Consider the following 57,281-nt stretch of genomic DNA (forward strand, 5'->3'; position numbering starts at 1 on the left):
CGGCAACTCGGACTGGCTGCCCCCGGACGCCGCCGCGGCCGTCGGCGGGAGCTGGAACAACCCGCGCTTCGAGGCGGCCCAGGCCCGCTCGGCGCCGCGACGACGATCAGGATCAGCAGCGCCCACGGCATCGCCCAGGTGCCGCCGGTGGCTTCGACCTGTTCGAGGTCGGTGCTGGAGCCGGAGGCATCGGTGAGCAGCGGGGTGAGGATCGCGGTCGCCGTGAGCTTCGTCGCGGGCGCGACGCCGTGCACCGGCACGGTGACCGTCCAGCTCTCACCGGGCAGCAGTTGCGGCGGCGCGGCGACGTTCCCGGCGTCGGCCCGCAGCCAGCCGAACGGCCCGGTGACCGACACGTCCTGCCGCGCCGACAGCACCGCGTTGCCCGTGTTGTGGATCCGGTAGGTGACCGTCGCGTCGCCCTTGGCCAGCGGGTTGGCGGAGCCGGTGTAGTCGACGTGCAGGTCCTCGACCGCGAGGCTGGGTTTGAGTTCGCCGCTGATGCGCAGCTTGACGCGGATGCCGAGGCGGCGGTCGACGTTGATGTTCTGCGCCTGGTCGGTCTGGGTCAGCGAGGTGACGATGCCGCCGACGTAGTCGCCGGGGGTCGCGTTGCCGGGCACGGTGACGGCGAACGGGACGGTGACGGTCTTGCCCGGCGCGACGGTGATGTTCGGGCTGGTGGTCTGCAGCCAGACGCCGACGGCGGTCGACTTCTGGTCCTTGGGGAGCAGGTCGAGCTGGCCGGTGCCGGTGGTGAACCCGTCGGCGGCGTACACGGCGAGGTTCAGCGGGGTGGTGCCGCGGTTCGCGACGACGAGGGCGTCGTCGGCGCGGCCGCCGGGGTTGACCGCGTAGCTGTAGCTGGACCTGTCGGCGCCGTACCCGTTGGAGGCGGTCCGGACGGTCCAGGCGACGTCGCCGTCGGCGGCCAGCGCCGGACCGGCACCCGGGCCGACGACCGCGCCGACGGCGAGCAGCGCCAAAGCGGTGGTGCGGAGCAGAGCGGCGACGGCTGTACGGCGAGTGGAGGTGCGCATTGCGGTGGTTCCTCGGATCGGTTCGGTGGTGGGGCGGGCGCAGGACGCCCGCCCCACCGTCAGGGGTTGACGATCAGCTGCTCAGAGCGGTGATCGTGATGGTGGCCCGGTAGCTGCCCTTGGCGACGCTGTCCGGGATCTTCAGGGACAGGTCGGCCCCGAGCTTGGCCGAGCCACGCGGGTGGCCCTGCTCGGCGGCGGCCAGACCGCGCGCGACGGACAGACCGAGACCCTGGTCGTCGTACGCCGACAGCACCGCGTTCCCCGGCTGGGCGCCGGCGCCGGCGTCCAGCACGAAAGGCGTCCAGCCCAGGTACGCGCCCGTGAAGGTCTTGTCGCCGTCACGGAACTCGCCCGCGCTCGCCGAGATCGACCACGGGGCCAGCGAGCGGCGGCTGTCCGTCACGAGGATCGGGTTGATCTTCCCGGTGGCCTCGAAGAAGGTGCCGTTGCGCTCCTGCGCGGTGCCCAGGTCGACCAGGCCGTTGTAGCCGTCGATGGTCCAGCCGAACTCGCCCGGGGCCGGGTTGGGCACCGCGACCTGCACGTCCTGGCCGGAGCCGTGGTACGGGCGCACGGTCACCTTGTCGACGATCGAGCCGACCGGCTGCGCCTCGCTGGTGTTGTAGCACCAGCTGCCCTTCTCCACCGACGCGTTCGGCGCGGCGCACGTGCCGCTGCGCAGGTTCTCCAGGACGAGCTTGTCGGCCCGCACCTGCACCTTGACGTAGCTGCGCACGTGCTCCTGGTTCTGCACCGAGTTGTACCAGTAGCTGTCCGGGTTCAGCGGGTCCGGGCCGTTGCCCCGGATGCCGGTGCCGGTGGCGTCGGGCTTCTTGATGTCATAGTACTTCGAGCCCGAGGCCGAGTTCGCCGTCACGTAGATCACGCCGCCGGGACCGGGGAACACCTCGGCCGCGCCGGGCTGCTCGTCCGGGTTGGCCTTCTGGCCGTTCTTGATGGCGTAGCTGCGGGAGTAGCTGTGGTCGTGGCCCTGCAGCACCATGTCGATGCCGAGCTGCGAGAACGCGGTCGTGAAGTGCTCACGCCGGTCCTTGTTGTCGGTGTCGGTGGCGTGGCTGGCCGGGGAGTAGATGGAGTGGTGGTAGACCAGCACCTTCCACTTGGCCTCGGCGCCGTGCTTGTTGATGACGTCGGTGATGTAGGCGACGTGGGCCGAGTCGCCCACGTTGCCGCCACCGGCGGGCACGGCGTAGCTGTTGCTGTTGATGTCGATGAACAGCACGTCCTTGTACACGAACCAGTAGTCGCCGCCGGACTTGGTGCCGGCCGGGTTGCCGTTGTCGTAGTACGGGGCCGAGCGGTCCGTGTTCGGGGTGAAGTGGTGCTGCTCGTAGGCCTTGCCGCCGACGTCGTGGTTGCCGATCGTCGCCACCACCGGGTACTGGCGCAGCTGGTCGGGGGCCAGGAACGAGGTCCACTGGGACTCGTTGTTGGCCGACTCGACGTGGTCGCCGCCGGAGACCAGCAGCTCGGCGTTCGGGTTGGCCGCGGTGGCGACCTTGAGGGTCTCCTCCCAGCCCGCCTGGTCCTTCAGGGTGTCGCCGGACGAGCCGATCTGCGGGTCGCCGAAGAACAGGAAGTCGTAGTCGCCTTCGAAGTCCTGCGTCTGGAAGGAGTACGTCGGCGACCACGCGCCGTCGCCGCCGACCCGGTAGGAGTACCGGGTCTTCTCCTTCAGGCTGGTGATGGTCGCGTGGCGGTTGTAGCCGCCGCTGGTCGCGATGTTCGCGCCGCCGATGGCGTCGAACGCGGCGGCCGTCGCCGGGAACTCGCCGTTCACGAGCGCGGCGGTCGGGGCGAGCTGGACCTTCTGCGCGGTGTCGGCCGAGGAGTACCAGGTGAGGACGCGCTGGGACTCGTCGGCGCCGACGCCGAGGATGACGCCGGTGAGGCTGACCGAGTCGGCTGCCGAGGCGGCCGTGCCCAGTCCGCTACCGACGGCCACGGCCACGCCGAGCAGTGCGGCGGTGGCCCCGACGGCCAGGCGGCGCCGCACAAGCCCGGGGGCCCGTGTCTTGTTGCTCAATGTTCCGTTCCTTTGCCGAGGGAGCGCCCGAAAGCGCCCCTGAACTGGTGAAGCGCCCTCACGCTCGTCCCGTGTGGTGAACCGGGAGTGAATTCGCCGCACAAGTTAGTTAGCCTTACTAATAAGATCACTGGCCGGTCAGGCGCTGCACGAACCAGATCAGCCCCATCACGGCCACCCCGCCCGAAATGACCCCTGTCGCCCACCGGCCCGCCACGGGATTGCGCCGGCGCAGCAGCGACAGCAGCGGGAACACCACCGCGATGACGGCGAGCTGCACGACCTCGATGCCGACGTTGAACACCAGCAGCGACCACAGCAGCGTCCAGGACCACGCCTCGTCGATGCCTAGCGCGCCCGCGAACCCGAGACCGTGCACCAGCCCGAACACGAACACGACACCCAGCCGCATCCGGCCCGCCCGGTCCAGGCCGAGTCGGCCACCCGACGTGGACAGGTCCAGGACCTGGCCGCCGCGGCGCAGCCGCCACAGGTGCCAGCCGGCGACGACCGCGATCGACAGCGCGATCACCGGCTCCACCACGATCGCGGGCACCGCGACCACACCGAGTGCGGCCAGCATGAACGTCACCGAGTGCGCGAGGGTGAAGCTGGTCGCGGCGAGCACGATCTCGCGCACCCGCCGCGACCCGGCGATCAGCGCCAGCAGGAACAGGATGTGGTCGATGCCTCCCAGCAGGTGCTCCGCGCCGAGGCTGAAGAACTCCCAGAACCGCTGGTACCACGACTGCGCGGTGGAGAACGACGGTGTGCCCGCGTCGAGCGCCGCACTGCCGGTGTGTCCGTCGAGGTGGTAGGTGACGATCGTCTTGGTGTCCGTGACGTACTGCTCGGCGTCAGGGAACAGCGAGCTGCGCACCTCGTGGCCGTCCCCGGCGGGGCAGGCCCAGTCCAGCAGCAGCCGTGCGTACGGCACCCCGTCCCGCTCCCCGATCGTGAACGCGCCCGCCTGCGTCGGCGCGCACCCTCCCCCACCGGAGGAGACCGCGAACCGGTCCGTGACGTAACCGACGGCCGCCGCCCGGTGCGTGTCGAGCGCCGCGGCCTGCCCTGCGGCGTCACGGGCCTCGAACGCGGCGGTGCCCGCCTTGAAGAGGTCGTCATCATGGCGCTCGTCGGCGGCGGAGACGACGAGCAGGTCGTACTCCAGCTCCAGCGCGGTGCGCACGTGCCCGGCGTCACCCGCCGTGATGTCGGCGTACACGGTCGAGCTGAACCCGTGGGCTTGGGCGGGCGCGGCGCTCAGAAATGCGAAAGCCGCCGCGGCGATCCCGGCGGCGGCGACGATGGTCCTGCGTAAACGGTCTGACATGGTGCTCCTTCGGTGCTGGCGAGTGCACGCTGCCCGCCGACGGTGAACACCGGACCGACCACCGGCGAACCGACCGCGAACAATCGCCCAGAACCCGACGAGACGCGCTGGCCAGCGGGCATCTCTGCGGTAGGAATACGGGGCACGAAGGCACCACCCACCCTGGAGCACGATCACCTTGCGCCCCACGTTTCGCGCCGCCCTCGCCGCGACGGCCGCCCTGGCCGTCGCCCTGACGGCCGGCTGCGGTTCCGGTGACGACTGGACACAGCCGCACCCCGCACCCCACCCCGTCGGCAGCCCCGGCCCCGGCTTTGTCGACCCGTCCGCGCGGCCCGCCCCGGAATCGACCATTACGCCACGGCCCGGCTCGTGGGCCGGGGTACACCCGTCGGAGGGCTACCGCGTGGTGCTGCTCACCAGCGGATCCGACGCACCGACCAAGGCACTGGTCACCGCGGTCCGGCAGTGGGCCGACGACGAGGCGGTCGACCTGCGTACGGTCACCGCGGCCGACGCGCACGACCTCGTGCCCAGCATCGTGCGCGCCATGGAGCTGAAACCGGACCTCGTCGTCAGCGCAGGCAACGACTTGATCGACCCGCTGGCGCTGGTCACCGCGAGCCACCTCGACCAGCAGTTCCTCGTCGTCGGGGCGGAACTCGCCGAGCCCACCGGCAACGTCACCGCCGTCGACTGGTCCGGGGCGTCGTTCCGCGGCGAAGGACTCGGCATGTCCTCGACCTACGACCCGGCGACGTTCACGCCTGAGCGCTGCGCTGCCGCGATCCGCGCCGGGGTCACCGCCGTGCTGCACCAGCTGACCGGCATCGTGATCTGGCTCGACGAGATCTGACCGGTCAACCGGCCGGGTCGGGCCAGTGCCCGGGGTCCGTGAGCGACAGCTGCGGATACGCGCCCGCGGCGTTCAACGCCACGAGCAGGTCGGCCGGCGCCGAATGGACCAGCGCTTCAGCCATCGGCGTCCAGCCGCGCCGGCTGAGGGCGTTCACGTCCAGCCCGGCGGCGAGCAGGCGCGGCAGCAGCTGCTCGTGCTCGAACATGTGCATCCGGTGCAGCAGCGTCCGGCCCTGGCCGTCGCGCACGTGCGGGTTCATGCCCGCGTCGAGCAGCGCGAGCACGACCCGGCTGCCGCCGTGCTCCATCCGCCGCCACAGATCGTGGCGGTGCTCCCGCAGCCGCTTCGGCGCGGCGTCGTCACCGTCGAGCCAGCCGAGTTCGGCCTGGAAGCAGCCGCGCACCGCCCCGCCGAAGGCGCGAAGAGCGTGCTCCCGCCGCCGCTCGGCCCCGTCGTGGTGGAGCAGTTCGACCTGCCCGTCCCGCAGGCTGATCCAGTGCCATTGCCGGCCACACCGCACCCGGATCCGCTCCTCCTGCCAGAACCCGGCGGGAACCATGGACGTGCCCGCGGCGGGGCGGGTCTCGGCACCAGTGGCGGGGAACAGCGCCGCTCGCACCAGGGGATGCAGGTCCAAGACGCCGATCAGGTCGTGCCGGATCAGGTCCAGGTCGACGGGCGGGCGCAGCAGCATGGGATGCAGGCAGAGGTCCACGTCGATCGATCCTGGCCGTGGTGGAGCCGGCTCACCGCAGGTCAACCGGTGACGATCACCAGCCGCTTCCAGGTGCACCTTCCGTTGGTAGTACCGATTTCGCCTGCCCTCGTCGCCCCGCAGCCGGTATGGCCGGTGGCCGAACTGGGCCGTGAGCCGGCGCAGCTCACGAACCGCGAACGACGGATCGGCGCGGCGCAGCACAGCGAGATCCCAGGATCCCCAGTAGCCGACCGTCGCCGACTCGTCGATCACCCACCCGGCCGCGGCCCACTCCCCCGGTGGCCCCGACGGCTCGTCAGTGTGCACCTTGCCGCACCGTCCACACGGCACGGACGGCGGAGGTTCCGCGGGTGCGGCGAGCACGGGTGGCTCGGCCGGCTGCAGCACGTCACGCAGCTCGCCGACCCGCCGCGTGTCCCACAGATAGCGCGCGAGCGGGTAGACCGGATTCTCCCCCAGGTCACCGGCGCGCCTCGCCTGCACGGTGAGCCGCTGCGAGCCGGTCACCCACTCCGGCGACCGGACCACGAGCACGGCGCTGTCCGGGGTCACCGGCCCGTCCGGCGCCAGTAGGTACGTCAACCCGGCGGACAGGCCCGCCGTCCCGCTTCCCGAACGTGGCAGATGCCATCGGAGCAGGTCGGGCGCGAACCCGGCCAGCAGGTCCGCGACCGGGCCGGCATCGTCGATGTCGACCGTCACCCGGGCCGCCTCGCACGCGGCCCGCCAGTCTCCGCGCTCGCGCGCCTCGGCACACTCGGCGATCATCCACTCGGGCACCGCGTACTGGCGGACCATCCGCCGGACGCCCAGCGCGTCGCTCGATCCGCCCACCCTGTCCCCCGTACCGTCGCCGCCGAGTGGCCCTGACCACCCGCAGCCGGGCAGGTCGTCGTCGCGGCGGATCTTACGAGGGCCCTCCGATATTTCGGGCCGGTCGCCCAGGATGCCGGCACGCACCCTCCGGTCGGCTCCTCGGACGTGCCATGCAGCGAACGCGGCCACATCTATTTCGATGTGGGGCACATCAAAATAGATGTGGCCGCTGTCGAACCGACCTTTGCCCGCGCGGGAGCGGTGGCGCGGCCCGCCTGCCGTCGGCAGGCCGCGCCACCGCCTGGTTCGCGTGTCGGGGCCCCGGTGTCGCCGGGCACGCGAACCCGGGTCCGCGGCTCAGGTGGCCGCGGCTGCCTTGAGCTGCTTGCTGCTCTCGACCGTCACCTGCACCGCCCGAACGATCGCCGGGATGGACCCGACGAGCAGGATGATCGCCCAGACGATCCCGACGATCGCGAAGACGATGCCGGCGATGGCGTCGGTGATGCTGACCAGGATCCCGGGCACGATCCCGTGCAGGAACACGGCGACGACGTTGCCGAGCAGCGAGGTGATCATCATGGCGACGAGTCCCTTGTTCTGCAGGAAGCGCTGCTGCGCGATGATCAGGCAGGCGATGGCGACCACCTTCAGGAACATGATCAGCGACAGCACCGTGGCAGCTTCGCCGCGCGGGAACGACCCGAACAGGATCAGGTAGACGATCGTCCCGAACGGGAACGCCAGCAGCAGCGACACCATCAGGATCAGCTTGGCGATGGCGACGAACAGCAGCACCAGCGCCGTGATGATCAGGATGATCGCCCCGACCAGGGTGGCCACGCCCTGGGCGCGGGCGTGCAGCCGCTTGGAGGCGAGGATCGCCACGCCCATGAGCACGGCCGTGCCGAGCAGCACCACGTCGATGAGGGCGAGGTAGCTGACGGCGATGCCGCCGGGCCGTTCCGCGACGCCCGGTGGCACGTCGGCACCGAGTTCGGTGGCAGTGCCCAGCGCCGGGGTGGTGAGGCCGAGCAGCAGCGAGCTGCCGGTCTCGACGGCGACGACGAGGCCGAGGGCGACCAGGGCGACGAAGAAGAACGGAGTGCGGAGCCTATCCATCGCTTCCTCCCAGGGTGACGGTGCACTTGTCGCAGGTCAGGGTGATGTCGACGCCCTGGTCGTCGACGGCGACGCGGATCGGCTCCCCGGCGGGCACGTCGCGGTCGAGGACCGTGTCGTCGTGCGGGGCGCGGGTGACCAGGCGCAGCGGACCGTCGGGGCGCAGTTCGACCTCGCGCAGGTCGCTGTCGGCGGCGGCGACGGTGAGCACGCAGCCGGTCTCGACGACGAGCACGCCGTCGGTCAGGCAGGGTGCGGACAGGTCCGACGGGTCGACGGGGTCGGGGTCGCCGAACCAGTCGCCGAGGGTCTGGACCAGGGCGTTGTCGGTCGGATCGGTCATCGTGCCGTCGTCGGCGGTGGCGACGCCGGTGACGAACAGCGCGACGATCAGCACCGCGACCGCGGCGAGGATCTTCTGTCCTCGGGTCAAGGCGGGCATGTCAGTGCTCCAGGTAGACGCGCACGGTCCCGGCCTCGGTCGCGGTGCCGTAGTCGTCGAGGACCTGGACGTTGACGAACACCCAGCCGTTGTCGCGGACGTTGTTGACGGTGTTGTAGTTGAGCGTCGGCATCGCCGGGGTGAACTCGCGCGCGGTGGCGATCTGGCTGGACACGGCGGGGGTGGGCTGGCAGACCTCGCCGAACGCGGACTTGGTGCAGCGTTCGATCTGGACGGTGATCAGCCAGCGGACCGGCCACGAGTCGGGCTGGGTCCACACGAGGGTCGGCATGCGGTTCGGCGGGACGCTGGAGTTGGTGACCGGCTGGGAGATGACGGGTTTGGCGGCGGCGGCGGAGATACCGAGGTCGACGGTGCTGCCCTTGGCCGCGGTCGCGCCGCCGGGCAGGGACTGGCGGGTGACCGCACCGGGGCCGCGGGAGTTGTCCCAGCCGAACTGGACAGTGCCTGCCACGAACCCTGCCTTGGCCAGGGCGGCCTTGGCATCGGCGGGCGGCAGCCCGATCAGTTTCGGCACGGCGACCAGTTCCACCGGGACGGGGCTGGCCGACGCGGCGGGCGTGGCCGACGCCGTGGGCTGCGGGGTCGTGGTGGCCTGCTCGCCCTCGGGCCAGACGACCCAGGTGATGACCCCGATGACGAGCACGGCCAGGGCCGCGGCGACGACGATCCACCACGGGAACGGCTTCTTCTCCGGGGCGGGTGGGGCGGGCACGACGACGGCGACGCGGCGGCTGAGGACCGAGGTCTCCTCAGGGGCGTCGGACAGTTCGGCGTCGCGCTGCGCGCCGAGGGTCAGCGGCGGGGTGAGCCGGGCCTGGAACTCGTAGCGCCCGGCCGGGGCCGCCTGCGGAACGTTGATCTTAACGACGAGGGGCGCGGTCGCGCCGGGCTTCGGGCGCGGGTACTCCTCCACGGTGAACCAGGACGCGTCGGTGTCCTGGCCGGTGTGGAAGTCGATCCCGGGCCGGCCGGTGCGGCGGGACTGGTTGGTGATGGTGAAGGTGACCTCGGCGGCGCGGTCCTGGCCGAGGGTCACCTCCGGGGTCGCGGTGGTGATGACCCACTTCTCGGTCTTGTCGGCGGTCATGGCAGTTCTCCCATTTCGAAGGTGGTGGCGGCAGGCTTGTCCAGCTCGACGATGTGCCGGACGCGTTCGAGCAGGTCGCTGCCCGCGGGGATGCGGACGATCAGGTGGAACGGCCGGTCGGCCGACTCCTCGATCTCGATGTCGGTCAGGCCGGTGGCCAGGGTCACCGCGGCCCGCAGTCCTTCCCGGGTGCCCCGGGACTGGGCCAGGGCCGTGCCGTGCGCGACCAGGTCCCGGCCGTGGCCGAGGTGGTCGACGGCGACCCAGCGGGCCAGGAACGGCACCAGCTGGGGCGGGCAGCGGTACGGGTGGAACAGGTCCTCGACGGTGGACAGTCGGGCCTCACCGGAGGAGTGCAGGCCCTCCATCACGTCGAGCAGCGCCCACAGCACCCCGGTCGGGTGCATGGCCCGCTGATAGGCGGCGGGCAGCAGCGCGGCGATCGCGTCACGGCGCATCTTCGGTCACCACCTCGATGTCGTGCTCACCGGACACGAGCAGCCAGGTGGGCGGGATGGTGACGAGCTGGCGCAGTTCGGTGTCGGCGGCCGAACGCCACTGGCCGGGAGCGGCGACGACGTGCGTGCCGCGGTTGCCGCCGGCGAACACGTGGCTGCCGCCGGCGATGGTGCGCACGGGTTCGAACCGGGTGCGGTCGCGCAGGGGCAGCCCGCAGTTGACCGACGGGGACTCCCACTGCGGCGCGGCGGCCATGGTGTCCAGCTGCAGCACTCCCCCGCTCTGGCTGGCGGCGTACGCGGTGCCGTCGACGAAGTCCAGGCCCCAGCAGGTGCCGCCGGTCCACCCGGCGGACAGCTCCTGCCAACGCACGTCGGCCTCGAACAGCCGGGCCCGGTAGCAGCCCTTGCCGGGCTTGCGGGGGTCGGTGGTGCCGGTGCCGACCCAGAGGATGGTGTCGGGCCCGTCGAGCTCCACGGACAGGGCGCGGGTGTCGACGCCGTTGAGGCCGACGTGGGTGAAGGTGCCCTGACGGCCGCCCGCCGTGGACAGGTACACGCCGTAGGTGGTCTCGGCGGCCAGGGCCACGCCCCACACGCCGCGTTCGGACACGAATGTGCGCACCGAGTTGAAGCCGCGGTCCTGGTCCTTGCCGTCGACGATGATCTGCAGCGGGACCGCGCCGTCGAGCAGGGACATCTCGTACAGGCCGACGTCGGTGGCCAGCAGCAGCGACACCGCCTCCTCGCGGTCGATCCACGCCGCTTCGAGCACGACGGCGTCGATCTCGGTGAGCTTGCGCCAGGTCTCGCCCAGGTCCGTGGAGACGTGCACGCACGAGCCGCCCTCGTCGGAGTTCGTGACGACGGCGACCGCGCCGGGGCGGGCGACGACGCCGGGCCGGTCGGACACCGGCGCGGGCACGACCTGGCGCACCGCTTCGCCCGCGAACACGGTGACCAGCTCCCAGCCCTCACCGTCGTTCGTGGACCGGAAGACCTGCTCGCCGCCGCCGGCGTACCAGGTGCCGGGTTGGTAGCCGTCGGCGGCGATCGAGGTGACGTCGCGGCTGGGCGCGTGTTCGAGCACGAAGCGCACGTCGTCGACGTAGCGCACGCCGGGTTCGGCCTGCTCCAGGATCCGGTACACGTTGGAGGCCCGCAGCGGCTCGCCGAAGGACCAGCCCTCGACGGTCGCGGGGGCGGGCAGCGGGCTGATGGTCTGGTGGAGGCGGTCGTGGATGCGGCGGCGTACGGCGTCGACGTCTTCCTGCCGGCCGACGACGACCCGGCCCTTGACGGCGACGGACTTGTAGCGGGCCCAGGTGGTGGTGACCGAGGTGCCGAGGGCGCGGCGGCGGTCCAGGTCGGCCTGGGTGTGCAGGCGCACCTCGTCGAGCTGGCGTTCGGCGAGGGCGGCGACGGGCAGCCGCCAGCCGGGCCGGGCCGCCTCGGGCACGAACGGCACCAGTGTCACCTCGACCTCGCCGGGGCGGGCGAACGACCACATCGACGCGCGGGTGAACGCGCGGGCACGGGCGACGGCCGGGGACCCTGCGGTGGCGAGCAGTTCGAAGTCGCGGGCGGTGACGGCGCGGTGCAGGCTGAACAGCTCGTACGGCCCCCGGCGCGCGGCGGCGTCGACCTGCTCGATGTCCCGGCCGCCACGCGCGGCCTCGGCGTTGGTGACCCGCAGCCCCGGGATCTGGTCGCGCAGCGCGGTGAGCGTGTTCGCGGCCACGTTGCCGGACGCGCCGCCGCCGACGCGGTACCAGAGCCGGATCTCGCGGTGGGCGGCCGGAACCGCCCCGGGCACGGTGCCGCCGTCGAGGGCGGGCGCGAACGTGACGGTGCCCCCGGCCGGGTCGAGCAGGTACGCCCGGTCGGCGGGGCCGAGGCCGGCGAACGTCTCGACGCGCTGCCAGATCTCGAAGGTGCGGCCGTCGTACTCGCGGGCCGCGCCGGTGACCGGCCCGGTCGTCTGCACGCCGAGCAGCACCTCCAGGGGTTCACCGGTGGTCGCCAGCGGGGCCCGGTCGGCGCGCAGAACGAGGCCGGGCAGGCCGGTGCCGAGGCCGAGGAGTTCGCCGTCGACGAGTTCGCAGTGGTAGGCGCGTACCCGGGTCTCGGTGTCGCCTTCGGCGATGACGGCCGGGGCGGTGGTGGTGAACAGGACCGGCTGCGGGTCGGCGCCGCGGGCCGCGGCGACGCGGGTGCCGGCGGGGATCGCGATGCGGCCGGTGTCGGCGCCGGTGCGGGTGAACGTCAGCTCGGCCCAGGCCGCGGCGGGCGGGCGGCGGGTGACGCCGAGCAGGTTCAGGAACTCCAGGTACGCCTTCTCCGGCAGCCGGTTGAGCCGGTACAGCATGACCTCGGTCAGGTACGCGAACGCCTCCAGCAGGGCGACGCCGGGGTCGTGGACGGACAGGTCCGTCCAATCCGGGCAGGAGCGGCGCACCCGGTCGCGGGCTTCGGCGACCAGGTCGTCGAACCTGCGGTCGTCAAGGTTGGGCACGGGGATCATGGACGGTTCCTTCCTTTGAGGGTGCCGACAGACCAGGCAAAGACATGCGGGCGGCGTCGTGCTCGGCGAGGGGAGTACATCCGCTGCAGAACCGAGCGGGTTTGCCGATCCGGAGCGGCGAGCATCACGAACACATGTGCTAAGTTGTCCTGGTGTCCAAGGTCGTGAAGCGGGGATTCAAGTACCGCTTTTATCCGACTGACTCCCAGGCTGCAGAGCTGTTGCGGACTTTTGGTTGCGTCAGGAAGGTCTACAACCTTGCACTGGCGGCTCGAAGTGAGGCGTGGAAGGCACGGCAGGAGAAAGTCGGATACTCCGCTACCTCGGCGATGCTCACTTCGTGGAAGAAGTCTGAGGAGCTGGCATTTCTCTGTGAGGTGTCTTGCGTACCACTGCAGCAGACGTTGCGGCACCTGCAGACAGCGTTCGCAGACCGCCGCCGTGATTATCTGCACAAATTGACTACTCGAATCGTTCGTGAAACCCAAACGATCGTCATCGAGGATCTGACCGTTAAGAGCATGCTCAAGCACCCTCACCTCGCACGCGCAATCAGCGACGGAGGGTGGCGTCAGCTGCGAACGATGCTGGAGTACACGGCTTCGTGGTACGGCCGCAACCTGGTCACCGTTAACCGCTGGTTCCCGTCTACCAAGCTTTGTTCGACGTGCGGTGTCGTTGCGGAGAACCTGCCTCTTAGCCAACGGACATGGACCTGCCAATGCGGCACAGTCCACGATCGTGACGTTAACGCGGCGAAAAACCTGCTGGCGGCCGGGCTGGCCGTGACAGCCTGTGGAGCTTATGTAAGACCTCAACGGGATCCCTCCCTGACGGGCAGTCGGCTGTGAAGCAGGAAGTCTCTGGGGCGACCCGGAGGAGCTCCCGTCTGTCGGCGGGAGGAAGTCAAGACGGTTCTCCGAGGTCGATGGGGTAGTCGAGAACGCCGGCGGCCAGCGTCTGCCGGACCCGGTAGCGCAGGTGCACGTTGAGCCGGGACGCGTTGTCGGGGTCCGGATCGGCGTCGACCTGCTCGATGTCGATGCGCGGCTCCCAGCGTTCGAGGGCGTGGCGTACGTAGTGGATGGCCAGGCCCGCGGTGGTCTGGTCGTTGGGGGCGAACAGCAGCCGGTGCAGGTGGGAGCCGTACTCGGGGCGCATCAGGCGTTCGCCGGGCACGGTGCCGAGCAGCAGGATGATGGCCTGGCGGATGGCGTCGTCGCCGTGGACGAGCGCGACCCGGCCGGCGGCGGAGGTGACGATGCCGTCGCCTTCGGCGAAGCGCAGTGAGGTCGGGGTCATCGGATGCCTCCGTGGATGCTCTGGCCTTCAGTCCGGAGAGGAAACGGAACCCCTGCGGAGCGGGGCAGGAATAGCTGGTTCGCCGGTGGGGCGAATCCGGCGTACGCCGGTGTCACTGAAATGAACAGGTGTGCTAATTTGTTGGGGCCTGGCTGGCGATAACCAAGCCGGTCGGGCCTACCGCCGGGCTGGCGGGAAGTCAGGTCTGTGGAGCCTGCGTAAGACCGATGGGCGGTACACCGCCTCTTGCTGGTAACCCAGGTCGGCAACGGGCTGTGAAGCAGAAAGGTCAACCCGCGAGGGTCGAATCCCCCTGCTTCAGCTGGGGGAGATGTCAAGAGGTCGCCTCCACGAAGGTCTGGCCGGGGATGCGTACGCGGTAGTGGACGGTGCCGGGCACGGTGCCGTCGGTGAGGCCGTCGAGGCTGTCGAGGACCACGGCGTCGCCGTCGATGCGGATCCAGTCGCTGTAGCCGGTGAACACACGCAGCGTCTTCACGCAGGGCTTCATGGTCGCGCCGATGTTGGGGCAGCGGGCGATGGCGCGGCCCTGCGGGTCGTCGTCGACGAGCACGGGGTGCCCGGCGATCTCGACCCAGTGCTGGGACGGATTGTTGGTCACCTTGCCGTCGTGGTCGCAGCGCACGTCGGACGAGGAGTCGATGAGTCTCATCCCGGGATCACCTCGGTGGGCAGGCCGGGGATCAGCGCGCGTTCGAAGTCGACGTTGGCGGCGCGGATGGTCATCCGGTGCCCGGGGGCTTCGATGACCAGGTCGGTGCGGGCCAGCAGCCGGACTTTGCCGGGGGCGAGTTCGAGGGAGCTGCCGTCGGCATTGGACAGTGTGATCGACTTGTCGGTGTCGTCGACGAGGACCTTCTGCCCTTCGGGGCTGTGCAGGCTCCACCGGCGGATCCGCCCGCCGGTGACGCCGCTGTCGGGCGGCGACTGCGCGCCGAAGACCGCACCGAGCACGATCGCTTCGGCCGGGTCCTCGTGCGGCAGGGCGAGCACGACCAGGTCGTCGGGGTCGGGCAGGGCGACGATGCCCTTGCCGGGCCCGGCTCCCGGGCACAGCACGGGCAGCCAGCCGAGGTCGAGGTCGCCGTGGCCGGGCAGGGTCACCTGGACCCGGCCGCGGCCGTCAGGGTCGTCGACGCCGGTGACCCGGCCCAGGGCGATCGCGGCGGCGCCGGGCTGTGCGGGGCCTTCCGGAGGTTCGGTGCCGAACACGGTGCGGTAGCCGTCGACGTCGATCGTGTGCACGGCCGTGCAGATCGGGTACGTGCCGTCGACGGCGTCGCCGACGCCGGCGAGTTCGACGGCCCGGCCCGGCCGCAGCGCCGGGTCGCCCTGGGCGGTGCCGCTGACGCACAGCACCCGCGCCGCCGCCCGGTCCAGCGCCGCCTGGGCGGCTTCGGCCTGCAGGCCGGCGGGCTGGTCGATGAGCGCCCGGTCACCGTCACCGCCGAGTCCCGGCGGCGAAACAGCAGGCCCCGGCCGGTATCCGGGCGCGGCGGCCCGACCGGTGGTGAACTCGCCGCCGGGGTGCCAGCCGAAGGTGGCCACTGCCCCGACGGCCCGGTCGGCGTGTCCCTCGACGCGGCACTGCCAGAGCGTGTCGCCGACCTTGAGCGGCAGTGCGGGCCCCTGCGGGCGCAGCGTCTCCAGGACCAGGGTCCGCCCGTCGAGCACGGGGTAGCGGCCCAGCCGGGCGGCGGTGCGGGCGAGCAGGTCCCAGTCGGTGGCCCGGTGCTGCAGCAGCCGCTCCAGCGGCGGCCCCGGGTCGGGGCAGCGCACCGTCAGGCCCAGCCCGGCGGTGAGTTCGCGGGCCAGGTCGGCCAGGGTCACGCCGGTGAAGACCCGCGGCCGCTGCCTGGCTCGCAGGCGGTGCAGCAGGTCGTGGGCGACGACGGTCCAGCCGGTCTCCGAGCCCGGCCCGCGGGTCAGTTCGACGGTGCCGATCTCGCCGTCGAACAGCGGTTCGCCGTCGACGTCGAGTTCCAGGCGTGCCCCGAACGGCCAGCCCGCGGGCGTGTGCATGGTGAGTTCGGCCTGGGCGGGCAGGCCGATGCGCTGGGTGACGCGGGCCGACAGGACCCGGCCCGGCACGGGTGCGCCGTCCAGGCGCACCGACACGACAGGAATGATCATGACGGGACCCCGAGCACGGACCCGGCGCGTACGGCCAGGGGGTTGTCGATGCCGTTGTGCTCGGCGAGTTCCCGCCACCTGGTCGGGTCGCCGAGCGCCTCGGCGGCCAGCAGGTCGAACCGTGCGCCGCCGCCGTCGGAGCCGTCGCCGGTGGCCTGCACCGCGCTCGCCGCCGTCGGGGCGGGCGGCGCGGCAGGCTCGCCCTCACTGCGGACCAGCTTGAGCCGCAGCCACGAGCGTCGCGGGGTGCCGGTGGCGTCGATGGCGTCCAGGCGCTCGGCCACGTTCACCACCACGCCGGGCAGGTTCCACGTCTTGCCCCAGACCAGGCGCACCAGCGGCGGGCGGCCCTGCCCGTTCTCGGCCAGCTGCCAAAGCCGCCCGGTGAGCCGGCGTACGTCGTCGGGCCGGTGCGCCTGCTCGACCAGGTCCACATCGAACAGCAGGTCCAGGACCAGCTCGGTGCGGCCGCCGCCGGTGAACAGCAGCGCGTCGTCCACGCCGGTGCCGACCACCGCCCCGGGCAGCGCCGTGGGGCGCACCCCGGCGAGCCGCCGTACCACCAGGGTCTCGGGGTTGACCAGGCAGTCGATGCGCTCGCCGGTGGCGTCGACGAGAAAGGCTATGCGTTCCACGGCCTGCCCTCCTGTTGGCTCTGCCGCACACGGATGCGGTCGGGGTCGGTGCGGGTCGGCGCCGGGACGGCCCACAGTTCGGCGTCGTCGAGCAACTCGGGCCAGGGACCTGGTTGCTGATCCTGGCCACGCTCCCGGCCGGTGAGCCGGGGCCACGGCGCGGTGACCGCCTGGGCTGTAGGGGCATCGGCGGCGCGCACGCCCACGGGTTCGTCCATGCGGGGCATGAATCGGCTGGTGGCAGCAGGCGTCCTGGCAGCGGGCACCAGGTGCGCCGGGGTGATCGGCGAGGTCCACGGTTCACCGCCCGCAGCCCGGTCGGTGTCGAGGGGCGCCGCCGCAGTGCCTGCGTCGTGGTGCACGGCGTGGGTCGGCTCCGCTCGCGGCGAATCCGTTCGCGCGGCGGGGTCGCCCGCCTCGATGCGCTCGGGTGAGGGCCTGTCTGCCTGCTCCGGAAGCGGGGTCTCTGGTGCCGTGGACCCGGCCTCCGGGGCCGTGAGAGCGGTGTCGCTCGGTGCGGCCCACATCTTTTTTGATGTGGGCACATCAAAAAAGATGTGGGCGGACGGCGAAGGTGTCGCTGTGGCGGGCGGTACCTCCACCGAGGCAGGCTCCTGCCCGGGTCGGTCCGGCATCGCCGCTCTCGGCGACCGCCGGTGCGCCGCGGCCCGGATCGCCGACGCGGCGGGCCGACCGGTCCGCGGCCGATCGGACACCGCCGGTCGGTCCACGCCCGGCCCGTCCCCTGCTGGCCGGTCCACTGCTGGCCGGTCCACTGTCGGCCGGTCCACTGTCGGCCGGTCCACTGTCGGCCGGTCCGCAGGCTGGTCGCGGTTCAGGCGACGGACGGCACCGTCCGGAACGCCTGAAGTGGAACCGTTCGTCACCGTGTCCGCCGAGGTCACGGCGGCCGAACCGGTCGAACCAGCCGCACGGGCCGACGCCGAGGAGACGACCGGCCGCCCAGGCTCGGCGGGCGCCGTCGCTCCCGCGCCCACGGTGGACCGGACGGGCGAGGACGTGCCGGTCGGCACCGGGTCGGCCGGACCCGCCGAGCCCGACCGTCGGCCGAGGTCGAACCACGCGAGCGCCACCGGACCGCTGGGCAGCGCCGGGTCGAGGTCGGCGGCGGCCCCCACGGCCGCGGCAGCACGGCCAAGGTCGGCGTCGGCCGGGTAGGCGGGGGCGGCCGGGCGCAGGGGCGGGGCGGACGGGGCGTCCGGAGCGGGCGTGGGCCCGCCGAGCCGGACGGCCCCGTCCCACGGCGTCCTCGGCTGGGGAGCGGCGCCCCTCAGGCCGAGGAGGCGCCGCAGCCAGCCGAGCAGGTCACGCAGCCGCGCCGACATTGCTGGTCTCCCGCTGGATGCCGTCGTGTGCCAGCACCAGGGTCTCCACCGCGAGTTCGCGGCTCATCGCGTCCAGCGGCGAGCCGTACCACTCCTGGGGCCAGGCGTTGACGAGGTTCCAGCGCAGGGCTTCGGCCGAGCCGGAGCTGTCGAGCATGACGATGGAGACGTTGCGGCGGCTGACCTTGCCCTCGACGGCGGTCATCAGCCACTCCCACAGTTCGAGGGAGGAGGTGAGGCCGAAGCGCAGGGTCACCGGGGCGTACGTGACACGGCCCGGGATGGCGCGCACCACGGAGTTGTTGCCGGCTTCGCGGTACGAGATGGTCTCGACCTTGATGCCCAGGCCGCCGACCTCGGTGAAGTGGCCCTCGGTGACGTTGTTGATGAGCAGCTTGAAGTTGTACGCGCGGTACGGGTCCACCAGGTTGCCGGGCTGGGCGGCGGGGGTGGCGGTCACCTCGGGCATGTCAGGCTCCTGCCTGGTCGCCGCCGGCACCGGCGGACTGGCTGATCTTGAAGATGACGAACTCGGCCGGCTTGACCGGAGCGATGCCGATCATGGTCACGACCTGGCCCGCGTCGCGGACGTCGGCGGGGTTGGTCTCCTCGTCGCACTTGACGAAGAACGCCTCCTGCGGCGAGCGGCCCTGCAGCGCGCCGTCGCGCCACACGCGGGTGAGGAACGCGCTGACGTCGCGGCGGATCGACTTCCACAGCAGGGTGTCGTTGGGCTCGAACACGATCCAGCGGGTGCCGTCGCCGATGGACTCCTTGAGCATGTTGAACAGCCGGCGCACGTTGAGGTAGCGCCACTCGCTGCCGGAGGCGGCCAGGGTGCGGGCGCCCCAGATGCGGATGCCCTCGGCCGGGAAGTGCCGGATGCAGTTGACCCCGGCCGGGTTGAGCACGTCCTGCTCGACCTTGGTGACCCGGTACGACAGGTCGACCGCGCCGCGCACGGGCTCGTTGGCCGGGGCCTTGTGCACGCCGCGCAGGGTGTCGGTGCGGGCCCACACCCCGGCGACGTGGCCGCTGGGCGGGGTGTTGACGACGTCGCCGGTCAGCGGGTCGCGCACGACCAGCCACGGCACGTAGAAGGTGCCGTAGTCGGACTGGCGCGGGCGCAGCCCGCTGTTGTCCTCGGCCGGGGCGGCGTCGACACCGTCGGCCGGGCCCTTCTTCGCCGGGGGCTTGGCCAGGGTCGCGCCGCCGACGCGGGTCAGCCGCTCGACGTCGCCGGTGTGCTCCGGCCCGTCGAGGATGGCCATCCGGTCGCCCATCAGCTCGCAGTGCGACAGCAGGTCCTCGTAGGACAGCGCGTCGGTGTAGCCGGGCGCGGCGACGATGGCGACCTCGTCGATCGCTTCGAGGAGCCGCAGCCCGCTGCGCTGGCGGCCCTTGCCGGCCAGCGGCTCACCGGGGGCGATGTTGACGACGTAGCAGCGGCCGCCGCCGTTGTCGAAGAAGCCGTACACGGCCCGCGACAGCGGGGTGCTGGCGGTGGCGTCGCCGACGAACACGCGGACGAACTCCGACCAGCTGTTGACCGCGACCGCCTCGTTGCGGCGCGCGGCGGCGTCCGGTGCGGTGCCGACGAATCCGGCGGTGCTGGTGCCGACCGACTCGATCGGCCTGCTGCCACCGGACACCTCCTCGACGTAGATGCCGGGTGAGGAGTACACAGGCATTGCTAGACCTCCTGGATCTCGCAGGTGATGACGACGGGTTCGGCCGAGACGGCCGCGACCTCGGCGGACAGCAGCAGCCCGCGACCGGCGACCGACAGGCGCACCGGCCGGTCGGCGGCGACGGGCAGCTCGAAGTGGCCCCGGGTGTCGGTGTACGACGCGGCGGTGCCGTCGGCGGCGGAGACGCGCATGCCGACCAGCGCCACCCCACCAGGGGTCTGCACCCGGCCGGTGAGCCGCCGCAGCGACACCGTGTCCAGCCGGCCCGGCTGGGTCACCCGGGGGATGTGCGGGGCGGCCGTGGTGACGTGCACCGCGACCTCGCACAGCAGCGCGACGCGCAGCCGTGCCCCGAGCGCGGTCCACAGCGTGTCCGGGACCGGCTCGGCGAGCAGATACGGCACGCCGCCGGTAAGGATGCGGTCGAGGGCCTCGATCGCGGTGGCCTCGGGGCCGTCGGCGTGCAGCAGGAACCGGACCCGCAGGCGCAGCGGGTCACCGGGGCGTGCGGGCAGCGTCTCGGGCAGGACCGCGTACGGCCACACGGCCACCCACGGTCCGCCGAAGGCGCCGGACTGCACTCCGGTCGCCGCGGCCGGGTGTTCGACCCGCACCGCGACGTCGACTTCGGCCAGGCTGGCCAGCAGCAGCGCGGACGCCCGGGCCAACGGCCCGTGGTCCTCGTGATACCGCATCGGAACCTCCGCCTCGTCTCGTGCCGGGGCGGCACGATCACGAGACAGAGCGTCCGGTCACGGGCGGTGATACACCCGCTGCTGTCAGCTGCGTGACGGGTCGGGCGCTGATTTCCGACGCAGGTCAGGCGGCTCCGGAGCCGAAGCAGCTGAAGCTGTACGCGGTCGCCCAGCGTTCGACGGGCGCGGCGGCCTGGGCGGCGGCGAGCGCGGCGGCCGGGCCGTGTCCGGCGCGCAGCCGCTGGTGCAGGCCGAGCATCAGTTCGCGGGTGGCTTCGTCGTCGACGGGCCCGGTGCTGGCGACCAGGGTGCGGGCCCCCGCGCCGAGCAGCGCGGCGGTCAGGCCCATCAGCTCGTCCCCGGGGTGCACCGCGGACAGGCCGGTGTCGCAGGCGGACAGCACGACCAGGTCGGGGGCGCGGCGCAGGGTGGTCAGGTCGTGCACGGTCAGCGGCCCGTCGGCGAGATCGAGGTGCGAGAACAGCGGGTTGTCGGCGCGGAACTCGCCGTGCGCGGCCAGGTGCACCCGGCGTGCCCCGTCGATCGCGGCGAGGGCCGCGGCGACGGTGGCCTGCGGTCCGGTGAGCTGCTGCGCGCCGGGGGCGAGTGCCGCGAGGGCCTGGACTTCGCCGATGGCGTGGTCGGGGCGGGCGGCGGCGACGAGCACGAAGCGTTCGTCGAGGTCGGTGCGACGGTTGGCGGTGCCACGCGCCCAGGCGGTCGCGGACGGGGCGACGGTCACGGGCCGCCCGCCGCAGCTGGGCATCGCCGCCCAGGGCAGGGCCTGCAGCGCTCCGGTGGGGACCACGACGAGGTCCCGGTCGCCGGTCAGCGCGGCGACCGGCCGCAGCAGCCAGTCGTCGAGCTGGCGCAGGCCGTGGCGGGCGGCGGCCTCGGCGGCGGCCAGCGATGCCGGGGAGCCGTACCGCAGCACGAGGCGGCGCATCGCGAACCGCAGCGCCGCGATCTCCGGACCGAGCGCGGCCGCGTCCACCAGCGGGCTCAGGCGCACCCGGCCACCGGCGACGACGACGGCGAGCAGCCGCCCGTCCTGCTCGACGAGCTCGACCAGGGCGCGCTCACCGAGCCCGGCGGTGATCTCGTCGACGGAGCCCGGGGCGTCCACCGGCGACGTCGCGGGTCCGGTGCGCCAGGTGCGGCGGCGGATCGCGTCTTCCAGGGCGCGCTGGCGCTGCAGGGGCCGGGCCCGGCGGATCGCGTCGAGGGAGTCGCCGGCCAGTTCGGCGGTGACCCGGCGCAGCTGGGCGAGTTCGCGTACCAGGTCGGGGTCGTCGGCCGGGGTGCTCGGGGGCAGGCGCAGGGTCGCGGCGCGCCAGCGTTCGGCCCAGGCGAGCACCTGCCGGGCGGAGCGCTGCGACAGGGCCAGGCGCACGCCGAGCGCGGCGAGGTCACCGCCTTCGGCGGAGCTGAGCACCCGCAACTCGGTCGCGCCGAGCGCCGCCCGGTACTGGTCGAGCAGCCGCAGCCCGTGGCGCAGCGCGCGCCGGGCCCCGGCGAGGTCGCCGTGGTGCAGCCGGCTGAGCGCCTGGGCGTGGCAGGCCCGGATGCGTAACCGGGCCGGGCCGTGTCCGGGCACGACACCGGCGAGATCGGCCAGCGCGCCGGGGTCACCGCTCTCGGCGGCGTACAGACGTGCTTCGAGGGCCTGTTCGGGCCACCCGGCGACGTCGAGCGCGTCGGCGAGCACCCGCAGCCGGGCGGTGCGCCGCTTCGGTGCGGCGCGGACCTGCAGGTACTCGGCGTGCACAGCCCAACGCCCGCGCTCCTGGCGGGTGAACGCGCGCCGGGCGAGCCGGGCCGCCTCCCGTGCGCCCGCGCCGTCACCGGCCGCGAGCGCCGCCTGCGCCTGCAGCAGCCGGGCCTGCGGCAGCAGCGTGCCGAGCCGGGCCGCGGCGGCGATCTCGACGGCCTCCTGCGCCGTCTGGTGCGCCTCGGGCAGCAGCCGAGCCGCCAGCAGCAGCTCGGCCCGGTCGATGAGCGCCTCGGCCGGGCGCGAGCCGCTGCGCCGGAAGTGCTCGTCGGCCTTGTCGTACCAGGTCAGCGCAGTGACGATGTCGCCGCTGGACGCCGCCACGAACCCGAGGTTGTGCTGCGCCTGCGCCGCCGCGGCCGGCAGCGCCAGCTCACGGTACAGCTGCTCGGCACGGCCCAGATCGGCGCGGGCCTGCGCGAACGCGCCCCGGTAGGTCTGCAGCACGCCCCGGTTGGTCAGCGCCCTGGCCTGCCACAGCCGGTCGTCGTGGCGGCGGAACGCGGCCAGTGCCGACGTGTACGCGGCCAGCGCCTGCTCGTCGCGGCCCAGCCGGCGAAGCAGGATGCCGTGCTGCATCCGGGCCCTGGCCAGCGGCAGCCCGTCCAGTGCCGACAGGGCCCGGCCGATCTCGGCCAGCGCCGCGTTGGGGCGGCCGAGGTCGTTGAGGACCAGCGCCAGGCTCATCCGCGACAGCGCCGCCAGCTCCGGCAGGCGGGCCCGGCCCGCGACCGCGATCGAGCGCCGCAGCCGCGCGGCGGCCAGGGCCGGATCCTGCAGCTCACGGGCCGCCAGCCCGAGGATGCGCAGCGACATCGCCACACCGGCCGGGTCGCGGTCACGTTCGGCGCGGGCCAGCAGCCGCTCGCCGAGCACCCCGGCCCGTCGCGGGTCGGCCATGACCATCGCTAACACGCGCTCATGCTGGAAGACTCTCGCACGACCGTCCTATCGACACGGACAGTAGTGTCAGCGTTGCGACACATCTGGATGTATCAGCAGGCCGTCGGCCGCACTCTGTTGCAGGACGCAACACGAGACGGAGGAACGACGATGGCTATGCCGCAGGATCGCCTGCACCGCTGGCAGGACCGCCGAGCCCGGCGCATGGCCGGGCTGCCCTGGCTCGGCCAGGAGACCCGCGCCGACCGCAAACCGGTCTGGTACACCCGTGACGAGCTGCTGGTCCTGTCCGACCACCGGGCGTCGGCCGAACGCGTCCTCGGCGGCCTCGGGCACACCCGCGGCGTCGGCGAGACCGAACTCGCCCCCGGCCTGCTGCGGCTGCGCGCCGACGGCCTGGACGTGCCGACCGCAGCCCGCCGGGTGCGGGAAGCCGCCGCCCGCGAGGGCGACGAGCGCACGGTCGTCAGCCCGAACCACGTTTTCGTGTCCACGCCGTTCGAGCACGGCGGCCCGTTCGGCCCGCCGCAGCCGGCCCCGAAGCCCGGCGACCGCCCCGGCCCGCGCAAACCCGGCCAGCAGGTCGGCGTCGCGGTCATCGACACCGGCGTGTGGCGCGACAGCCCGCTGCCCGCGCACGCCTACACCGCCGCCCCGACCGACTACGAGATCGACACCGACGTCGACGACGACGGCGTGATGGACGGCGACGTCGGGCACGCCAACTTCATCATCGGCGTCATCGGCGCCCGCACCGGCAAAGCCGACGTCCGGGCCATGCGGGTGCTGGACACGTTCGGGCTGTGCACCGAAGCCGACCTGATCCTGTCGTTCGCGCGGCTCACCGACGAGAAGCTGATCAACCTGTCGCTCGGCGGGTACACCCTGGACGACCAGCCACCGCTCGCGCTGGCCACCGCCCTGTCGGCGCTGCTGACCGGCCGCGACCGGCTCGTCGTCGCCGCGGCGGGCAACGACGGGCTGCGCGACCGGCCGTTCTGGCCGGCCGCGTTCGCCGGCGCCGACGTGCCCTGGGCCGACCAGGTCGTCGCCGTCGCCGCCCACGACGGCAAGGAGCTGTGCGACTGGAGCAACGCCGGCCCGTGGGTCACCGTCACCGCGCCCGGCGCCGACATCACCAGCACGTTCGTCAAGCACGGCCAGTTCCCGACCGGCTGGGCGCTGTGGAGCGGCACCTCGTTCGCCACGCCGCACGTCGTGGCGCTGCTGGCCGAGCAGACGGTCCGCAGCGGCTCGACCGAGGTCGCGCTCAAGACCGTGCTTGCCACCGCCGCGAACCGCTCCTACGGCGGATACCCGGGGCTGGCTTGACATCTTCCCCGCCCTAACGGACGGGGACTCCCGTGGTCACCCTCGGGTCTTCCTGTTTCGCCGACAACTGCCCCGACCGAGAGGATCCTCGTTGAGGTCTTACACTGTCTCCACAGGCTGTCACCGCCAGTCCGGCGGCCAGGATGTTGCGGGCCGCGTTGACGTCGCGGTCGTGAATGGTACCGCATCGGCACGTCCACTCCCGCACGTTCAGCGGCATCGATCCTGCCAGGGCACCGCACGCCGAGCAAAGCTTCGACGACGGGAACCAGCGGTCCACGACTACCAGGTCCCGGCCATACCAGGCTGCCTTGTACTCCAGCATGGTGCGCAGTTGCCGCCAGGCCGCATCGCTGATCGCGCGGGCCAGACGATGGTTCTTGACCATGTTACAAACGGTGAGGTCCTCGATTACGATCGTTTGGTTCTCACGAACGAGCCGAGTCGTCAGTTTGTGCAGGTGGTCACGCCTACGGTCAGCCATACGACCGTAAATGCGGGCGACCTTGATCCTGGCCTTGGCCCGGTTCGCGGAGCCCTTCTGCTTACGGGCCAGGTTTCGCTGTGCGCGGGCCAGCCGCTCGCGGTCGGCACGCTCATACCTAGGGTTGGTGACCTTCTCGCCGGTGGACAGGGTAAGCAGGCTGTTCAGGCCGGCGTCAATCCCGACTCGCCTGGTTGCCGAAGTCTCGGCGATCACGTCCTCGCAGAGCAGGGAAACGAACCAGCGTCCGGCTGCGTCCTGCGACACGGTCACCGTGGACGGCGAGCATCCCGCCGGCAGCGGCCGCGACCACACGATGTCCAGCGGCTGACTCATCTTCGCCAGGGTCAGCTTCTCGTCGCGCCACCGAAACGCGCTGGTGGTGTACTCCGCCGACCGGCGCGAACGCCTCTTGCTCTTGAATGTCGGGTGGTTGGTGCGTTTTGCCCAGAAGTTGGTGAACGCGGTCTGCAGGTGCCGCAGTGCCTGCTGCAGCGGCACGGACGAGACCTCGTTCAAGAACTCCAGGTCGTCGATCTTCTTCCATGCGGTGAGCAGGGCCGAGGTGGCGTTGTAGTCGATCCGCGCCTGGCGCAGCGTCCACGCCTCGGTCCGGGCCTGCAAGGCCATGTTGTAGACCAGCCGAACGCACCCGAACGTCCGCGACAACTCAGCAGCCTGCACATCGGTCGGGTAAAAGCGGAACTTGAACGCCCGCTTCACAGTCCTCGACACGATTCGCATCCTAAACAGACGCTCGGCGAGCATCGGAGGTGGGTAGAAGTCGGTCCGCCTCAGCGACAGATCGGCTTTCCGTTTACTGCTCCGCAGGGGTTCCGTTCCTCTCCGGCCTGAAGGCCGGAGTGTCCACAGAAGGAATCAGATGACCCAGACCCCGCCCCACACGCTGCCCGAATCGGACACCGCCGCGCTGCTGCGCCAGGCCGCCGAAGGCAGCCAGCGCGCCTGGAACACCATCGTGGAGCGGTACTCCGGCCTGGTCTGGTCGGTGGCGCGCAGCCACCGGCTCGGCCAGGCCGACGCCGCCGACGTCTTCCAGGCCACCTGGCTGCGCCTGGTCGAGCACCTGGGCGCGATCCGCGAACCCGAGCGGCTCGGCTCGTGGCTGGCCACCACCGCCCGGCGCGAGTCGCTCGCGGTGCTGCGCCGCGCCGGGCGCGACCTGCCCGTCGGTGACCTGCTCACCCTCGAACCGCAGGACCGCACCGCCCCCGAGGTCGACAGCGACCTGCTGCGCCGCGAACGCGACGGCGTGCTGTGGCGGGCGTTCGGGCAGCTGCCCGGCCAGTGCCAGTCGGTGCTGCGGCTGCTGCTGATGGACCCCGCACCCAGTTACGCCGAGGTCAGCTCGGCCTTGGACATCCCCGTCGGCAGCATCGGCCCGACCCGTGCGCGCTGCCTCGACCAGCTTCGCCGGAGGTTGAACCCCTGATGACCGCGTACGACGACGACACTCCCGCCGAGCTGCGCGGGCTCACCACACGCATGGACCCGGTGCCGGCGCACCTGATCGCGCTCGCCAAGGAGAGCCTGGCCTGGCGCGACACCGACGCCGCGCTCGCCCAGCTGGTACGCCAGATCGACCTGGCCGGGGTGCGCGGGGAGGACCTGCCGGACCTGTTCACGTTCACTGCCGGCGAGCTGACCATCGAGATGGAGGTGGCGGTGACCGGGCTGACCGCGGCGCTGACCGGCCAGCTCGTGCCGCCGCAGCCGGCCAGCATCCGCGTCGACCACGCCGACGGACCCACCTGGGTCGAGGCCGACCCACTGGGCCGGTTCTCGGTGGCCTGCGTGACCCGCGGGCACCTGCGCCTGCACTGCCATCCCGCCCAGGGCGGCCCGGTCCAGACGTCCTGGACTTTGATCTGAATCCGAAGGTGGGGCGGGCCGTGGTCCCCGGCCCGCCCCACGAGACCCGATCGCACTGATCGGGTCTGGCGGGCGGTCAACGGGGGCCGCCCGCCAGTCATCCACCGCTACAACTGCTCCTCCTTCGGCCCCTCCACCACCAGCTCCAGGTCGATGCTGCCGTCCTCGGCCGGGCTCTCCACGACGTGCGTGCCGAACCCGGACCGGGTCAGCGCCCCGAACCCGGCGAACATGTCGGCGACCGAGGTCATCGCCCGGCGGGCGCCGAGCCACCGGTTCTCGTTGTAAGCGTGGTAGGCGTCGCCGTACGTGATCCCGTCGGTCAGGCTCAGCAGCGGGCGCTTGCGGCCCGAGTTCACCTTCATGATCGCGGCGAAGCTGACCAGCATCAGGCCGAACACGTTGCCCGCCCAGGTCAGGTTGAACTCGTCCACGCCCGGAACGCTGTTGCGGCCGCCGGCCGCGGCGGTGAAGCTCACCGTCTTGTTCTTCTTGTGGTACGACTGGATCCAGCCCGTGTGCCCGTCCAGCGGATGCTGCGGCGTGGTGCTGGCCAGCCCGCCCCGGTGGATGTACAGCGGGGTCTCGATGATGAACGGGCGGCTGAAGTCGATGACCGCGTTGCCCAGGTGCAGCAGCCCCTGCGGCGGCGTGTTCGCCGCGATCATCTGCTCGCGGTGCTCGACGAGCTTGCGCTGGTCCTCCAGCTCGCCGAGCACGTCACCCTCGGCGAACGGGTCGCCGATCGACGGGCCGAACCGCTTCAGCGCCGGCACCGGGCCGCCGGCCGGCGAGAACATCGACAGCATCCCCCAGAACGGGGACCACGACGTGGTGTCCTCGAACTCCTTCTGGAACTCCTCCGGCACCGGCTGGGCGTAGGTGTGGTTGAGGTACGCGTGCTCCTTGCCCAGCCGGTTCTTACGCCGCAGCACCCAGCTGAACCCGACGAAGTACGGGCTGCGCGGGCGGTACGTGCCGTCCTTCGCGTTCGACTGGACCTCGCACGCCTCGGCCAGCTTCGCCATGCCGGTGCCGCCGTTGTCGCACATCGCGATCGGGGCCAGCTCGGGCTTGTCGAGGTTGAACTCGGTGCCGGTGGTGTCCTTGGCCAGCTTCGTGAACGACTCCTCGTCGAGGTCGTTGACCTGCACGCCGACGAGCAGGTTCAGCTTCTTGAGATTGAGGCGGTACTTCATCAGCGCGCGCTGCTTGATGAGCTGCCAGGCGGTCGGGTCGGGCTGCATGCTGCCTCCTCGGGGCGGCACGCGGTCGGGGTGACCGCGTGTACCCGAGCAGATGAGCGGCGACCCGCGCCTGATACGGCCCGCGGTGGCGGGCATCGGACACCACCCGATGGGCTGACGGCGGGCCCGCACCACTGGTGTGCGGGCCCGCGTTCCCCTGACCGGGCCCGCTCAGCCGGTCGGGAAGTTGTCGGCGGTGCGGATGCGGTCGCGCACCCACACCCCGGCGGCCTTGAGCCGGCTGGTCCCCGCGTATGGCCCCGTGCCGCAGGTGCCCGTGGTGAACACGGCCCCGGTCCGGAAGTCGTCGCTGTAGTTCCAGTTCGTCCAGCTGATCTTCTTGGCCGCCATCAGGTCGATGTAGGCCTGTGCCTGGGTGAAGTTGTTCGCCCCGTCGCCGGACGCCTCCTGGGTGCCGAACTCGGTGACGAACATCGGGATCTGGTCGGCCGCCCGCGACAGCGCGTTGAGGTAGCTGCTGCCGTGCGAGGCGGCATAGAAGTGGAACGTGTACATGATGTTGGTCGCGTTGACCTGGTTGTTGATCACTTCGGTCTCGTTCGCGCCGTCCGACAGGCCCAGCGACGACCAGGCCCGGGTGCCGACCAGCACGACCGCGTCGGAGTCGATGGCGCGGATCGTCGGGATGATCTGCTCGGCGTAGCTCTTGATCGCCGCCCAGCCGACGCCGTTGGGCTCGTTGGCGACCTCGTACAGGATGTTGGTCTTGGTGGCGTGCCGCTGCGCGATCGCGGTGAAGAACGTGCGCGCCCGGGTCAGGTTGTAGTTCGGGTCGCCCGGGGTGAGCATGTGCCAGTCGACGATGACGTACATGCCGCGCGCCGTGGCCTGCTCGATGTAACCGTGCACCCGGTCGGTGAACAGCTGCGGGTTGGTCTCGTAGCCGTCCTCCTGGACGTACATCGACACCCGCAGCACGTCGGCGTTCCAGTCGGTGGCCAGCGCGTTGAGCGAGGAGTCGTTGACGCACTGCGGATACCACTGGATGCCGTGCGTCGACATGCCGCGCAGTTGGATCGGCTGGTTGTACCGGTTGCACAGCTTCACGCCGCACACCCGCAACTGCCCGTTGATCGCCACCGGCGTGGTGCCGGTCGGCGGGCTCGGCGAGGCGCTCGGGCTGGGCGGCACCGACGGACCGGTGCCGTACACGTCGAACTCCCACAGCGAGTAGCCCCACTGGGTGGCGCGCGCCGTGCCGTACACGCGAACGTAGCGACCGTTGGCGCTCAGCCCGGTGATCGAGTCGGTGCCACCGTTACCGCTGGTCGTGCTGTAGACGCTGGTCCAGGCGTTGCCGTCGGCCGACACCTCGATCCGGTACCCGGTGGCGTAGGCCGCCTCCCAGTTCAGCTCGACCCGGGTGATCGACGACGATGCGCCCAGGTCGACGCGCAGCCACTGCGGGTCGACGCCCGCCGCGCTGGCCCACCGGGTCGTGGTGCTGCCGTCGACGGCGTTGCCCGCGGGCAGGGTGGCGTCCTCGACCGAGGAGGCGGTCGCGGGCCTGCCGCGCGACAGCAGCGTCTCGCTGGGAGTGGTGTTGACCTCGACGTCGAGGTAGTCGAGGTTCGCGGTGCCTGTCGCGGTCGTGGCGGCGACCCGGATCGTGTTGTTTCCGGCGGCGAGCAGCGCGGTGACGGTCTTGTTGGTCCAGGTCGTCCACGCGCTGGTGGCGTTGAAGGCGCTCGCGGCGGACACGACCGTGCCGTTGACGATGATGTCGGCCGGGCGGTTCGCGCCGCTGCCGTTGGCATACCGGATGGTCAGGGTCGCGCTCCCGGCGCTGGGCAGGTTCACCGTCCACTGCACGGCCGAGCCGATCGCGTTGTCGGTGTTGACGAACCCGCTGCCGGAGTACCCGGCGTGGTTGGCTTCGACGACGCCCTGCGAGATGGTCGCCGACTCGGCCTCGTAGCGGGTCGGTGCGGCCCACGCCGGCAGGGTCGCGCCGACGGCCAGGGCGGTCAGCGTCACCAGCGACGCGACGGCGGCCGCGCGCCACGGCCTGCTGAGGATCTTCATGCACGTTCTCCAAGCTGTCGTCGGGGGTGCGGGCCCGTGGCGGTGCGGCCACGGGCCCGCGCCGGTCAGGACGCGAAACGCAGGCGCACGATGACGTTGTTGAGCACCGTCGGCGTGCCGCCGTTCATGTCGTTGTTGGTGGAGGTGAGCCACAGGCCGCCGTCGGGGGTCTTGACGACGGTGCGCAGCCGGCCCCAGGAGCCGTTGAAGAACGCCCGCGGGGTGTCGGTGGTGCTTCCGGTGATGCGCATGACCCACAGGCGGGTGCCGCGTACGGCGGCCATGTAGATCCAGTCGTTGACGATCTCGATGCCGCTGGGTGAGGCCGACGCGGTGCTCCAGGTGCGCACCGGGTTGACGAAGGCCGGGTTGCTGCAGGTGCCTTCGCAGGTCGGCCAGCCGTAGTTGGAGCCCGGGGTGATGATGTTGAGCTCGTCCCAGGTGTTGTCGCCGAACTCCGACGACCACAGCCGACCCTGGGAGTCCCAGGCCAGGCCCTGCGGGTTGCGGTGGCCGAGGCTGTAGACGCGGGTGCCGAACGGGTTGCCGGGCGCGGCCGCGCCGGTGGTGGTGACCCGCAGGATCTTGCCGTTGAGCGAGTTGAGGTTCTGCGAGCGGCTGCTGTCCTGCCCGTCGCCGGTGGTGATGTAGATGTAGCCGTCGGGGCCGAACTTGACCCGGCCGCCGTTGTGGAAGCGGTTCTTGGCGATGCCGGTGACCAGCGCCTCGCGCGGGCCGATGGTCCCGTTCTCGAACTTGAACCGGACGAGGCGGTTGTCGGAGGCGGCGGTGTGGAACGCGTACACCCAGTGGTCGGTGGCGAAGTTCGGGCCGACGGCCAGGCCGAGCAGGCCGCCCTCGCCGGTGGTGGTGACGGCTTCGGTGATGGTGCCGACGACGGTCTTCTGCCCGGCCAGGGTGACCCGGACGATCTCGAACCGGTCGCGTTCGGCTACCAGGGCGCTGCCGTCGGGCAGGAACGCGATGCCCCAGGGCAGGTCCATCTGCGTGTTGACGTTGCGGTCGAAGACGGGGTCGCCGCCGCCGGCCTGCGTGGACGTCGTCACGGACAGCACGGGGCTGACCGGCGAGGTGTTGCCGTTGGCGTCGTAGGCCAGCACCGTGTACTGGTACGTCGTCGCGGGCGTCAGGCCGGTGTCGGAGGCGGTCAGGTCGGGCACGTCGGCGATCTGGGTGCCGTTGCGCGAGACGCGGTAGCCGCGCACGCCGACGTTGTCGGTCGACGCGTTCCACGCGAGAGTCACGGTGCTCGCGGTGACGCCGGTGGTGCGCAGGCTGCCCGGGGTGGTGGGCGGCTGGGTGTCGGTGCTCGGCGGGGTGGTGACGGGCAGGTTGTTGCTGCCCTGCGACGGGTTGCCGGCCGCGTCGTAGGCCAGCACGCTGAACACGTACGACGTGTTGGGTTGCAGGTTGTTCAGGGTGGCGGTGAGGATGTTGCCGCCGACCTCGGCTACGACGTTGCCGCCGTTGTAGACGACGTAGCGGGCGACGCCGACGTTGTCGGTGGAAGCGTTCCAGGCCAGGTCGACGCCGTTGGGGCGGACCTCGCCGACCACGCGCAGGCTGCCGGGCGCGGTGGGCGGCTGGCTGTCCGACGGGGCGGTGACCCGCAGCCGGTCCAGGTTGGGGCCGCCATTGGCGGTGGTGGCCGTCGCGCGGATCGTGTTGGCGCCGGCGGTCAGGCTCGCGGTGACGGTCTTGTCCACCCAGGTGGGCCACGCGCCGGTGCCGGGGAAGGACAGGCCGGGCGCGGCGGGGCTGCCGTTGACGGTGATGTCCATCGGGCGGTCGATCGTGGTGCCGTTGGCGTAGCGCAGGGTCAGCGGGTAGTTGCCCGCGGCGGCCACCGATACGGTGAACTGCACGTACGACCCGGTGACGTTGTCGTAGTTGACGAACCCGGTGCCGGTGTAGCCGGCGTGGTTGGACTCGACCAGGCCCTGCGAGATCGTCGCGCTCTCGGCCTGGTAGTCGGTGAACGCGGGCGGCGGGCCGGTGGTCAGGTTCCACTGCTGGCTGGTCAGGCCCGCGATGCAGGTCCAGAGGTGCAGCTTGGCGGCGTCGGCGGTGCTGCCGCTGACGACGTCGAGGCACTTGCCGGTGACCGGGTTGACCAGTGTGCGGGCGGTGCTGCTGTAGGTCCACTGCTGGTTGGGGTTGGTCGCCGAGCAGTCCCAGATCTGCACCTTGGTGCCGTTGGCGTTGACGCCGCCCGCGACGTCGAGGCACTTGTTGCCCAGCGCCCGGATGGTGCCGTCGGTGCCGACGGTCCAGGTCTGGGCGGCGCTGGCGTTGCAGGTGTAGATCTGCACCTGGGTGCCGTTGACGGTGGTCGCGGACGGGATGTCGACGCACTTGCCGGACGCGACGCCGGTGATCGGGCCGACCGTGTCGGCGGCGGCCGGCGCGGCGGCGGCGACCTCGATGCTCGCGGCGACGCAGATCGCCGTGGCGAGGACGGCGAGGCGGCGCAGGGGCGGGGAGTTCATACGGGGGCTCCGTTCCTCGCGACTGGCTCCGCGAGCCGTGAAGACGGACGCTCGGGGCAGCGGGACCGCGGATACCAGCCAGGAGTGTTAGTTAAGTTAACTTATAGACTGTGAACGATATTGGTCAACATCAGTGCGGTCAAGTCGATCAGTCCGAATTGGCATGCGCCCGGGAGATGTCGCTCCACAGGTCCCCCCGTTGGCAAGTACTTGCCAAGACTTGCCGAGACTGTGAACTTCCTTTAGGTTGAGCACTCGCAACGGCAGCTCAGAGTGGGTGCCGGTCAGCAAATCTGTGACAACCCACGGGAGACACGCATGCCCAAGCTTCGCCGGCACACCACCCGGGCCCTGCTCGCCCTGCTGCTCGCCCTCGGCGCGGCTGCGGCGACGGCCCAGCACTCGGACGCGACCGCACACGCCGACACGCAGACCACTGCGGGCGACGATGGCGGCGCGACGACTCAGGGCAACATCGACTGGCCCTGACCTCGACCGGCGGAGGGCATCCCGCCCTCCGCAGGAAACGGGACGCCGACGGCGTACCCGACAGGAAACGGCCCACGGACCTGGCTGCAACCGATGCCCGTGAGCCGCCCCATCCCCTCTTGCAAGGAGAGACCGATGACTGTACCCCGCCGCATCCGCACGGCCGTGCTCTGCGCGTCCGCGCTGGCAGCCGGCCTGATCGGCAGCACCGTGGCGACCGCGCCGGCGCACGCCGCCGACGTCACGCCGTACGCCTGCGACGAAGTGGGCACGCACTACCGCACCTTCAACAAGACCAACATCCACATCCCGACCGGCGTGGACTGGAAGTCCGGCCCCGGCGGCACGGTCACCTCGTCGATCGAGAAGAACCAGTCCGCCACCGTCGGCGTGTCGATCGGGGCGACGGTCAGCACCAGCGCCGTCGTCGCCTCGGCCGAGGCCACCTTCTCCATCGACGCGTCGGTCACCTCGTCGCGGACCGAGTCGTACACATACAGCAACAACATCGCCGCCGGCAAGTACGGCCACCTCCAGTTCGGCAACTGGGGTTGGCGGATGAGCCTGGAGAAGTACACCTACAACAGCAGCTGCGTGCTGACCGAGGACGTCACCGGCACCGTCACCAAGATGCCCAGCGCCAACAGCTGGGGCTTCCGGTTCTGGGAGACCACCAGCTGACACCGCCGCGGTCCGGTGGGCGACCCACGCGCCCACCGGACCACCCATTCCTGGAGGACGACATGACAACGACCGATTGGCGGCGCGCCGCGACAGGCGCACTGGCCCTGGCCGCCGCGCTGGGCCTGGCGGGCTGCACCGGCGACAGCGGAGCCGCCCCGGCGGCGACGGCGTCGCCGACCGCCAACCCCGCGATCAGCCCCGAGCTGCCGCGCTATGTGGCCGCCGCCGACGAGGCCAACGTCCAGGGCCCGGCGACCGTGATCCGGGCCGGCGCCCGGCCGACCGTCGTCGACGACAACGGCCGCGTGCAGGCCATGGTGATGCGCGACGAGAGCCGCACCACCTTCACCAAAGGCAACTACCGGCTGACCGTGTACTGCGTCGGCACCGGCACCCTGTACGCGCACTTCGCCATCGGCGGCGTCTCCAAGATCGAGGAGCTGCCCACCTGCGACACCGCCCGGCCGACGGTGTCGTCGGTCGAGCTGAGCCTGCCCGCGGACGCGGCCGACCTGTCCGTGATCATCATGCCGATCGGCGACGCCCAGGCGGGGGTCGCCTACCAGGTGCAGCGGCAGTGACCCCGGCACAGGCCCGGCCCGCCGGGGACCCACGGGGGGTCCCCGGTGGGCGGCCGTGACGCCGCAGCGACGCGGACTTGCCAAAACTTGGCAAGTTGCGCAGCATGGGGGCATGCCTGACCAGCGGACCGTTCCCGACCAGGGGCGGGCCGAGAGCGCCGTGCCCGATCAGCCCGCCTTCGGCCGGCAGCTGCGCGCCCTGCGCCAGCAGCGTGGCCTGTCCCAGGCCGAGCTGGTCGGCACCGCCCTGTCCACGGCGTACCTGTCCCGGCTGGAGTCGGGCCAGCGCCCGCCGACCACGAAGGTGATCAAGCTGCTGGCCGAGCGGCTCGGCGTGCCGACGGACGCGTTCGCCGTCGCGCCGCCGCAGGGCCTGGGCGAGGTCGTGGCCAAGGCCGCCTCCGCGCCCCGGCCCGAGGACGCGGTCCCCGCGTTGCGCCAGGCCCTGGCCGAAGCCACCGCCGCCGACGCGGGCAGCCGCTGGCACGCGCTGTGGCTGCTCGCCGAGATCCACACCCGGCGGCTGGAGCGCACCGAGGCGCTGGCCGTGCTGCGCCGGCTGGTCGCCCTCGGCGACGACATCGGAGACCCCGAGCTGAGGGTGCGCGCCCGCAACCGGCTCGCGCTGTGCCACCGCTCGCTCGGCGAGATCCCCGCCGCGTACGCCGTGGCCCAGCAGGCCCTGGCCCTGGCCGACGAGCAGCCCGTGCCAGCCGACGACGCCGCCCGGACCCTGCTGACGCTGATCTCGGTCGAGGCCGAGCTGGGACGGCTGCCCGACGCCCGCGCCCACGCCGACGACCTGCGCGCGCTGACCGCCGACCGGACCGGCACGCTGCCCGTCGAGGCACTGTGGACCGCCGCGACGGTCCGCATCCGCCAGGGCGACGACGCGGCCGCGCTGGAGCTGCTGCACCAGGCGCTGCACCGGCTGGACAGCCACGACGACCTGGTCCTCTGGCTGCGGCTGCGGCTCGCGGCGGCGTCGCTGTGCCTGCAGATGACGCCCCGCCAGGTCGAGGAGGCCGCCGCGCGGCTGGACGAGGTGCGCCCCGCCGTCGCGCTGGTCGGCACACCACTGCACAACCAGGAGTTCCTGCTGCTCAGCGCCCAGCTGGCATACCAGCAGGGACGGGACGAGGCGGCCGAGGCGGCCAGCGCGGGTCTGGAACCGACCGAGCACCTGCTGACCTTCCGCGACCGGGTCCGGCTGCACCTGCTGCGCAATCAGCTCCTGCTGCGCCGGGGCGAGTCCGCCACCGCCCTGGCGAACCTGCGCGACCTGGCCCGGCAGGCACACGAGGCGGCCAACATCGACCTGGCGGCCGAGATCTGGCGAACCATCGCCGAGGCCCCCCACCAGCCCGCTCCCTGAACCGCCGCCCGGCAGGCCGGCGCCCCACCCATTGACGCATTCGCCGTAACCAATTTACGATGGCCACCTTCGGCGACCAGCAAGCGCTTTCCTCCCTGTCCGTCCCCCATCCGGGAGCGCCCGTATGAGACGCCGTCGCACCATCCTGCCTGCCATCGTCACGCTCGCCGCCCTGGTCCTGTCGACCTCGGTCGCCGGACCCGCCTCCGCCGCACCCCGGTTCCGGGTGCTGGTCTTCTCGAAGATCACGAACTTCTACCACGACTCGATCCCCGCCGGCATCGCCGCCGTGCAGCAGCTCGGGGCCGCGCACAACTTCGAGGTCGAGGCGACCACCGACGCCGCCGCGTTCACCGACGCCAACCTGGGCCGGTTCGACGCGCTGATCTTCAACAACACCAACTCGACGCCCGCCTCCGGGGCGCTGCTCAACGCGTCGCAGCGACTCGCCCTGCAGAACTTCATCCGCGCGGGCGGCGGCTGGGCGGGCCTGCACGCCGCGTCGGCCAGCGAGCGCGACTGGACCTGGTACGACGGCCTGGTCGGCACGATCTTCGACTACCACCCGGACTTCAGCGCGACCGGCGGGGTCTACCCCGGGCGGATCAAGGTCCTCGACCGCGCGCACCCGTCCACCCGCAACCTTCCTGAGCTGTGGGAACACAGCGAGGAGTGGTACAACTGGAAAACCAATCCCACCGGCCGGGTGCACACCCTCGCCCAGATCAAGGTCCGTGACGGCATCTCCGGCCTCGACGAGGGCGTCGACCACGCGTACTCGTGGTGCCAGAACTACGACGGCGGCCGGTCCTGGTTCACCGCGGGCGGGCACAGCAGCTCCGCGTTCAGCAACACCCTGTTCCTGGAACACCTGCGCTGGGGCATCGAGTGGGCCGCCGGCGCGGTCGCCGGCGACTGCAGCGCCACCCAGAACGGGCAGTTCCAGCGCGTGCCCCTGGTCGACCAGGACCTCGCCGACCCGTTCGAGCTGGCCGTGGCACCCGACCGGCGCGTCTTCTACATCCAGCGCACCGGCGCGGTGAAGGTCGTCGACCAGGCCACCCTCGCGGTGACCACGCTGATCGACTTCGCGTACACCCCGGCCCAGACCAGCCAGTCCGACGGACTGCTCGGCCTGACCCTGGACAACAACTTCGCCACCAACAACTGGCTGTATCTGCTGTGGTCGGACAAGACCCTGAACCAGCTCAACCTGTCCCGGTTCACCGTCACCGGCTCGACGATCGCGCTCAGCTCCGAGAAGCGGCTGCTGACCATCCCGACGCTGCGCGGCGAGGCCCGCGCCAACTCGCACATGGGCGGCTCCATCGCCATGGGCAAGGACGGCAACCTGTACGCCGCGATCGGCGACAACACCGACCCGTTCGAGTCCAGCGGCTACACCCCCATCGACGAGCGGTCCGGGCGGCGCGCGTTCGACGCCCAGGGCACCTCCGGCAACACCAACGACCTGCGCGGCAAGATCCTGCGCATCCGCCCGCAGGCCGACGGCACCTACACCGTGCCCTCAGGCAACCTGTTCGCGCCGGGCACGGCCAAGACCAGGGCCGAGGTGTACGCGATGGGCTTCCGCAACCCGTTCCGCATCACCGTCGACCCGTTGACCAACGCGGTCATGGTCGCCGACTACGGCCCCGACGCCACCGCCGCCAACGCCAACCGCGGTCCGGAGGGCACCGTGGAGTTCAACCGGGTCACCAGCGCCGGCAACTACGGCTGGCCGTACTGCATCGGCAACAACATCGCGTTCAACGACTACAACTTCGCGACCAGCACCTCCGGGGCGAAGTTCAACTGCGCCGCCCCGGTCAACGACTCCCCCAACAACACCGGCCTGACGACCCTGCCCGCCGCCCGCCCCGCCCTGGTCTGGTACGCCTACTCCGCCTCGGCGCAGTTCCCCGAGGTCGGCACCGGCGGCGGCGGCCCGATGAGCGGCCCCGTCTACGACTTCGACCCCGCCAACCCCCGCATCTCGAAGTTCCCGGAATACTTCGAGGGCAAGTGGATCGTGTACGAACTGACCCGGCAGTGGTGGAAGACGCTGTCGCTGCACAAGACGGCGCAGACGTTCACCGACCCGCGCTTCGGGCCCACCACCGTCGGCGGGCTGCAGTCCATCAACGGGATCTTCGCCGGAATGAGCTGGATCCAGCCGTTCGAGGCCGAGTTCGGGCCCGACGGGTCGCTGTACGTCATCGACTTCGGGGCCGGGTCCGGCAGCGGGCGCGGCGGCTCCAACGACGGCGCGGGCATCTACCGCATCGACTACGTGGCCAACGGCGTGCCGCCCACCGCGAAGATCACCGCGAGCCGGGACAACGGCCCCGCGCCGCTGGCCGTCACGTTCTCCAGCGCCGGCTCGGTCGGGGCGACCAGCTACGCGTGGGACTTCGACGGCAACGGCACCGTCGACTCCACCGCCGCCAACCCGTCCTACACGTACACCACACGTGGCCGGTTCAGCGCCCGGCTGACCGTCACCGGCGCGGCCGGGCTGACCGCCGTGGCCAGCACCGAGATCACCGTCGGCAACACCCGGCCGACCGTCACCATCAACGTGCCGCAGGGCGGCTTCTTCGAGTTCGGCGACCGCATCCCGTACACCGTGACCGTCACCGACCCGGAGGACACCACCATCGACTGCAACCGGGTCGTGGTGCAGACGCTGCTCGGACACGACTCGCACGCCCACCCGCTCGACAACTACGTCGGCTGCTCCGGCACCCTGGTCACCGAGTCCGGCGGCGGTGACGGGCACGGGCCCGGCACCAACCTGTTCACGCTGATCAGTGCGCAGTACACCGACGCCGGTGCGACCGGCGTGCCCGCGCTGGTCGGCTCGCTGCAGGTCGAGTTGCAGACGCGCAGCATGGAGGCCGAGCACTTCGACGCCTCCTCCGGGGTGAGCGTGCTCGACCGGGCCACGGCACAGGCCGGACGCCGGCTCGGCGACATCGACAACGGCGACTGGATCAACATCGGGCCGGTCAACCTGCAGAACATCAGCGGTGTCGTGGTCGGGGCCAGCTCAGCGGGCACCGGCGGGACCATCGAGTTCCGCAACGGCTCCCCCACCGGCGCGCTGCTGGGCACGGCGACCATCCCGGTCACCGGCAGCTACGACTCGGTCATCTCACCGACCGTGCCGCTGACCAACCCGGGCGGCACGTTCACGCTGTACCTCAAGTTCGTCAAGTCCGGGCAGACCGGCGACCCGGACATCATGGCCCTGGACTGGCTGCGGTTCAACGGGCGCGGCGTCAAGGCCGAGACCGGCGCGACACTGACCGTCGGGGCCACCCCGACCACCGGGACCGGGCCGCTCACCGTCAACTTCACCAGCACCTCCACGGCCCCGCCCGGACGCACGATCGTGGACCGGGAATGGCGCTTCGGCGACAACACCGCCACCGTGCACGCCGCCACGGCCAGCCACGTCTACAGCCGCAAGGGCACGTACACCGCCTGGCTGACGCTGACCGACAGCGCCGGCGCGACCCACTCCGGCAGTGTGGTGATCACCGTGAACTGACGCGCCCCTGGCCGGCGGCCTACCGTGAGGTACGGCCGCCGGCCAGCAGCTCGCCGCCGACGCGGGCGACTTCGACACGAAAGCAGCATCGCGGCCTGCAGACGCAACGCACGAACGACGTTGAGCGGCTGCCGCTGAGCCGCCCACCACACACCCGGACTGGCCTAACCTGACAGCGTGGAGTTCGAACAGTTCGACCGGCTCGTCGAGCCCCTGCGCGCACGCGCGGCGACCTTCGACAGAGACAGGTTCAAGCTGATCGAGGGCCGGACCGCGACACCGGAAGAAATCACCGAAGCGGAGCGGGCCCTGGGCGCGACGCTGCCGGCGCAGTACAAGGTGTTCATGGAGCGGTATGGCGGTGGCATGTTCGGCTTCGTCGACCTGCTGCCCGTCCGTGTGGGCAGGTCGAGCAAGGAGAGCCAGGACATCGTCACCGTGAGCCGGGCCGAGTTCCCCGACGGGTCGGCCGTGGCCCTGGCACCGGTGGGCACCGGGGACTTCTGGGGCTTCCCGGTCGAGCACGGCCGGTGTCGTGGAGAGGTGTGGTTCTACTACCACGACGACGATGAACCGTCCCCGGTCGCGGAGGACTTCTTGGGGTTCGTCGCACGGCACGGCATACAGGCCGGACGCGGCTAGCGGCGAAGCCGGTCGGCATCGTTCGTACATTCGGCTGGTGTCCGAGCACCAAGACGCACAGTAGAGGCCCCGGCAAGCCAAATTTGCAGGGTAATCAGCCGGTATGCCATCAGTGTGCAGCTGGAGTCGTGATGGGACACTACCGATGTGATGCGGTTGCGGAAACCTCTGGCGGGATTGGTTTTCCTGCTGGTACTGATCACGGTATGGGCGATCGCGCGCCGGTACATGGGCTCGTTTTTGACGTGGGCGGATAGTTTCACAACATTGGAAATCGGCCAAGACCTGATCGGCTTGGCTCGCGACACCGGGGCCGCCGGTGTGGCGGTGGCAGCAGCAGTGTTCGCGTTCAAGCTCACCGAACGCCTGTGGAACCGCATCGTGTTGAAGTGGTGGCCGACCTCCGAGATCAGCATCGAAGTCCTGGACGCTGCGTTGGCGGCGTTGACCGAAGAGGTCAACGTCCGGCTGACCGCGGAAACCGGGAGCCGGGAGGTATGGTCTGCTCCGGTGATCCTGCGCGTCCGGACCACATCGCGACACGTGCAACGCCACGCCGATGACGTAGTCGTCGACGGTTCGGCATTGGTTGGGCTGGTACGTGAACGTCGCCATGTGGTTCTGCTGGGCGAGGCTGGTGCGGGCAAGACCGTTCTGGCGCAACTCACCGCGATGAAGTTGCCAGGTGTCTACCTTCCGTTGTCGTCGTGGAATCCGCAGGTTCCGTTGGGCGCGTGGATGGCGAGCAAGCTGGTGCAGGACTTTCCGGAGATCGCCCGGAGGTTCGGTCCGGAGGTGTTGCGCCGGCTTGTGGCGACCGGTCGGGTGACACCGGTCCTGGACGGGCTCGACGAAGTCCTGACCGGATCGAAGAACCCGATGGTCGAGAAGATCGACAATCAGTTCACCGATATGATGACCTTCCTGCTGACCTCGCGGCCCGAGTTCTACGAGACGGCTGTGCAATCAGATCGGCAATATCTGAGCCGGGCGCTCGTGGTCGAGATCGATCCTGTCGATGCACCCTCATTGACATCCTACGTGGAGCGCATCGCCGGCACAGATCTCGACAGTTGGCGATCGGTGATCGATCATCTGGCCGAGCAGCCGGACGGTTCACTCGCAACTGCGCTGCGCACCCCGCTGATGCTGTATCTGCTCAGAGTCACCTATCGCCGAGGTCGGCGTGACCCATCGGAACTCCTAGGGTTCGAAGAGGCCGCCGCCATCGAAAACCATCTGCTCGACGCGTTTGTACCAGCGGCCTACGATCAGTCTCTTCGCCCGGGCTTGCCTGTCGATCGGGCACGACGTTGGTTGGCGACGCTGGCGCGCGGGCCTCGTGAACTGCGGTGGTGGAACATAGGCTCCGGCGGACCGACCTTGAATGTGGCGATGGTCGTTTTGCCGATCGTCGCCGGATTGTTCAACTACGTCGCCGCCAATTGGCTGATGGGCATCGTGATGACAGCCCTTTCCGCCTGGGCGTACCCCAAGGTTCGCAGCTTGCTGTTCGAACTGGACGAGGATGTGGTGGCCGATGACAATGTCATCGGCATCCGCGCTCACCTGCGCCGCTATCGATGGATGTCCTCAGTGCTGGCCTCGACCATCGCGATCGGCGTGGGTGGTCTCGTCGGCGTCGTGCTCGGCGGAGGCTTCGACGCCGATCCGCAGGTCGCGTGGACCTGGGCTGGAGTGGCCGGGCTGCTCTGTGGCGGATGGTGTTTCCTGGAAACCGTATGGGGTTCGTACTTCATTCGACGTATGAGGTTGGCGCTCAGCGGAAAACTTCCCTTGCGGCTGATCCCGTTCCTCGAAGATGCCCACGAACGTGGCGTGCTTCGTCAGCCTGGGGCCGCCTACCAGTTCCGTCACGCCCGCCTACAAGACCGACTTCAGTTGCTGGCACCTAACGGCGTCTACTTTCCGACGAGGACCACCACCGGGGCGCCCCCGATCAGGTTCGCGGTGTTCTTCGTGATGTTCCGGACGCCTCTGATCCGATTGGGGACCCATCTCGGTTTCATTGTTCTGCCGCTACTGGCTCTTTCCATCATTACGGTGATCCAGCCGCTGCGATTCGAGAGCGGCGAGAAGCCCCTTGTCCAAGACGACACCTGTTGGACCTACAGCTGCAGGTCAGAGATCCACTACGACTGGACCGCGCCACCCGCGGCAACGCTGTCGACCACCATGGTCGCCACCCAAGGCATACCGTGGGAGGAAACGTTTTTCGGCTCGATCAGGGGAATGTTCGATGTCACCGGCTGCGAGTCCGCGGATCTGGAGATCAGCATTTCCGGCGGAACGTCGCCCCTGACGGTATTCCGCGTGCGAGGCGACGAACCCCCACGCGATCTTCGCGATCTGCCGGACTGGCCGGAGCCCCGGGCGGTCGACGCCGTCACTGTGACGTTCCGTCGGCTCGATGTGGCCGATTGCACGGCACACATCAGGTGGACTGATCCTAGCCTCGGCATCAACCGGACGGTGCGTATTCGCACCTTCTTCCAGTAGGAGCGAAGAGGCAAGGCCTTCGGCAGGTAGCCGTCCAGCTGCACCAGCGACAACCCGTTCGCCGACGTCAACCACGACCTCGTCCGTCTCGCCCGCGCCGCGGCACCGCTCCCGGTCACCGATTGACGGATGATCTAGCCTGGTCAGGTCAGGTAGCAGTCACCCGCCAGGTTACGGAGAGAACATGGGCGAGGTTGCGGACAAAGCTCCCGGATGGGACGCCATCGAGTCGGCGGTCGCCACCAAGGTGGCTGATCGGAACCCGCTCCACTGGGGCTCGAACAAACTCCCTGGCCAGGGCCTGTACGGATTGAGCGCGTACCGATGCGCAGAACACTGGCTGCTGGTGACGTTCGGCCTGACCGAACTCTTTTCCAAGGACAGTGACGACCCGGAGGTCAGCGGCTGGGGTTTCGAGCTGACGATGCGCGTTCCACTGGATGGAGAACAGCCGCCCGCATGGTCCCTGCGCCTGCTTGAGCGACTGGTCGACTACGTGTTCACGAGCGGCAGGGCCTTCGCGGAGGATCATCGCATGGACCCGGGCGGCCCGATCACCGGCAAGGACACCACCCGCCTCCGGGCCATCGCATTCGCCGCCGACCCGGAACTGCCGCCGATCGACTCACCCCACGGTTCAGCACGGTTCCTGACCGTCGTCGGGATCACCGCCGACGAACTGGACCGCATGAAGGCGACCACGACAGCCGAGGTGCTCAGCGAGCTCGCCACCCGCTCGCCGATGCTCGTGACAGACCCGAACTGCTAGCGCCGGGCGGTTGGCAGCCACTCCTGACTAGGCTGTCGGCACATGGATGCGATCTTCCGGCTTCCGGCCGAATCCCCGCTGGCCGCAGCCATCACCGAGGACTGGGGCCTGCTGCCGCTGCGCGTGCCCATGGGCTGGAACGTCATCTACAACACACTGCTGGTCCGACGCCTGCCAGATGGAAGAGTCGAGGCCAACGACTCTGAGGACCTGTATTGGGCACGCACCGCACGACCGCCGTGGCTGACCGAGCAGGAGGCGGCGCGCAAGGGCGGCCTGCAGGCTCGGGAGATCAACATCGACGCCGGCTGGTATCACAGCTGCGGCTTCCGCATCGTTGTCCTAGACCCCGACTGGGACCATGAGCGAGCCTCCCACACCACTTCCGACCTCGAAGAGTTCGTCGTCGTCCTGGAGGGATGGCTACGGATGATCACCGAGCGTGAAGAACTTCCGGCGTCGTGAGGTCGGTGTAGGCGCACATCGGGCCGGTCATGCGGAACGGCCGGTCACCACGCCCGCGCAGGTCACGATGTCCAGCGATCGCGCGAGCACCGCTCACTCGATACGTTCGCCCGAATGATCGGTTCACCGGGCGAGCAACTACCATAAGCCGTGACCACTCCTTACTGGACCCGGCCTGAGCCGCCGTACCACGTCGCCATCTTCACGATCACGCCGAGCGGAACGGATCCCGAAGGCTACGCCGCAATGAACGAGCAGATGGTCACCCTGGCCGAAGCCCAGCCCGGCTACCTGGGCCGGGAGTCGGCGGTTCTGCCGGACGGCAGCGATCTGGTCGTCATCTACTACGCCGACGCCGAATCGATCCACGCCTGGAAGCGAAACCCCGAGCATGTGCTGGCACAGCAGCTCGGCCGGCAGAAGTGGCTTGCGCGTTACCGCGTTGAGGTGGCACATGTCGAGCGGGCATACGAGTTCGCCGCAGGCCCATGCGCGGATGCGGAACGGGATGCCGAATAGGGCAGCGGCAGCCCTCTCAAGTCAGCTGACTCAGCATGGAAGCACCCAGCGGCTTTCTGCCTTCGATTCCGTCCACCGCGCGCCATCCTGCCGTGGTAGAACCGGGCTCGGCGAAGTTGGCAGCCACCGGCTTGGCAGTGGCTTACCGCGAGTACTCGATAGCGCACGGGGTGCCCGAGGACGCCATCCTGATCGATGCTCGGGCAGTACCGCGGATCTATCTGGCGCAACGCTTCCGCCACGGCGTCCGCCACGTGTCCGTACAGGATGACGCCCCGCCGCTCACCCATTCATCCGCCTATTCTCAGCTGAGCCCGATACCCGGACGTCGGGCACCACCCGGCAGCCACCTCCTGCACCGAGGCGCGTCGCCACATCAGCGATTCAAACAGACGCCTCCGACTGGTGCGGTCGGCTTGTCGAGCACCTAGGTGCGGCGTCGCGCGGCATCCGGGTCCTCGGCAGCGCGGTTGCTCTCGTGCCAGGCCGCAAGGCATTCGTTGAGATCTGCGACCGCACGTTCGGCAAGGCTCGGCCCGCTCGACATCCCGTAACTTCCGAGCTCCTTGAGTTCGACCCGCTGATCCGGCTGTCCCTGCCGCATCCGAGTCACGACCGGGGCAGACGCCCCGGCGCCACCCGCTGCGGCAGAGTTGAGTCCGCCCAGCGTGATCTGCGAGATCTCACTCCAGGCAATCCTCGTCGTCTTGGTCACGCCCCTCACCGTGATGCCCTGCGGACCGGCTGATACGCCGACGAACAACGCCCGAACCGCTCCCACCAGCAGAAGGCCGGTCATCACCGCGAAGCCGATGCCCGCCCACCATCCCCCCGGGTGCTCGAAGCACCCGATGGTGCTGGCGGTCGACGTCAGCGCCATCACCGACATCACCAGGCACAGGACGATGTTCCAGAACGGGGAGCGCCAGCTCTTTCGCATGGGCACACGGTAGATCACCGATGCTGCTGCCCGGCCGTATTTTTGCGGCAGGTGCCCGGCTTACGCCGGATGTCAGCCGTGGCCTACGCGAGCGCCGCCCGGACCTGGCTGAGACCTTGCTCGCCGCGTACCCACACACGGACACAGCGGGTACGCGGTCCATCGCTGGTGTAACTCATCGCGTCACGTATGGCGACGTTCTCGCCCAAGAGCCAGCGGGAACACGGCCCTGACGCCTCAGCCACCTCGGTGAGTCCATCCAGCTGTGCCGCCAGGTGGTCGACGAGCGCCACCCAGCCGGATCCGGCGGCAGGCTCATGCCAGGGATGCCAGGACGCCACCTGGTCCAGAACGGCATGGTTCTCGATGAGGTGGTACACCGACGGCGCGATCTCCAGGAACGGGCCGCCGTCGGTCACCCCGACCCGCCCGTCGGTGTGCACGGCATACGCCACCGGTGACGAGATGTGCTCGCCGATGAATTCGAAGTGCCAGCCTCGCACGTCGCGCCGCATCCAGTCACCCAGGTCGAAGTCCCACCAATACTGGACCTCGTGAGCGCCGCCGGGCATGAGCACGCTCTGGCGCACCATGTACTGAAGCCCGCCGAAGCGGGCCGCGAACCCTTCCCTGCGGATCACGAGCTTCATCGGAGCCGGGATCAGGCTACCCGTCCGGTCGCGGACGCGGTGAAAGTCGGTCGCCAGGCGCGGGCTGGATTCGGTTTTGCGCCAACCGGTTCGGGCCAGGAGGTCTCGAGCGCGTTCAGACAGCCCGGTCGGGTCGTCGAGGATGTGCACACATGCTTCCCACATGCCTTGAAGTCAGGTGCATCTTATGCCGTCAGCGGGTCAGGCGAGCCGCGGCCGCCGCCCAGTCCGCATCGTTGCCCTGCGGCTCGAAGCGGCGCACCGGCTGCGTGTCGCGGATCAGCTTGCGCAGGTCCGCCAACTCGCCGCCGACCGCGCCGAGCGCGCGGGCCTGGACCAGGATGTTGCCGAGCGCGGTCGCCTCGACCGGCCCGGCGAGCACCGGCAGCCCGCATGCGTCGGCGGTGAGCTGGCACAGCAGCTCGTTGCGCGCTCCCCCGCCGACGATGTGCACGACGTCGACCTCCCGCCCGGACAGCCGCTGGGCGTCGAGGATCGCCGCGCGGTGGGCCAGGGCGAGGCTGTCGAGGATGCAGCGCACCGTCTCCGCCGGTGTGCCCGGCACCGGCTGCCCGGTCCGGCGGCACGCTTCGGCGATCCGCGCGGGCATGTCGCCCGGCGGCAGGAACACCGGGTCGTCAGGGTCGATGACCGAACGGAAGGCGGCACAACGAGCCGCCGCCCGCAGCAGCGGCTCCACATCGTCGTCTCTCCAGACCCGCTGGCATTCCTGCAGCAGCCACAGGCCCATCACGTTGCGCAGGTATCGGACGGTGCCGTCGACGCCGATCTCGTTGGTGAAGTTCGCCGCCCGGCTCTGCTCGGTGAGCACGGGCCGGTCCAGCTCGACCCCGACCAGCGACCACGTGCCGCAGGACAGGTACGCGAACCGCTCGCCCCGCGCCGGCACACCGACGACCGCCGACGCGGTGTCGTGCGAGGCCACGGTGGTGACCTGCACAGGTCCGAGTCCGGCATCCGCCTTGAGCACGCCGACCGCCTGGCCGGGCTCACGCAGCGGCGGCAGGATGCCCGCGGGGATGCCGACCTGCCCGGCCAGCTCCGCCGCCCACGTGCCGGTGTTCACGTCGAGCAGCTGCGTCGTCGAGGCGTTGGTGCGTTCCGCGCCGATCTCGCCGGTCAGCCAGTACGCCAGCAGGTCGGGCATCAGCAGCAGCGTCCGCGCCGCCGCGAGCTGCGCCGTGTCACGGGCGGCGACGAGCTGGAACAGGGTGTTGAACGGCTGCAGTTGCAGTCCCGTGGTCGCGTACAGCCGTTCCGGCGGCACCTGCCGCAGCACCCGCTCGATGACCCCGTCGGTGCGCGAGTCCCGGTAGTGCACCGGGTTGCCCAGCAGCCGCCCGTCGGCGTCGAGCAGGCCGTAGTCGACGGCCCACGAGTCGATCCCGATCGAGTCGACCGGCCCGGCGTCGCGCAGCCCGTCGAGGATGCTGCGATACAGGTTCAGCACGTCCCAGTGCAGGGTGCCGCCGGCGCGTACCGCGGTGTTGGCGAAGCGCGCGACCTCGGTCAGTTCCAGCAGGTCCGGGCCGACCCGGGCGGCCATCACCCGGCCGCTGGCCGCGCCGAGGTCGACGGCGGCGACCCGGGTCGTGGCCGTCCGGGCGCTCATCGCAGGAACGCCGCGGCGACCCCGGCGTCGACGGGCACGTGCAGGCCGGTGGTGTGGGACAGTTCGGCCCCGGCGAGCACGAAGACCGCGTTGGCGACATGCTCGGGCAGCACCTCCCGTTTGAGCAGGGTGCGCTGGGCGTAGTACTCCCCTAGCTTCTCCTCGGGCACCCCGTAGACGGCGGCTCGCTTGGCCCCCCAGCCGGAGGCGAAGATGCCCGACCCGCGTACGACGCCGTCGGGGTTGACGCCGTTGACCCGGATGCCGTGCTCGCCGAGTTCGGCGGCGAGCAGCCGCACCTGGTGGGCCTGGTCGGCCTTGGCCGCGCCGTACGCGACGTTGTTCGGCCCGGCGAAGACCGCGTTCTTGCTGACGATGTAGACGATGTCGCCACCAGAACCCTGCGCGATCATGGTCCGCGCGGCTTCGCGGGAGACCAGAAAGGATCCCCGGGCCATCACGTCGTGCTGCCGGTCCCAGTCGGCGGGCGTGGTCTCCAGCAGCGGCTTCGACACCGAGAGCCCGGCGTTGTTGACGACCAGGTCCACCCCGCCGAACGCGAGCGCCGCCGCGGCGAACCCGGCCCGGATCTGTGCCTCGTCGGTGACGTCGACCTCGACCGCGACGGCGGCGTCTGCCGTGCCGATCTCGGCGGCGACCTTGGCCGCCGATTCGGGGTCACGGTCGGCGACCACCACGCAGGCGCCCTCGGCGGCCAGGCGCAGCGCGACCGCCCGCCCGATGCCGGAGCCGCCGCCGGTGACCAGCGCGATTCGGGCCGCGAGCGGCTTGGGCTGGGGCATCCGCGCCAGTTTCGCCTCTTCGAGGGCCCAGTATTCGATCCGGAACTTCTCCGCCTCGGGGATCGGCTCGTACCGGGAGACCGCCTCCGCGCCGCGCATGACGTTGATCGCGTTGACGTAGAACTCCCCTGCCACCCGGGCGGTCTGCTTGTCGCGGCCGAAGCTGAACATGCCCACGCCGGGCACCAGCACGATCGCCGGGTCCGCGCCGCGCATCGGCGGCGAGTCGGCGTCGGCATGACGCTGGTAGTAGGCGGCGTACTCGTCGCGGTAGACGGCGTGCAGCTCCCGGAGCCGGGTGATCGTCTCGTCGAGACCGGCCGTGGGCGGCAGGTCGAGCACCATGGGGCGGACCTTGGTGCGCAGGAAGTGGTCGGGGCACGAGGTGCCCCGCGCGGCCAGCCGCGGGTGCTCGGCGGCGGCGAGGAAGTCCAGCACCTCGGCGGTGTCGGTGTAGTGGCCGACCTGGCGACGGTCGGTGGAGGCCAGGCCGCGCAGCACCGGCGCGAGTGCCGCCGCGCGGGTGTGCCGTTCCGGTGCGGGCAGCGGCTCGTACTCGGGCAGCCGCGCCCCGAACGGCTCGGGGCGGCCGCGCTCGTCGAGGAACGCCTGCGCGGTGCGGATCATCTCGATCGAGCGCTGCTCGCACTCGTCGCTGGTGTCGCCCCAGGCGGTGATGCCGTGGCCGCCGAGGATCACCCCGATCGCCGCCGGGTGTGCCCGGCGTACGGCGGCGATGTCCAGGCCGAGCTGGAACCCGGGCCGCCGCCACGGCACCCACACCACCCGGTCCCCGAAGCACTCCTTGGTCAGCGCCGGCCCGTCGGCCGCCGTGGCGAGCGCGATCCCGGCGTCAGGGTGCAGGTGGTCGACGTGTTCGGCGTCGAGCAGCCCGTGCATGGCGGTGTCGATCGACGGGGCCGCGCCGCCGCGCCCGTGCAGGCAGTAGTCGAACAGGCCGACCATCTCGTCCTCGCGGTCGACGCCCGGGTACACGTCGGCCAGGGCCCGCAGCCGGTCCAGGCGCAGGGCCGCGAGCCCGGCCTCGGTCAGGGTGCCGAGGTCCCCGCCGGAGCCCTTCACCCACATCAGCCGCACCGGCTGCCCGGTCGCCGGATCGATCTCCTCGCCTTTCGCGGAGGTGTTGCCACCGGCGTAGTTGGTGTAAGCCGGGTCCGCGCCGAGCCGGTGGGAGCGGCCGAGCAGCTCGTTTTTGGCGGCCATCACGCGCCCCAGCCCGCGGCCTGGCCCTGCGCGCGCTCGTCGCGGATCTTCTCGAAGTACCCCGAGCGCTTGTAGGCGCCGATCGGGTCGGGGTCCAGGCCCATGTCCTCGCGCAGCTCGCGCAGCATCGGGCGCACGTCGGTGTGGTAGGCGTCCATCAGCGCGGCGTTGGCTTCGAGCACGTCACCGGCCTGCTGCGCGGCGGCCAGCGCGACGTGGTCGACGAGCAGCGCCTTGGCGGTGGCCTCCTGCACGTTCATCACCGACCGGATCACCGCGGGGATCTTCGGTTCGATGTTGTGGCACTGGTCGAGCATGTACGCGATCCCGGCGGCGGGCTCCAGCGCCCCGGCGAGCACGATCTCGTGCATGATCCGGAACAGCTGGAACGGGTCGGCCGACCCGACCATCAGGTCGTCGTCGGCGTAGAAGCGGGAGTTGAAGTCGAATCCGCCGAGGCGTCCGGCGCGCAGCAGCATCGCGACGATGAACTCGATGTTGGTGCCGGGAGCGTGGTGGCCGGTGTCGATGACGACCTGGGCGCGCTCGCCGAGCTGCGTGCAGTGCAGGTAGGCGGTGCCCCAGTCGGGCACGTCGGTCATGTAGAAGGCCGGTTCGAACAGCTTGTACTCCAGCAGCATCCGCTGGTCGGGGCCGAGCCGGCCGTAGGTCTCGCGCAGCGCGGCGGCGAGCCGGTCCTGACGGGTGCGCACGTCGTCCTGGCCGGGGTAGTTGGTGCCGTCGGAGAACCACAGCTTCAGGTCGCGGGATCCGGTGGCGTCCATGATGTCGACGCATTCGAGCAGGTGGCCGACGGCTTTGCGGCGTACGGCCGGGTCGGCGTTGGTGACGCTGCCGAGTTTGTAGTCGTCGTCCTGGAAGACGTTGGCGTTGATGGTGCCCAGGGTGATGCCCAGGTCGGCGGCGTGGCGGGCCAGGTCGGCGTAGTCGTCGACCTTGTCCCAGGGGATGTGCAGCGCCACGGTCGGGGCGACGCCGGTGAAGCGGTGCACGGTGGCGGCGTCGGCGATCTTCTCGTACGGGTCGCGGGGCACGCCCTGCTGGGCGAACACCTTGAACCGGGTGCCGGAGTTGCCGTACGCCCAGGAGGCCGTCTCGATGCGCTGCCCGCGCAGGGTCGAAAGCACGCGCGACCTGGTCTGCGGCGCGAGGTCGGTCATCACTGGTCTCCTAGCTGGTCTTCAAGGTGGAACACCTCGGTGAGCACGTGCATGTGCTGGTCGGGTCGGCCGGTGTCGAAGAACCCGGCCATCTGCGCCTGCCAGCGGGCGTTGACGTCGGTGCGGTCCATGGCCGCCAGGGCGGCGTCGAAGTCGTCGGTGAGCAGGTAGCCCACCAGCAGGCCGTCCTCGCGCAGGAACAGGCTGTAGTCGGTCCAGCCGGTGTCGCGCAGCGCGGCGAGCATGTCGGGCCAGACCTGGGCATGGCGGCGCCGGTACTCCTCCAGCCGGTCGGGTCTGACCTGGAGGGTGAAGCAGATCCGGCGCACGCCATGCCTCCTTACCGGGTCAGAAGTTGAACTGGTCGACGTTGGACGCGTTGAACGTGAACGGGTCGCCGAGCAGCACGGTGGCGTCCTTGCCGACGGTGTACTCGCCGAGCTTTCCGGCGGTGAACTTGTCACCCTCCTTGCCGGTGATCAGGCCGGACGCCAGCGCCCCACCGGCGTACGCGGCCAGGTAGCCGAGGTCGGCCGGGTTCCACAGGGCGAACGCCTTGACGGTGCCGTCCTTGACGAACGCCTTCATCTGGTTCGGCGTGCCCAGCCCGGTCAGCTGCACCTTGCCCTTGTACGTGGATCCGGACAGGTAGCGGGCGGCCGCGGCGACGCCGACGGTGGTCGGCGAGATGATGCCCTTGAGGTTGGGGTGTTTGGCCAGCAGCGCCTGGGTCTCGGTGAACGACTTCTGGTCCTGGTCGTCGCCGTAGACGGTGTCGACGAGCTTGAGCTTGGCGTACTCGGGCTTGCCGAGTTCGGTCTTCATCAGCTCGATCCAGGCGTTCTGGTTGGTGGCGTTCGCGGTCGCCGACAGGATCGCGATCTCGCCGCCGTCCGGGCCGACCGCCTCGGAGATCAGCTTCACCTGGTTGGCGGCGATGCCCTCGGCGGTGGCCTGGTTGATGAACAGGTCGCGGCAGGTCGGGTTGGTGTCGGAGTCGAACGTGACGACCTTCGCGCCGGCCTGGCGGGCCTCGTTGAGCGCGCCGCAGATGGCGTCCTTGTCGTTGGCGGACACCACGATCACGTCGGTGTTCTGCTGCGACAGCGTGTTGATGTAGCTGACCTGCGCCGACGGGCTGGCCTCGGACGGGCCGGTCTCGCTGTAGCTGCCCTTGATCTCCTCGACCGCGGCCTTGCCGCCGTTGTCGGAGGTGGTGAAGTACGGGTTGTTGACCTGCTTGGGCAGGAACGCGATCTTCAGGCCGGTCTTCATGCTGCCCGTCGACTCGCCGGGGGTGGTGCCGTCGCCGCCGTCCTCGGCGCAGGCCGCCGTGGCGAACGTGAGCGCCGTCAGGGCGGCCATCGCCACCAGGCGTATCCGCTTCGTGCCTGATCTCATGGGAGTGCTTCCTTTCATCGGGGGTGGCCGCGAGGAGCAGGCGGCGTCAGGAAGAGGGCGAAACAGTGGTGGTTCGCCGCCGGCGTAGCCGCTCGCGCAGCATCGCGGCGACATTCGGTCCGACGACCGAAGCGATCAGCAGGGAGCCGGTGATCACCGTCAGCGTGTTCGCCGGCACGTACGCCAGCTGCAGCGCGTTGCGCAGCACCCCGAGCAGGGCGACGGCGGCCAGCACGCCCAGCAGCGCGCCCCGGCCCCCGAAGATGGACACCCCGCCGAGCAGGACCGCGGCGACGACGGCCAGTTCCAAGCCGCTGCCGTTGTCGGCGCGGGCGCTGGCGAACCGAAGCGTCCAGAACACCCCGGCGAGCGCGGACATCGCGCCGGACGCGACGAACAGCCAGAACTTGGTGAGCCGCACGTTGACCCCGGCGAAGCGCGCCGCCTCGGCGTTGTTGCCCATCGCGTACAGGCCGCGGCCGATCGGCATGGCGTGCAGGACGACCGCGAACACAACGGCCAGCGCGGCGACGACCAGGATCATCCACGGGATGGTGGTGCCCGGCAGCGGCTGGATCGCCGTGGTGGTCCAGGTCGTCGGGTAGTTCGCGACGGCCCGGTCGCCGAGCACGACGTAGGCCAGGCCGCGGTAGAGGGCCAGGGTGCCGATGGTCACCGCGAGCGACGGCAACCCGAACCCGGTGACGAACAGTCCGTTGACGGCCCCGAGCACCGCGCCCAGCAGCAGGGCGAGCGCGATCAGCAGGGGCAGCGAGGTCACCCCCGACACCCACAGCTGACCCATCACCGAGCAGGTCAGCCCGAGCACGCTGGCCACCGACAGGTCGATCTCGCCGGTGATGACGATCAGGGTCATCGGCAGGGCGATCAGGGCGATCGGGATCGCCTCCAGGACCACGAAGCGCCAGAACCGGGGGCTGGCGACGCCGTCGATGGTCAGCGCGCCGATCACGGCGACGGCGACCAGTGCCAGCAGCACGACCACGTCCCAGGTGCCCAGGGCGCGGCGGATCCGGGCGACGGGCTCAGACATGGGCCTTCCTCTCTCGCAGGCTGCGCGCGACGCGGGCCGACAGCGCCCGGTCGAGGCCGATCGCGGCGAGGATCAGCGCGCCGACCGCGGCGTCCTGCCAGAACGGGTTGATGCCGAGCACCGGCAGCGCGGCCCGGATCGTGGTCAGCAGGACCGCGCCCAGGGCCGCGCCGTAGACCGAGCCGCTGCCGCCGAAGATCGCCACGCCGCCGACGACGACCGCAGCGACGACGTTGAGTTCGGTGCCCAGGCCCGCGTTGGCGTCGAGGGTGCCGAACCGGGCGGCGTGCAGGACTCCGGCCAGGCCCGCGAGCGCGCCGCTGGCCACGAACGCGTAGAAGACGCGGCGGCCACTGGGGATGCCGGACAGCCGGGCCGCGGCCGGGTCGGAGCCGATGGCGTACAGCTCGCGGCCGCTGCGGTGGTTACGCAGCACGTAGCCGACGGCGACCAGGACCAGGGCGGCGAACAGGGCGAGCACCGGCACGCCGAGCACTGTCGCGGTGCCCATGCGCAGAAACGCGGCGGGCATGTCGGCGGCGTTGATCTGCCGGCCGGTGGCCCACATGTAGTCCACGCCCCGGAACATGTACAGCGTGCCGAGGGTGACCACGAGCGCGGGCACCCGGGCGGCGGCGATCAGGCCGCCGTTGACCGCGCCGAGCACCGCCCCGAGGGCCGTGCCGACGACCAGCATCAGCGGGATCGGCAGGCCGGGCACGGCGACGAACACCGCCCCGGTCGCGAACGCCGACAGGCCCAGGATGGAGCCTACGGACAGGTCGACGTTGCGGGTGATGACCACGACGGCCTGCCCGACGGCCAGGATCGCCAGGATCGTGGAGCCCAGCAGCAGGTCCTTGAGGTTCTGCGCGCTGAGGAAGCGCGGGTTGACGATCGTGGTGGTCACCACGAGCAGCACCAGGGCCAGGGCGATGCCGAGTTCGCGTACGGCGAAGGCGCGCCGGGCCAGCCTGGCTCCGCCGGTGGTGGCCGTCTCGGCGGGGGCGGTGTCGACGGCGGTCATGCGGCGGCCGCCTGCCCGGTCGCGGCGAGCATGACCGACTGCTCGTCGGCCCGTGCGCGGCCGATGTCGGCGGTCAGCCGTCCCTCGTGCATCACCAGGACGCGGTCTGCCATACCGAGCACCTCCGGGAGTTCGCTGGAGACCATGAGCACCGCGACGCCGTCGGCGGCCAGCTGCGACAGCAGCCGGTGCACCTCGGCCTTGGTGCCGACGTCGATGCCGCGGGTGGGTTCGTCGACGATCAGCACCTTCGGCGCGGTGGCCAGCCACTTGGCCAGCACGACCTTCTGCTGGTTACCGCCGGACAGGGTGGACACCGGGTCGGTGAGCCGGCCCGCCTTGACCTGCAGGCGCTGTGCCCAGGTCGTGGCGGCGCGGCGCTCGTCGCCGCCGAACAGCAGCCCGCCGCGGGTCAATCTCCAGCGGCGCGGCAGGTTGGTGTTGCGTTCGACGGACAGCTCCATGACCAGGCCCTGCTGGCGGCGGTCCTCGGGGACCAGGGCGAGTCCGGCGCGGATCGCGGCGGCGGTGTCGCCGTTGGGCAGGCGTACGCCGTCGACGGCGACCTCGCCCGCGTCGTGGCGGTCGACGCCGAAGACCGCCCGGCATACCTCGCTGCGTCCCGCGCCGACGAGCCCGGCGAGCGCGACGATCTCCCCGGCGTGCACGGTGAAGGTGACGTCGTCGAACACGCCGCGCCTGGTCAGGCCGCGCACCTCCAGCCGGGGCTCGCCGGGGATGGTGTCCTGCTTGGGGTACATGGCGGAGACCTCGCGGCCGACCATACGGCGTACGACGTCGTCGACGGTCAGCGTGTCGGCGGGGTCGGTGGAGACCCACCGGCCGTCGCGCATCACGGTGACGGTCTGGCACAGGGCGAAGACCTCGTCGAAGCGGTGCGAGATGAACAGCACCGCCGTGCCGGCGTCACGCAGCGAGCGGGCGACGGCGAACAGCCGCTCGACCTCGATCCCGGACAGGGCCGCGGTCGGCTCGTCCATGACCAGGACCCGCGCGTCGAGGGAGATGGCCTTGGCGATCTCGACGAGCTGCTGGTCGGCGATGGACAGTCCGCGGGCGGGCCGGTCGGGGTCGAGGCGCACACCGAGCCGGGCGAACAGTTCGTCGGCGCGTTCGCGCATCGCGGCGTAGTCGACGCGGCGCAGGCTGCGCAGCGGCTGGCGGCCCATGAAGATGTTCTCGGCGACGCTGAGGTCGGCGAACAGCGTCGGCTCCTGGTAGATGACGGCGATCCCGGCGGCGCGGGCGTCGGCGGGATCGGCCGGCAACAGCGGCCTGCCGTCGAGGGTGACGGTGCCGGCGTCGGGGGCGTGCACCCCGGCGAGGATCTTCACCAGCGTCGACTTGCCCGCGCCGTTCTCGCCGACCAGCGCGTGCGCCTCGCCGGCGTGCAGCTCCAGGCGGACGTCCCGCAATGCCGCGACGGCGCCGAAGGACTTGCTGACGCCGGCGAGCGTGAGCAGTGGTGTCGGCACGTGGACCTCTTCTCGGATCACTACCTTGTGAAACGTTTCATCCGCCCGTTAGGATGACGTTAGAAGTCAGATCTACTGCCCGTCAAGGGTTTCTCCGCAGTTACCGAGTTGTTACGTTCGATCTCCAGGGAGCGAGAGTTGATTCATTTCAACGGCGGCGCGCCCCCGCCACGGTCGGGACCCGACACTCCGATCACGACCTCCCGAGCGCCGGTGCCCGCATGCGGGTAGCCCTGTTCGCGACCTGCCTCGCCGACGCGATGTTCCCGCACGCGGCCCAGGCAACCGTGACCCTGCTCGAACGGCTCGGCCACGACGTCGCCTTCCCCGCCGGGCAGACCTGCTGCGGGCAGATGCACATCAACACCGGCTACCGCCGCCAGGCCCGCAACCTGGTGCGCCACCACACCGACGTGTTCGAGCCCTACGACGCGATCGTCGCCCCGTCCGGCTCGTGCGTCGGCTCCGTGCGCCACCAGCACACCACCATCGCCCGCGACGCCGGCGACGAGCGCCTCGCCGCCCGCACCGCGCAACTGGCCACCCGCACCTGGGAGCTGTCGGAGTTCCTGATCGACGTGCTCGGCGTCGAGGACGTCGGCGCGTTCTTCCCGCACCGGGTCACCTACCACCCCACCTGCCACAGCCTGCGGATGCTACGGGTGGGCGACAAACCGCTGCGCCTGCTGCGGGCGGTGCGCGGCATCGACCTGGTCGAACTGCCCGCCGCCGAGCAGTGCTGCGGCTTCGGCGGCACCTTCGCCCTCAAGAACGCCGACACCTCCGCCGCGATGCTCGCCGACAAGACCGGCCACATCCTGGCCACCGGCGCCGACGTCGTCACCGCCGGAGACGCGTCCTGCCTCATGCACATCGGCGGCGGCCTGTCCCGGCTGGAGTCCGAGGTCCGCCCCCTGCACCTGGCCCAGATCCTCGCCGCCACCGACGGGAGCAGGCCATGACCACCTTCCTGGGTATGCCGCACGCGCCCCGCGGCGTCGGGCAGCTGCGCGGCGACGAACCGTTCCCCGCCGCCGCCCACAAGGCCCTCGCCGACCAGCAGTTACGCCGCAACCTCGGCCACGCCACCGCCACCATCCGCGGCAAACGCGCCCGCGCCGTCGCCGAACTCGCCGACTGGGAGCAGCTGCGCGAAGCCGGGGAGGCGATCAAGGCCGCGACCATGGCCCGCCTCGACGAACACCTCGTCGCGCTGGAAGCCGCCGTCACCGCCCGCGGCGGGCACGTGCACTGGGCCCGCGACGCCGTCGAAGCCAACCGGATCGTCACCGACCTGGTCCGCGCCACCGGCGCCACCGAAGTCGTCAAGGTCAAGTCGATGGCGACGCAGGAGATCGGCCTCAACGAAGCCCTGGAATCGGCCGGCATCACCGCCGTCGAGACCGACCTGGCCGAACTCATCGTCCAGCTCGGACACGACAGGCCCAGCCACATCCTGGTCCCGGCCATCCACCGCAACCGCACCGAGATCCGCGACATCTTCCTGCGGCACATGCCCGGCGTCGACCCCGGCCTCACCGACGAGCCACGCCGCCTGGCCATGGCCGCCCGCGCCCACCTGCGCGCCAAGTTCCTCACCGCGAAGGTCGCGGTCTCCGGGGCCAACTTCGCCGTCGCCGAGACCGGCACCGTCACCGTCGTCGAGTCCGAGGGCAACGGCCGCATGTGCCTCACCCTGCCCGACACGCTCATCACCGTCATGGGCATCGAAAAGGTCGTGCCCACCTGGACCGACCTGGAAGTGTTCCTCCAGCTGCTGCCCCGCTCCT

General features: G+C 70.9%; 49 protein-coding genes and 2 pseudogenes (1 of these 51 running past the window's edge). 18 read left to right on the top strand and 33 right to left on the bottom strand.

What is annotated here, in order from left to right; all coding sequences use genetic code 11:
* The 3 genes from AB0B35_RS23315 to AB0B35_RS23325 form a co-directional block, all read right to left on the bottom strand.
* Positions 1–1,040, bottom strand: a 1,040-nt coding sequence (locus AB0B35_RS23315) for a DUF916 domain-containing protein (protein WP_361048855.1), incomplete at its 3' end; no start/stop codon positions are given.
* A 73-nt stretch (positions 1,041–1,113) separates the two neighbouring features.
* Positions 1,114–3,090 carry a metallophosphoesterase family protein gene (locus AB0B35_RS23320; RefSeq protein ID WP_361048857.1) on the bottom strand — a complete coding sequence of 659 codons (1,977 nt, stop codon included), beginning with the start codon at positions 3,088–3,090 and terminating at the stop codon, positions 1,114–1,116.
* Positions 3,091–3,217: 127 nt separating this feature from the next.
* On the bottom strand, positions 3,218–4,423 hold the full coding sequence (locus AB0B35_RS23325) for a HupE/UreJ family protein (protein ID WP_361048859.1): 1,206 nt from the start codon (positions 4,421–4,423) through the stop codon (positions 3,218–3,220).
* Positions 4,424–4,601: 178 nt separating this feature from the next.
* Between AB0B35_RS23325 and AB0B35_RS23330 the strand changes: the two genes are divergently transcribed.
* Positions 4,602–5,279 (top strand): hypothetical protein, encoded by a 678-nt coding sequence (locus AB0B35_RS23330; protein WP_361048861.1) that lies wholly within the window; start codon positions 4,602–4,604, stop codon positions 5,277–5,279.
* A gap of 4 nt (positions 5,280–5,283) precedes the next feature.
* On the opposite strand, the gene AB0B35_RS23335 is transcribed toward AB0B35_RS23330, so the two are convergent.
* From AB0B35_RS23335 to AB0B35_RS23360, 6 genes are all read right to left on the bottom strand, one after another.
* The gene (locus tag AB0B35_RS23335; protein ID WP_361048862.1) at positions 5,284–6,834 is read right to left on the bottom strand and encodes a hypothetical protein; all 1,551 of its coding nucleotides are present in this window, start codon (positions 6,832–6,834) and stop codon (positions 5,284–5,286) included.
* A 339-nt stretch (positions 6,835–7,173) separates the two neighbouring features.
* Complete coding sequence (locus tag AB0B35_RS23340; RefSeq protein ID WP_361048864.1) at positions 7,174–7,938, bottom strand: hypothetical protein; 765 nt, start codon at positions 7,936–7,938, stop codon at positions 7,174–7,176.
* Positions 7,931–8,380, bottom strand: coding sequence for a hypothetical protein (locus tag AB0B35_RS23345; RefSeq protein WP_361048866.1), 450 nt, complete (start codon positions 8,378–8,380; stop codon positions 7,931–7,933). Before AB0B35_RS23345 ends, AB0B35_RS23340 begins: the two co-directional genes overlap by 8 nt.
* A 1-nt stretch (position 8,381) precedes the next feature.
* Complete coding sequence (locus AB0B35_RS23350) at positions 8,382–9,491, bottom strand: PASTA domain-containing protein (RefSeq protein WP_360532848.1); 1,110 nt, start codon at positions 9,489–9,491, stop codon at positions 8,382–8,384.
* Positions 9,488–9,949, bottom strand: coding sequence for a phage tail protein (locus AB0B35_RS23355; RefSeq protein ID WP_360532851.1), 462 nt, complete (start codon positions 9,947–9,949; stop codon positions 9,488–9,490). Before AB0B35_RS23355 ends, AB0B35_RS23350 begins: the two co-directional genes overlap by 4 nt.
* Entirely contained in the window at positions 9,939–12,473 is a 2,535-nt protein-coding gene (locus AB0B35_RS23360; RefSeq protein ID WP_361048868.1) for a putative baseplate assembly protein, read from the bottom strand. The genes AB0B35_RS23355 and AB0B35_RS23360 overlap by 11 nt, the downstream gene beginning before the upstream one ends.
* A 152-nt stretch (positions 12,474–12,625) precedes the next feature.
* Between AB0B35_RS23360 and AB0B35_RS23365 the strand changes: the two genes are divergently transcribed.
* Positions 12,626–13,324, top strand: coding sequence for a transposase (locus tag AB0B35_RS23365; protein WP_361048870.1), 699 nt, complete (start codon positions 12,626–12,628; stop codon positions 13,322–13,324).
* 55 nt (positions 13,325–13,379) lie between these two features.
* Here the strand turns inward: AB0B35_RS23365 and AB0B35_RS23370 are convergent, their stop codons facing one another.
* The 5 genes from AB0B35_RS23370 to AB0B35_RS23390 form a co-directional block, all read right to left on the bottom strand.
* Complete coding sequence (locus AB0B35_RS23370) at positions 13,380–13,775, bottom strand: GPW/gp25 family protein (protein ID WP_361048872.1); 396 nt, start codon at positions 13,773–13,775, stop codon at positions 13,380–13,382.
* Positions 13,776–14,109: 334 nt separating this feature from the next.
* A complete protein-coding gene (locus AB0B35_RS23375) occupies positions 14,110–14,448 on the bottom strand; it encodes a hypothetical protein (RefSeq protein ID WP_361048874.1) in 339 nt (112 codons plus the stop codon).
* Entirely contained in the window at positions 14,445–15,929 is a 1,485-nt protein-coding gene (locus AB0B35_RS23380) for a phage baseplate assembly protein V (protein ID WP_361048876.1), read from the bottom strand. Before AB0B35_RS23380 ends, AB0B35_RS23375 begins: the two co-directional genes overlap by 4 nt.
* Positions 15,926–16,564 (bottom strand): hypothetical protein, encoded by a 639-nt coding sequence (locus AB0B35_RS23385; protein WP_361048878.1) that lies wholly within the window; start codon positions 16,562–16,564, stop codon positions 15,926–15,928. The genes AB0B35_RS23380 and AB0B35_RS23385 overlap by 4 nt, the downstream gene beginning before the upstream one ends.
* Entirely contained in the window at positions 16,552–16,782 is a 231-nt protein-coding gene (locus tag AB0B35_RS23390) for a hypothetical protein (protein WP_361048880.1), read from the bottom strand. Before AB0B35_RS23390 ends, AB0B35_RS23385 begins: the two co-directional genes overlap by 13 nt.
* Positions 16,783–17,434: 652 nt before the next feature.
* Here AB0B35_RS23390 and AB0B35_RS23395 point away from each other — a divergent pair.
* Positions 17,435–17,743, top strand: a complete 309-nt coding sequence (locus AB0B35_RS23395) for a hypothetical protein (RefSeq protein WP_361048882.1) — start codon at positions 17,435–17,437, stop codon at positions 17,741–17,743.
* 147 nt (positions 17,744–17,890) lie between these two features.
* On the opposite strand, the gene AB0B35_RS23400 is transcribed toward AB0B35_RS23395, so the two are convergent.
* The 4 genes from AB0B35_RS23400 to AB0B35_RS23415 form a co-directional block, all read right to left on the bottom strand.
* Positions 17,891–18,379: a phage tail protein gene (locus AB0B35_RS23400; protein WP_203691588.1), complete on the bottom strand. Its 489-nt coding sequence runs from the start codon at positions 18,377–18,379 to the stop codon at positions 17,891–17,893.
* Position 18,380: 1 nt separating this feature from the next.
* Positions 18,381–19,601 carry a phage tail sheath C-terminal domain-containing protein gene (locus AB0B35_RS23405; RefSeq protein WP_361048884.1) on the bottom strand — a complete coding sequence of 407 codons (1,221 nt, stop codon included), beginning with the start codon at positions 19,599–19,601 and terminating at the stop codon, positions 18,381–18,383.
* A gap of 2 nt (positions 19,602–19,603) precedes the next feature.
* A complete protein-coding gene (locus tag AB0B35_RS23410) occupies positions 19,604–20,296 on the bottom strand; it encodes a hypothetical protein (protein WP_360532876.1) in 693 nt (230 codons plus the stop codon).
* 124 nt (positions 20,297–20,420) lie between these two features.
* Positions 20,421–22,973: a CHAT domain-containing protein gene (locus AB0B35_RS23415; protein WP_361049117.1), complete on the bottom strand. Its 2,553-nt coding sequence runs from the start codon at positions 22,971–22,973 to the stop codon at positions 20,421–20,423.
* 147 nt (positions 22,974–23,120) lie between these two features.
* On the opposite strand from AB0B35_RS23415, the gene AB0B35_RS23420 reads away from it, so the two are divergent.
* Positions 23,121–24,302, top strand: coding sequence for a S8/S53 family peptidase (locus tag AB0B35_RS23420; RefSeq protein ID WP_361048887.1), 1,182 nt, complete (start codon positions 23,121–23,123; stop codon positions 24,300–24,302).
* A gap of 13 nt (positions 24,303–24,315) precedes the next feature.
* On the opposite strand, the gene AB0B35_RS23425 is transcribed toward AB0B35_RS23420, so the two are convergent.
* Entirely contained in the window at positions 24,316–25,521 is a 1,206-nt protein-coding gene (locus AB0B35_RS23425) for an RNA-guided endonuclease TnpB family protein (protein WP_361048889.1), read from the bottom strand.
* A gap of 148 nt (positions 25,522–25,669) precedes the next feature.
* Between AB0B35_RS23425 and AB0B35_RS23430 the strand changes: the two genes are divergently transcribed.
* Both AB0B35_RS23430 and AB0B35_RS23435 read left to right on the top strand, forming a co-directional pair.
* A complete protein-coding gene (locus tag AB0B35_RS23430; RefSeq protein WP_361048891.1) occupies positions 25,670–26,239 on the top strand; it encodes a sigma-70 family RNA polymerase sigma factor in 570 nt (189 codons plus the stop codon).
* A complete protein-coding gene (locus tag AB0B35_RS23435; RefSeq protein ID WP_361048893.1) occupies positions 26,239–26,679 on the top strand; it encodes a hypothetical protein in 441 nt (146 codons plus the stop codon). Before AB0B35_RS23430 ends, AB0B35_RS23435 begins: the two co-directional genes overlap by 1 nt.
* A 107-nt stretch (positions 26,680–26,786) precedes the next feature.
* Here AB0B35_RS23435 and AB0B35_RS23440 read toward each other — a convergent pair whose 3' ends face one another.
* The 4 genes and pseudogenes from AB0B35_RS23440 to AB0B35_RS23455 all read right to left on the bottom strand — a co-directional run bounded on the left by AB0B35_RS23440 (position 26,787) and on the right by AB0B35_RS23455 (position 32,482).
* A complete protein-coding gene (locus AB0B35_RS23440; RefSeq protein WP_360532891.1) occupies positions 26,787–27,926 on the bottom strand; it encodes a hypothetical protein in 1,140 nt (379 codons plus the stop codon).
* Positions 27,927–28,097: 171 nt separating this feature from the next.
* Positions 28,098–29,084 (bottom strand): annotated as a pseudogene (locus AB0B35_RS23445) (glycoside hydrolase family 5 protein); the annotation flags it as partial.
* Positions 29,085–29,117: 33 nt separating this feature from the next.
* Positions 29,118–29,972, bottom strand: a pseudogene (locus AB0B35_RS23450) (discoidin domain-containing protein); the annotation flags it as partial.
* Positions 29,973–30,037: 65 nt separating this feature from the next.
* Entirely contained in the window at positions 30,038–32,482 is a 2,445-nt protein-coding gene (locus tag AB0B35_RS23455; protein ID WP_361048895.1) for a PQQ-dependent sugar dehydrogenase, read from the bottom strand.
* A 318-nt stretch (positions 32,483–32,800) separates the two neighbouring features.
* Here AB0B35_RS23455 and AB0B35_RS23460 point away from each other — a divergent pair, with 318 nt between their 5' ends.
* The 10 genes from AB0B35_RS23460 (at position 32,801) to AB0B35_RS23505 (ending at position 44,082) form a co-directional block, all read left to right on the top strand.
* Complete coding sequence (locus AB0B35_RS23460; protein WP_361048897.1) at positions 32,801–32,971, top strand: hypothetical protein; 171 nt, start codon at positions 32,801–32,803, stop codon at positions 32,969–32,971.
* A 135-nt stretch (positions 32,972–33,106) separates the two neighbouring features.
* Entirely contained in the window at positions 33,107–33,652 is a 546-nt protein-coding gene (locus tag AB0B35_RS23465) for a hypothetical protein (RefSeq protein WP_361048899.1), read from the top strand.
* Between the two features lie 62 nt (positions 33,653–33,714).
* A complete protein-coding gene (locus AB0B35_RS23470; RefSeq protein ID WP_361048901.1) occupies positions 33,715–34,236 on the top strand; it encodes a hypothetical protein in 522 nt (173 codons plus the stop codon).
* Positions 34,237–34,348: 112 nt separating this feature from the next.
* Positions 34,349–35,611: a helix-turn-helix transcriptional regulator gene (locus tag AB0B35_RS23475; RefSeq protein ID WP_361048903.1), complete on the top strand. Its 1,263-nt coding sequence runs from the start codon at positions 34,349–34,351 to the stop codon at positions 35,609–35,611.
* Between the two features lie 124 nt (positions 35,612–35,735).
* Entirely contained in the window at positions 35,736–39,167 is a 3,432-nt protein-coding gene (locus AB0B35_RS23480) for a ThuA domain-containing protein (RefSeq protein WP_361048905.1), read from the top strand.
* Between the two features lie 177 nt (positions 39,168–39,344).
* Positions 39,345–39,809, top strand: a complete 465-nt coding sequence (locus AB0B35_RS23485) for an SMI1/KNR4 family protein (protein WP_361048907.1) — start codon at positions 39,345–39,347, stop codon at positions 39,807–39,809.
* A 147-nt stretch (positions 39,810–39,956) separates the two neighbouring features.
* Entirely contained in the window at positions 39,957–42,329 is a 2,373-nt protein-coding gene (locus tag AB0B35_RS23490) for a hypothetical protein (protein ID WP_361048909.1), read from the top strand.
* A 184-nt stretch (positions 42,330–42,513) separates the two neighbouring features.
* Positions 42,514–43,098 (top strand): suppressor of fused domain protein, encoded by a 585-nt coding sequence (locus tag AB0B35_RS23495; RefSeq protein WP_361048911.1) that lies wholly within the window; start codon positions 42,514–42,516, stop codon positions 43,096–43,098.
* Positions 43,099–43,140: 42 nt separating this feature from the next.
* Positions 43,141–43,563, top strand: a complete 423-nt coding sequence (locus tag AB0B35_RS23500) for a hypothetical protein (protein ID WP_361048913.1) — start codon at positions 43,141–43,143, stop codon at positions 43,561–43,563.
* 150 nt (positions 43,564–43,713) lie between these two features.
* Entirely contained in the window at positions 43,714–44,082 is a 369-nt protein-coding gene (locus tag AB0B35_RS23505; RefSeq protein WP_361048915.1) for an antibiotic biosynthesis monooxygenase, read from the top strand.
* Positions 44,083–44,509: 427 nt separating this feature from the next.
* Here AB0B35_RS23505 and AB0B35_RS23510 read toward each other — a convergent pair whose 3' ends face one another.
* The 10 genes from AB0B35_RS23510 to AB0B35_RS23555 all read right to left on the bottom strand — a co-directional run bounded on the left by AB0B35_RS23510 (position 44,510) and on the right by AB0B35_RS23555 (position 55,491).
* Positions 44,510–45,022 (bottom strand): PH domain-containing protein, encoded by a 513-nt coding sequence (locus AB0B35_RS23510; RefSeq protein ID WP_361048917.1) that lies wholly within the window; start codon positions 45,020–45,022, stop codon positions 44,510–44,512.
* 83 nt (positions 45,023–45,105) lie between these two features.
* A complete protein-coding gene (locus AB0B35_RS23515; RefSeq protein WP_361048919.1) occupies positions 45,106–45,822 on the bottom strand; it encodes a hypothetical protein in 717 nt (238 codons plus the stop codon).
* A 43-nt stretch (positions 45,823–45,865) separates the two neighbouring features.
* A complete protein-coding gene (locus AB0B35_RS23520; RefSeq protein ID WP_361048921.1) occupies positions 45,866–47,305 on the bottom strand; it encodes a rhamnulokinase family protein in 1,440 nt (479 codons plus the stop codon).
* Positions 47,302–49,332, bottom strand: a complete 2,031-nt coding sequence (locus AB0B35_RS23525) for a bifunctional aldolase/short-chain dehydrogenase (RefSeq protein ID WP_361048923.1) — start codon at positions 49,330–49,332, stop codon at positions 47,302–47,304. The genes AB0B35_RS23520 and AB0B35_RS23525 overlap by 4 nt, the downstream gene beginning before the upstream one ends.
* Positions 49,332–50,513 (bottom strand): L-rhamnose isomerase, encoded by a 1,182-nt coding sequence (gene rhaI, locus AB0B35_RS23530; RefSeq protein ID WP_361048925.1) that lies wholly within the window; start codon positions 50,511–50,513, stop codon positions 49,332–49,334. Before rhaI ends, AB0B35_RS23525 begins: the two co-directional genes overlap by 1 nt.
* Positions 50,513–50,842: an L-rhamnose mutarotase gene (locus AB0B35_RS23535; RefSeq protein ID WP_360532954.1), complete on the bottom strand. Its 330-nt coding sequence runs from the start codon at positions 50,840–50,842 to the stop codon at positions 50,513–50,515. The genes rhaI and AB0B35_RS23535 overlap by 1 nt, the downstream gene beginning before the upstream one ends.
* A gap of 19 nt (positions 50,843–50,861) precedes the next feature.
* On the bottom strand, positions 50,862–51,914 hold the full coding sequence (rhaS, locus tag AB0B35_RS23540; RefSeq protein WP_360532957.1) for a rhamnose ABC transporter substrate-binding protein: 1,053 nt from the start codon (positions 51,912–51,914) through the stop codon (positions 50,862–50,864).
* A gap of 46 nt (positions 51,915–51,960) precedes the next feature.
* Positions 51,961–52,968, bottom strand: a complete 1,008-nt coding sequence (locus AB0B35_RS23545; protein WP_361048927.1) for an ABC transporter permease — start codon at positions 52,966–52,968, stop codon at positions 51,961–51,963.
* Positions 52,961–53,995: an ABC transporter permease gene (locus tag AB0B35_RS23550; RefSeq protein WP_361048929.1), complete on the bottom strand. Its 1,035-nt coding sequence runs from the start codon at positions 53,993–53,995 to the stop codon at positions 52,961–52,963. The genes AB0B35_RS23545 and AB0B35_RS23550 overlap by 8 nt, the downstream gene beginning before the upstream one ends.
* Positions 53,992–55,491, bottom strand: a complete 1,500-nt coding sequence (locus AB0B35_RS23555; RefSeq protein ID WP_361048931.1) for a sugar ABC transporter ATP-binding protein — start codon at positions 55,489–55,491, stop codon at positions 53,992–53,994. Before AB0B35_RS23555 ends, AB0B35_RS23550 begins: the two co-directional genes overlap by 4 nt.
* A 221-nt stretch (positions 55,492–55,712) precedes the next feature.
* Between AB0B35_RS23555 and AB0B35_RS23560 the strand changes: the two genes are divergently transcribed.
* Both AB0B35_RS23560 and AB0B35_RS23565 read left to right on the top strand, forming a co-directional pair.
* Positions 55,713–56,453 carry a (Fe-S)-binding protein gene (locus AB0B35_RS23560; protein WP_361048933.1) on the top strand — a complete coding sequence of 247 codons (741 nt, stop codon included), beginning with the start codon at positions 55,713–55,715 and terminating at the stop codon, positions 56,451–56,453.
* Positions 56,450–57,281 carry the 5' portion of a LutB/LldF family L-lactate oxidation iron-sulfur protein gene (locus tag AB0B35_RS23565; protein ID WP_361048935.1) on the top strand. It continues 638 nt past the right edge of the window, so only the first 832 of its 1,470 coding nucleotides appear in the window; its start codon is at positions 56,450–56,452; its stop codon lies beyond the right edge, outside the window. Before AB0B35_RS23560 ends, AB0B35_RS23565 begins: the two co-directional genes overlap by 4 nt.

Source organism: Catellatospora sp. NPDC049133 (genome assembly GCF_040648455.1).
Classification (GTDB): Bacteria; Actinomycetota; Actinomycetes; order Mycobacteriales; family Micromonosporaceae; genus Catellatospora; species Catellatospora aurea.

Excerpts from the sequence above, each read along its gene's own strand:
- AB0B35_RS23440 (WP_360532891.1), bottom strand. The coding sequence starts at position 27,926 with ATGCAGCCCGACCCGACCGCCTGGCAGCTCATCAAGCAGCGCGCGCTG.
- AB0B35_RS23345 (WP_361048866.1), bottom strand. The coding sequence starts at position 8,380 with ATGCCCGCCTTGACCCGAGGACAGAAGATCCTCGCCGCGGTCGCGGTG.
- AB0B35_RS23520 (WP_361048921.1), bottom strand. The coding sequence starts at position 47,305 with ATGAGCGCCCGGACGGCCACGACCCGGGTCGCCGCCGTCGACCTCGGC.
- AB0B35_RS23370 (WP_361048872.1), bottom strand. The coding sequence starts at position 13,775 with ATGACCCCGACCTCACTGCGCTTCGCCGAAGGCGACGGCATCGTCACC.
- AB0B35_RS23545 (WP_361048927.1), bottom strand. The coding sequence starts at position 52,968 with ATGTCTGAGCCCGTCGCCCGGATCCGCCGCGCCCTGGGCACCTGGGAC.
- AB0B35_RS23475 (WP_361048903.1), top strand. The coding sequence starts at position 34,349 with ATGCCTGACCAGCGGACCGTTCCCGACCAGGGGCGGGCCGAGAGCGCC.
- AB0B35_RS23375 (WP_361048874.1), bottom strand. The coding sequence starts at position 14,448 with ATGAGACTCATCGACTCCTCGTCCGACGTGCGCTGCGACCACGACGGC.
- AB0B35_RS23420 (WP_361048887.1), top strand. The coding sequence starts at position 23,121 with ATGGCTATGCCGCAGGATCGCCTGCACCGCTGGCAGGACCGCCGAGCC.
- rhaS (WP_360532957.1), bottom strand. The coding sequence starts at position 51,914 with ATGAGATCAGGCACGAAGCGGATACGCCTGGTGGCGATGGCCGCCCTG.
- AB0B35_RS23455 (WP_361048895.1), bottom strand. The coding sequence starts at position 32,482 with ATGAACTCCCCGCCCCTGCGCCGCCTCGCCGTCCTCGCCACGGCGATC.
- AB0B35_RS23435 (WP_361048893.1), top strand. The coding sequence starts at position 26,239 with ATGACCGCGTACGACGACGACACTCCCGCCGAGCTGCGCGGGCTCACC.
- AB0B35_RS23360 (WP_361048868.1), bottom strand. The coding sequence starts at position 12,473 with ATGATCCCCGTGCCCAACCTTGACGACCGCAGGTTCGACGACCTGGTC.
- AB0B35_RS23415 (WP_361049117.1), bottom strand. The coding sequence starts at position 22,973 with ATGGTCATGGCCGACCCGCGACGGGCCGGGGTGCTCGGCGAGCGGCTG.
- AB0B35_RS23480 (WP_361048905.1), top strand. The coding sequence starts at position 35,736 with ATGAGACGCCGTCGCACCATCCTGCCTGCCATCGTCACGCTCGCCGCC.
- AB0B35_RS23390 (WP_361048880.1), bottom strand. The coding sequence starts at position 16,782 with ATGGACGAACCCGTGGGCGTGCGCGCCGCCGATGCCCCTACAGCCCAG.
- AB0B35_RS23350 (WP_360532848.1), bottom strand. The coding sequence starts at position 9,491 with ATGACCGCCGACAAGACCGAGAAGTGGGTCATCACCACCGCGACCCCG.
- AB0B35_RS23550 (WP_361048929.1), bottom strand. The coding sequence starts at position 53,995 with ATGACCGCCGTCGACACCGCCCCCGCCGAGACGGCCACCACCGGCGGA.
- AB0B35_RS23560 (WP_361048933.1), top strand. The coding sequence starts at position 55,713 with ATGCGGGTAGCCCTGTTCGCGACCTGCCTCGCCGACGCGATGTTCCCG.
- AB0B35_RS23400 (WP_203691588.1), bottom strand. The coding sequence starts at position 18,379 with ATGCCCGAGGTGACCGCCACCCCCGCCGCCCAGCCCGGCAACCTGGTG.
- AB0B35_RS23340 (WP_361048864.1), bottom strand. The coding sequence starts at position 7,938 with ATGGATAGGCTCCGCACTCCGTTCTTCTTCGTCGCCCTGGTCGCCCTC.
- AB0B35_RS23380 (WP_361048876.1), bottom strand. The coding sequence starts at position 15,929 with ATGATCATTCCTGTCGTGTCGGTGCGCCTGGACGGCGCACCCGTGCCG.
- rhaI (WP_361048925.1), bottom strand. The coding sequence starts at position 50,513 with ATGACCGACCTCGCGCCGCAGACCAGGTCGCGCGTGCTTTCGACCCTG.
- AB0B35_RS23460 (WP_361048897.1), top strand. The coding sequence starts at position 32,801 with ATGCCCAAGCTTCGCCGGCACACCACCCGGGCCCTGCTCGCCCTGCTG.
- AB0B35_RS23355 (WP_360532851.1), bottom strand. The coding sequence starts at position 9,949 with ATGCGCCGTGACGCGATCGCCGCGCTGCTGCCCGCCGCCTATCAGCGG.
- AB0B35_RS23410 (WP_360532876.1), bottom strand. The coding sequence starts at position 20,296 with ATGCGGTATCACGAGGACCACGGGCCGTTGGCCCGGGCGTCCGCGCTG.
- AB0B35_RS23495 (WP_361048911.1), top strand. The coding sequence starts at position 42,514 with ATGGGCGAGGTTGCGGACAAAGCTCCCGGATGGGACGCCATCGAGTCG.
- AB0B35_RS23430 (WP_361048891.1), top strand. The coding sequence starts at position 25,670 with ATGACCCAGACCCCGCCCCACACGCTGCCCGAATCGGACACCGCCGCG.
- AB0B35_RS23510 (WP_361048917.1), bottom strand. The coding sequence starts at position 45,022 with ATGCGAAAGAGCTGGCGCTCCCCGTTCTGGAACATCGTCCTGTGCCTG.
- AB0B35_RS23500 (WP_361048913.1), top strand. The coding sequence starts at position 43,141 with ATGGATGCGATCTTCCGGCTTCCGGCCGAATCCCCGCTGGCCGCAGCC.
- AB0B35_RS23325 (WP_361048859.1), bottom strand. The coding sequence starts at position 4,423 with ATGTCAGACCGTTTACGCAGGACCATCGTCGCCGCCGCCGGGATCGCC.
- AB0B35_RS23470 (WP_361048901.1), top strand. The coding sequence starts at position 33,715 with ATGACAACGACCGATTGGCGGCGCGCCGCGACAGGCGCACTGGCCCTG.
- AB0B35_RS23465 (WP_361048899.1), top strand. The coding sequence starts at position 33,107 with ATGACTGTACCCCGCCGCATCCGCACGGCCGTGCTCTGCGCGTCCGCG.
- AB0B35_RS23405 (WP_361048884.1), bottom strand. The coding sequence starts at position 19,601 with ATGCCTGTGTACTCCTCACCCGGCATCTACGTCGAGGAGGTGTCCGGT.
- AB0B35_RS23525 (WP_361048923.1), bottom strand. The coding sequence starts at position 49,332 with ATGGCCGCCAAAAACGAGCTGCTCGGCCGCTCCCACCGGCTCGGCGCG.